This is a genomic window from Streptococcus sp. SP8, from assembly GCF_030440045.1.
GTDB classification, from domain to species: Bacteria; Bacillota; Bacilli; order Lactobacillales; family Streptococcaceae; genus Streptococcus; species Streptococcus parasanguinis_I.
Window position 1 is genome coordinate 57,672 of sequence record NZ_JAQFJL010000005.1, and the last position, 46,722, is coordinate 104,393.

Here is a 46,722-nt window from a genome sequence, read left to right on the forward strand (position 1 = left end):
TCACCTGCTTCGACCTTGATTTGAACTCCATCGGATTCACCAGAGATGACATAGGTTCCGGCCTTTGAGATGGTCACAGTTGATCCAGATACAGCAACGCCGTCACCTGATACACTTGCAGAAGATCCAGACAGTTTTACAGTAGAGGCTTTGCTTTCATCATAAGAGCTGTCCTTGTCCTTATCTGTAAAATAGTTGGAATTGTTTGTTTTATTTTTTGAAGTAGAAGTAGTGGTTGTTTGTGCAGTATTGCTTTTTGTAGCTGATTGTGATGACGCCTGGGTGCAAGCTGTCAGTAAGGTGAGGGTTGCGGCCCCCGTTAATAAAAATTTCCATTTGTTTGATTTCATGAGCTTTTCCTCTTGTTCAATTGATATGCTCCTAGTCTAAAGTTGCTAGCTGAAAGTTTCCTAAAGTTTTTCTGAAAGGAACCTTAACTTTAGTTTTCTTTAAGTTTGGCTTAATGACCAGTTAAGAAAGTCCCATTAAACTAGAAAGCACGTAAGTCGTATTCATACTTACTGAAGTTTAGAAACAATAGCCCCCTTAAAGGAGAAGAAACATGAAAAAAACAATTGAGACAAGTTTCAAACGAATCGAAACAAAATATATCGTCGCAAAAGATGACGTGAAGGACTTGATCAAAGACTTAAAAGAATACGTCGTAGAAGATGATTACCCAACCTCAACCATTTCAAACATTTATTTTGATACAGAAAATTTTGATGTCATTCAAGATGCTCTTGCCAAACAACACCGCCGTGAAAAAATTCGGATGCGGACTTATATAGAAAAACCTCAAGCAGACAGTCCAGTGTTTCTAGAGGTGAAGTCAAAAGATGAAGAAGGAATTGGCCATAAATTCCGCCTAGTCGCCACTTCACAAGCCATTATCAACTTGATGACAGATGGGAAAGTAGATCATCAGATACAAGATCCAGACTTAGTGCAAGAGATTCAGAGATTGCGCAAACGTTATGGTCATCGATTGGAACCACGGATGTTCATTTATTACGATCGCTTGTCTCTCAAAGAAAAGAAATCCATTCAGGGTTATCCTTATCAGAAGATTCGCGTGACAATCGATCAAAACCTAGTTTTTCGAGATCAGGCTGTTAGCCTTTTTGATGGGAAGAAAGGAGAACCTCTACTAGAGGATGACTTCGTGATCATGGAAATTAAGGCTCCTGGCCAAGAACCTAAATGGCTAAAGGATATTTTAGAGAAGTATGGTTTGGTGAAGCAGAAATTTTCAAAATATAGCTGTGCTTATCATAAATCACAAGGCTTGGATTATGCCCCAAGACCAGTTCAAGAAACGGTAGGTGCTGCCTATGTCTAATCTATTTGATTCTATTTTTAATAATGCCACAGCAACGGTGGATCCCTTGCGCTTACTGTTGGCCCTTTTGGTCAGCCTCTTTCTAGGGATGGCCCTATCTTGGACCTATAAATACCGAACACTTTACACTCGAGAGTTTGTCATTAGTTTGACCTTGCTTCCTTGTATGATGACCTTAGTGATCTTTTTGGTCAATGGAAGTTTGGGAACCTCGATTGCAGTGGCAGGGACCTTTAGTTTGATCCGTTTTCGTTCGGCTACGAGTGGTTCTAGAGAGTTGATTGCCATTTTCTTAGCTATGATTATAGGACTGGCAGCTGGATCTGGCTATCTTTTATTGGCCATTTTAACAACCCTCTCTTTACTAGGGGTGTGGCTGGTATTGGAGAACAAACAGAATAAGGCAGACCATCAACGGCGCCGCCATTTGACTATTACCGTCTCAAAACAAGATTCTGTTGCAGAACAAATCAGCCAGTTGTTGGACCAAAGTTGTTCAGAAATTGACTTTATTTCTGTCACAACGGCCCAAGCTGGAGAACAACTGACCTTGAACTACGAGGTAAATATGAAATCGAACATCGATGATTTTGCCCTTGCCAATCTATTGATTAACAAGATTGAAAATTGTGATGTCGCTCTGACAAAGAAAGCAAAGAAAAGAAAGAATCTATAACGGCTATCCTACTTTAGGATAGTTTTTTAGGGTTTTAAGAACTTTTTAAGAAAAAGTGGTATACTGTTTCTAAAAAATTGAAGGAATCCTTTATGAAAAAGACTGCTATTTTTGAAGATGTCGTCTCCATTATGACCCATGATTCATCTACCAGCAAGGATCGAAAAGGATGCGATCCAGAGCCTTTTCGAGAAAACATTACAGATGATATGACAGATGATGCCTTTCTCTATCAAGTTAAGGCTTACCTAGCTAGTTTTGGGGTGATCGGGCATGTTTCTTTTCGAGATAAAAAGGCCAGTCAAAAAGGGTTCCTTTTGAGAATAAATGGACAGAAACTGTATGTTGAGGAAGCTAATGAAGATACGGGTCTTCAAGTAGGAGATCAGATCCTAGCTCTGGATGGGAGTGAATTGGATCAGATAGCTTCTCTTCATAAAGCCTATTTTATCAGCAAGACCCCTGAAAGACACTACCGAGAATGGGCAGATTTGGTCTCTCAGTCAACGAGTGTCACCCTGCTTCGAGAAGGGAAAGAAAAGACCATTAAAGTAGTACCCAGTCGAGAACCGATCCAGGATCAGATTTTTTGGAAACGATTAGATGATGAGATTCTTTATCTTCGTCTGGATAACTTTATGGATGAAGGAGCCATTAGTCGGGTATATCAAGAGTGTTTACCGATGATGACGGAAGTCAAGTTTCTTCTCATTGATGTTCGACGTAACAGTGGAGGGACGGATTCTCTATATCTTCCTCTGTTACATCTAGGCTTAGAGAAGGATCAGGGCTATGATTCGCTTGACTGGGATGATGATGGCATGGAAATTCTCTATACGGAACGTAATGTTGATCTGCGCTTGAAAGACTTTGAGGACTGGATGCAACAGGAAGAAATTAGTCCCGAAACAGTTAAGCTACTTGAAGATATGAAAGAGAATTTGATCCACCATCGGGGGAAAGGCTATGTACCGTATAAGCAAGAAAGTGAGGAATTCTTCCCAGAGGTTAAAGGTGGCCACTATCCTGAACGGATCTTTGTCTTATCAGATATCTATTGCGGTTCTTCTGGCGATAACTTTGTTCAGATGATGAAGCAGTTTAAGAAGGTAACGGTGGTAGGTAGACCGACTCTCGGAATTTTAGACTATTCCAATTGTTGTACCGTTGATTATGGCGATTATCAATTGATGTTTCCTACTTCTCGTTGTCTATGCGTAGATCAAGGTAAAGGAATGACGGATCAAGGTGTTCTACCCGATATAGAGATTCCTTGGACACCTAGCCATTTCGAGAGAGATGTGGATCTGGACAAGTGTCTGGAGTTGATTCATCAGGGGACTGTGAAATAGAATAGGATTTCAACCAGAAAACTGATTAAAGAAAAATGCTTTCGTTAAACGACTTGAATGATCTGAAATGATAACGTTTTCTACGACATTCTCACTATGTTTAAAATTGCTTACTTGGTATAAAAAATGGTAAAATAGTGAGTAACAATCAAAATGAAGAGTGAAACTTATGAAACATAAAACACTTTATAAATTTATCGGGCAGACGGTCTTGTATTTCGCCATTTTCCTAGCCCTACTTTATTTCTTTAGTTACCTTGGTCAAGGTCAGGGTGGCTTTATCTACAACGAATTTTAGAAAAGGAGACTCCTAGCCGTGTCAAACCAACCAATTACTGATATGATCGAGACAATTGAACGTTATGCGCAACTACAACCAGACTATCCGGTTTACAATGTCCTTGGTGAGGAGCATACCTATGGCCAATTGAAGGCTGATTCAGATAGCTTGGCTGCTCATATTGACCAAATGGGACTTCCCGAAAAGTCACCTGTAGTGGTCTTTGGTGGACAAGAATATGAAATGTTAGCAACCTTTGTAGCCTTGACAAAATCTGGCCATGCCTATATCCCAATTGATAGCCACTCTGCCTTGGAGCGCGTGTCTGCCATTGTTGAAGTAGCAGAGCCAAGCTTGATTATCGCCATCAATGAGTTCCCAATTGAAAACCCAGCTGCTCCAATCATGTCCTTGGAGCAAGTGCGTGAAGCTTATGCGGCTCAGCATGCCTATGACTTGCAACATCCGGTCAAAGGGGATGATAACTACTACATCATCTTTACCTCAGGGACAACCGGGAAACCAAAAGGGGTGCAAATTTCGCACGATAACTTGCTCAGCTTTACCAACTGGATGATTACGGACAAGGAATTTGCAACGCCAGAGCGTCCGCAAATGTTGGCGCAACCGCCCTATTCTTTTGACTTGTCTGTCATGTACTGGGCACCGACCTTAGCTCTTGGAGGAACGCTTTTTGCTCTTCCATCAGCTATCACTCAAGACTTCAAACAACTCTTTGCGACGATCTTTTCTCTTCCGATTGCTATCTGGACTTCAACACCATCTTTTGCAGATATGGCTATGCTGTCTGAAGATTTCAATGCTGAAAAGATGCCAGGTATCACTCATTTCTACTTTGATGGGGAAGAGTTGACCGTTAAAACGGCTCAGAAATTGCGCGAGCGTTTCCCAAATGCACGCATCATCAATGCCTACGGCCCAACGGAAGCAACTGTAGCTCTTTCGGCTGTAGCCGTAACAGATGAGATGTTAGCTACTTTGAAACGTCTGCCAATTGGTTATACCAAAGAAGATTCTCCAACCTTCATCATTGATGAGGCAGGCAACAAATTGCCAAATGGTGAGCAAGGGGAAATCATCGTGTCTGGACCAGCCGTTTCAAAAGGTTATATGAATAATCCAGAGAAAACAGCAGAAGCCTTCTTCGAATTTGAAGGTCTTCCAGCCTATCATACGGGAGATGTCGGAACCATGACGGATGAAGGCCTTCTTCTCTATGGTGGTCGGATGGACTTCCAAATCAAATTTAACGGTTATCGGATCGAGCTAGAGGATGTCTCTCAAAACTTGAACAAATCGAAGTATATTGATTCAGCAGTCGCAGTACCGCGTTATAATAAGGATCACAAGGTCCAAAATCTCTTGGCCTATGTCATCTTAAAAGAGGGCGTCAAAGAACAATTTGAGCGCGAAATTGATATCACAAAAGCCATCAAGGAAGATTTAGAAAACATCATGATGTCTTATATGATGCCTTCAAAATTCCTCTATCGTGATAGCCTGCCATTAACACCAAACGGGAAAATCGACATCAAAGGGTTGATTAGCGAGGTTAATAACCGATGATCGAGTTTTTGAAACAGCTCCCTCATTTAGAACACTATGGAACACCGATCTATTTTGTCTACCTCATTCTAGCTTTTTTGCCGATCTTTGTGGGCCTCTTTTTCAAAAAGAGATTTCCGGTCTATGAAGGACTGGTGAGTCTGATCTTTATCATTTTGATGCTGACAGGTTCGAATCTCAAGCAAATTTATGCCCTGCTCTTTTACGTAGTCTGGCAAATCTTGATTGTGTATTCCTACAAAATCTATCGTCAGAAAGCGGACAACAAGTGGATTTTCTATCTTCATTCCTTCTTGTCTGTCTTGCCCCTGATCTTTGTTAAGGTGGAGCCAGCGATCAAGAATGGACACCAATCCTTGTTTGGATTTTTAGGGATTTCTTATTTGACCTTCCGAGCTGTCGGAATGATCATCGAAATGCGAGATGGTGTCTTGAAAGAATTCACGCTCTGGGAATTCTTACGTTTTATGCTCTTTATGCCAACCTTCTCAAGTGGGCCGATTGATCGTTTCAAGCGTTTTAATGAGGATTATAAAGCCATTCCTGAGCGCGAAGAATTATTGGATATGTTGGAGCAAGCTGTTAAGTACATCATGTATGGCTTCCTTTATAAATTTATTCTAGCTCATATTTTTGGCCACTTATTGTTAGGTCATGTGCAGACCTATGCCTTGTCTCAAGGTGGATTCTTCAACATCGGAACGCTGGGAGTCATGTATGTTTATGGTTTTGACCTTTTCTTTGACTTTGCAGGGTATTCCATGTTTGCTTTAGCGGCTTCCAATTTGATGGGGATTAAAAGTCCCATCAACTTTGACCGTCCTTTTAAATCACGTGATTTAAAGGAATTCTGGAATCGCTGGCATATGAGTTTATCTTTCTGGTTCCGTGATTTTGTCTTTATGCGTCTCGTAATGGTACTGATGCGCAATAAAGTCTTCAAGAGCCGGATTACTACCTCAAATGTTGCCTACATTATCAATATGTTGGTCATGGGCTTCTGGCACGGGGTGACCTGGTACTATATTGCTTATGGGCTCTTCCATGGGCTTGGAATGGTTATCAATGATGCCTGGATTCGTAAGAAAAAGACCATCAATAAAGAAAGAAAAGCAAAAGGATTGGATCCGATACCGGACAATCGTTGGACCAAAGCTTTAGGGATCTTTATCACCTTTAACACAGTGATGCTGTCCTTCCTGATCTTCTCAGGATTCTTGGATCAGCAATGGTTCCCAAAAGTGAAATAAAAGGAGAATAAAAAATGGATGTAAAATCACAAGTAATTGAAATTATTGACGAATTGTTTATGGAAGATGTCTCAGACATGATGGATGAGGATCTCTTTGATGCGGGTGTTCTTGATAGTATGGGAACAGTCGAATTGATTGTGGAATTGGAAAGTCGCTTTGGCATCCGTGTTCCTGTATCTGAATTTGGACGCGATGATTGGAATACTGCTAACAAGATCGTAGAAGGTGTAACGGAGCTTCAGAATGCTTAAGCGTTTATGGCTGATTTTAGGGCCCGTATTTTGCGCGCTCCTCATGGTAGCAGCTTTATTATTCTTTTATCCAATCAATCATAAGCACAACTATACCGAAGAGAAAAAAGCTGCGGTTAGTCTGAATGCAGAAGGCTTCAAGAGTCGTACAAAGAAGCAAGAAGCACTTTCTGATCCACAGCATCGATTTGTTCCTTATTTCGGCTCAAGTGAATGGTTGCGTTTTGATGTGGTGCATCCAGCAGTTTTGGCTGAAAAATATGACCGTAATTACAGACCCTACTTTTTAGGAGAACGAGGTGCGGCTTCTTTGAACCAGTATTTTGGAATGCAACAGATTTTGCCAGAACTTAAGGACAATACAGCTGTTTATGTGGTTTCTCCGCAATGGTTTACCAAGAAGGGCTATGATTCCTCTGCCTTTCAACAATTCTTTAATAGCGATCAGTTGAATAGCTTTATTGCCAATCACCAACAGGATGCTGCATCCCAGTATGCCGCGAAACGCCTGTTGCAACAGTATCCAAATGTCGCCTTTCAAAGTGTTGTGACGAACATTTCTCAAGGAAAGAAAATTTCAAGATTTGATCAGTCTTTGAACCAGCTTGTTTCCCATCTTGTTCAGCGCGAAGATGCCTTATTTAGCAATCTCGCTACTCGTACAAACGGGAATTACGATAAGAAGGTCAAAAAACGTCTACAAGATTTGCCAGATCAATTCTCATATGAGAAATTGGAGGAAATTGCAACGGCTGAAGCAAAAGTCAAAACCAATAACAACGACCTTGGAATCAGCAATCATTTTTACAATACTCGTTTAAAAATGAAGTTGAAGAAACTAAAAGGTTTCCAAAAGAACGAATCCTATGTTCAATCTCCAGAGTACAATGACTTGCAGTTGGTTCTAGACCAGTTTGCTAAATCTCGGACCAATGTCATCTTTGTGATTCCTCCAGTCAATGCCAAATGGATGAAATACACAGGCTTGAGCCAAGAAAAGTATGAACAGGCTGTTCAAAAGATTCGTTACCAATTGGAAAGTCAAGGATTCACCAATATTGCAGACTTTTCTAAAGATGGTGATCAGCCCTACTTTATGGAAGATACGATTCATATGGGATGGAATGGTTGGCTAGCCTTTGATAAAGCGGTCAATCCCTTTGTCACAAAGGATGAAAAAGCACCAACTTACCATCTAAATGATCGCTTCTTCAGTAGAGATTGGGCCCAATATAAAGGAACACCAGACGAATTTAAATAATGCTTGATCAAAGGGGGCAGGATCGAATCCTGGCTCCTTGATTTGTGAGGAAAGGGACGGAAAGTCACAAGTAAGCAAGATAGTTATCCACAGGCTGTGGGAAACTTGCTTGTAAATGGATGAAAACAAGTCCTGATGCTGATGAATCTTCCTCTTTTAAGGGGAAAATAGGTAAAAGTTATCCACATTTTTGTGGATAAGTGATGAAAAACAGTGGATAAGTCAGCTAGCATGTGAAAAGGAGAAATAGTGTGAAAAAAATTTGGTTTTACGCAATCGTTCAGGGGATTGTCATCTTTTTTATTGTGGGTGGCATGACTTATGTACTTAGGGGAGATTTCTTTTTCCGCTACCTATCCCCTATTTTTGGATTAGCAGCAGCTGTTTTGCGATTTGGGACAGCGACTTTAATGAAGGTGATAGCCCCCAATCTCTACGATGATCCCAAAAAGAAGGAAGAAGTTGGCCACGATAACTAAAGAAGTTGGTAACTGAAAAAGTTGAGCTAAAGGCCACTTTCTGCTGGTCTTTATGGTAAAATAGAAGGAAGAATATTAGTTTGGAGATTAATTAGAAATGAAACGTTCAATGTATGCTGGACGTGTTCGTGAAGAACACATTGGAACTCATATTACTTTGAAAGGATGGGTTAGCCGTCGTCGTGATTTGGGTGGTTTGATCTTTATTGATTTACGCGACCGCGAAGGAATCATGCAATTGGTGATCAATCCAGAAACAGTTAGTGCAGAAGTGATGGCCACAGCTGAAAGCATCCGCAGTGAATATGTTGTAGAAGTGACAGGTCTTGTGGAAGCTCGTGAACAAGCGAATCCAAACTTGCCTACAGGAGCAGTAGAACTCAAGGTAGAAACTATTACGGTTCTCAATACCGCAAAAACAACACCATTTGAAATCAAGGACGGTATTGAAGCCAATGATGATACTCGTCTTCGTTACCGCTACTTAGACCTTCGTCGTCCTGAGATGTTGGAAAACCTCAAACTTCGTGCAAAAGTAACCCATTCAATCCGCAATTACTTGGATGAATTAGAATTTATTGATGTGGAAACACCGTTTCTTTCTAAGTCAACTCCAGAAGGAGCGCGTGACTATTTGGTTCCTTCCCGTGTCAATAAGGGGCATTTCTATGCCCTTCCACAAAGTCCTCAGATTACAAAACAATTGTTGATGAATGCTGGATTTGACCGCTATTATCAAATCGTGAAGTGTTTCCGTGATGAGGATTTACGGGGAGACCGTCAACCTGAGTTTACACAAGTCGACTTGGAAACTTCTTTCTTGAGTGATCAAGAAATCCAGGATATCACAGAAGGCTTGATTGCACGTGTCATGAAAGAAACCAAGGGAATTGAAGTAACACTCCCATTCCCACGGATGAATTATGATGACGCTATGGCCTTGTATGGTTCAGATAAACCAGATACACGTTTTGAAATGTTGCTCCAAGACTTGACAGAGCTTGTCAAGGGTGTAGACTTCAAAGTCTTCTCAGAAGCTCCAGCAGTTAAGGCGATTGTTGTCAAAGGTGCAGCGGATCATTACTCTCGTAAAGACATCGATAAATTGACAGAAGTTGCGAAGCAATACGGTGCAAAAGGTCTTGCTTGGGTGAAATATGCTGAGGGTACTTTGAACGGTCCTGTTGCGAAGTTCTTGACAGACTTGACAAGTGACTTGACAGCTGCTTTACAGTTAGAAGACAAAGATCTAGTTCTCTTTGTAGCAGATACTCTTGAAGTAGCCAATGCAACGCTTGGTGCTTTGCGTGTTCGTCTTGCGAAAGAGCTTGACTTGATTGACAACAATCAATACAACTTCCTTTGGGTAGTGGATTGGCCAATGTTTGAATGGTCTGAAGAAGAAGGCCGTTATATGTCTGCTCACCATCCATTTACACTTCCACAAGCTGAAACAGAGCATGAATTGGAAGGAGATCTTTCAAAAGTTCGAGCAATTGCCTATGATATCGTCTTAAATGGCTATGAATTAGGTGGAGGAAGCCTACGGATTAATCATAAAGATTTACAAGAACGGATGTTTAAGGCACTTGGATTTACAAAAGAAGCTGCCAATGAACAATTTGGTTTCTTGTTGGAAGCAATGGATTATGGTTTCCCACCACATGGAGGATTGGCGATTGGTTTGGACCGCTTCGTGATGCTTCTTGCAGGTGAAGATAATATTCGGGAAGTCATTGCCTTTCCGAAGAATAACAAGGCGACAGATCCAATGACACAAGCTCCTTCTGTCGTTTCTGAAAAGCAATTGGATGAGTTAAATCTTCAAGTAGAACTAGCAGAGCAAGAATAGGACAAGAGAGAAAAGGGAAAGTCTAGGAATCAGTTGCTCTAAGATCTTCCTTTTCTTCTAATCGATGGATTGAAAATGAAAAAAATTCGCTTTCATAAGCTATTTCGCTATCATGTGCGGCGACTAGCTTATAACATTAAATTATTGCGCGTGCTGAAGAGCATCTCCCGTGAGAAATACGATGAAAAAGTGTCAGCTTCCTTGCTGTATGGTTTTCTATCAGCGATTGCCGTCAACTTCTTCTTTCAACCAGGACATGTATACTCCAGCGGTGCAACAGGGCTAGCTCAGATTTTATCTGTTCTGAGCCAACGCTTTATTGGCTTTACGATTCCCGTTTCCTTGACCTTTTATGCCATCAATATCCCTTTGATGATTGTGGCTTGGTATCAAATTGGCCATAAATTTACCATCTTTACCTTTATTACGGTTTCGATGAGTTCCCTCTTTATTCAGTTCGTGCCAGTGATTACGTTGACCAACGATCCGATCATGAATGCCCTATTTGGTGGGGTTGTCATGGGAACAGGGATTGGTTTTGCTCTTCGGAACAACATTTCCAGTGGAGGAACGGATATTGTCAGTTTGACGATTCGAAAACGGACAGGAAAGAATGTCGGCAGTATCTCCTTTTTGGTCAATGGGACCATTATGTTGATCGCTGGTCTGACCTTTGGTTGGAAGTATGCTCTTTACTCTATGATTACCATCTTCGTATCGAGTCGAGTAACGGATGCTGTCTTTACCAAGCAAAAACGGATGCAGGCAATGATCGTAACGAGCCAGCCAGATGCCATTATTGAAAAGATCCATAAAAAATTGCATCGTGGAGCAACCATTATCCACAATGCAGAAGGAACCTATAACCATCAGGAAAAAGCGGTTCTGCTGACAGTTATTACGCGTGCAGAGTTTAATGAATTCAAATATATTATGAAAAAAGCTGATCCTCAGGCTTTTATCACCATTTCAGAAAACGTTCATATCATTGGACGCTTTGTGGAAACAGAAGAATAAAAATAAAGGTCACCACATTGTGGTGACCTTTATTTTGTTGATTCAGTTTCGTGGAGAAGGAGCCAACTATGGGCAGGAATAGAAAGTTCCTTTCCTTTAGGAATAGGCGCTTGGAGGTTGGCATGAGGATAGGCAAATAACAGCTGGCTATCGCTCGGATGTTGATAGGTCTTTTCTTGATCACCGATATTGACGAGAATCGTTATTTTTTCACGATCTTTCTCAATCGTGTAGATCAAATGATGATCAGACAACCATTTGACATCACAGTAGTCGCGAATCTCTTGCCCTTTTTTCAAACGAAGGAGTGGCTGTGATTTCCGATAAGCAATCAATTCTTCAAGAAAAGCAATTTCTTCTTGGCATTTTGAAAGGGATGTCCAGTCCAATTGGTTGAGATGATCTGGCATGTTATAGGTGTTGTCTTCGAGCTCTTTTGTGCGGTAAAATTCTTGACCAGCATGGATAAAAGGTACACCTTGGGATAATAATACCAAATGAAGAGCGAGGCGTGAGAGAGCTTTTCGCTCCTCTAGACGAATCTCTTCTTTTTCAAGTTGGAAATAATCAAAAACAGTTGCATTGTCATGGCATTCGACGTACTGAATGGCTTGTTGAGGTTGGATGAAATGAGCAGGTCCTACTTTCCCGACATTTGCTGTTAGGATATTAGAAAAATCATTGGCTGGATGTTGACTATCACGACGGTGATCGGCTAAGAGTGTTCTCTTGACCGTATCCCGGAAATTATCACTGAAAAAGCCAAAATCTGGTAATCGTTTTGAGTTGTACTGGTGAGCGAGCTGGTCTTCAGAGAGGCCTGTATCCATCTTCCACCCTTCGCCATAGAGATAGACTTTAGGATAGATTTCACGGAGCTCCTCTGCAATCTCTGTCATGGTTTGAATGTCTAAGATTCCCATCAAGTCAAAGCGAAAACCATCAAAGCCGTAGAGGGAAACCCATTGCTTGAGGGATTGCTTGATATAGTGTCTTACCATGGAACGTTCACTTGCGACATCATTCCCACAGAAGGTTCCATTGGTCCGCTCTCCTTCTGCATTATAGCGGTAGAAATAACCGGGTACGATTTGTTCAAATGCATACTCATCGGCCTGGTAGACGTGATTGTAGACCACATCCATGATAACACTAAGATTAGATTGGTGATAGGTTGCAATAGCATCTTGGAGTTCCCAAATCCGTGCATAAGGATCGTTGGGGTCACTGGCATAACTACCTTCTGGAACATTGTATTGGACAGGATCATAACCCCAGTTATAGGCTTTCCATTGATTCTCTTCATCAACACTACCGAAATCATAGACAGGAAGTAACTGTACATGGGTAATGCCAAGTTTTTGAAGGTAATCAAATCCAAGGATCTGACCATTGAGTTGAGGCGATTCTGTCAACCCTTTAAACTTACCAGGGTGTTTAAAGCCGGCCTCTTTTTGGACAGAGAAGTCCCGAACGCTCATCTCGTAGATGATAGCTTCTGTCGGGTCTAATTGACGAGCAGCACGTGTGATAGGACGTGTAATCTTCTTCCGGTCGATGACCAAGCTGTCTCCAGAGTTGGCCAAAGAGGATAGAGCATAGGGATCGTGAATCCGACGTTCTAGGCCATTGACACGAAATTCATAGTGGTAGGCAGCTCCTTCCCAATCCCCTTTGAGCAAGAGTTTCCAGACACCGTTTTCTGTACGTGTCATCGGATAGATCTGATCTTCGATATGGAGACTCACATCTTGCGAAATCGGTGCCCAGAATTTAAATTGCGTCTGATTTGGTGTGTAAAAACTTCCTAAATCTTCTCCACTATAGGTGAAGGTTTGATCGAAAATGGGTTTGCGAACGATGTTTCGATAGTGGAGTATAGAAGAATTTCCAGTAGCATCGTAGATGGTGTACTCTTCTCCGAGTTCAAGTGGAATAGGGCTTAAGAAATAGTCTCCTGTGTCAGTCGCTGCACTTGACGTTTTGACAGGGATTAAGGCAAGATGACCTTGGTTCGTTTTCAAATAAAAAGGAAGGATATGCTCCTCTCCCTTTTGGATACGAATGAGGTCTTGGTCATCTAAATAAGCAGTAAATGTAGACATAAAGACTCCTAGAGTTTCGTAATGGTATGGTCAATCAATTGACGGTAGCAAACGGTTTTTCCTTCTTTGTGATCCTTGATAATTTGTAGAATTGTCCGAACAGACTCACGTCCGAGTTCCACTGCATTGATGTCAATATAGGCTTCAATATCGAGTCGTGGCTTAATCGAATCAAAGGAAATAATCGGGATTGTCAGCTGGTGTTCTAATAGGTATTGGCGCACCCCTTCAGCAACGAGAATATCGGTTGTCATGATGGCATCTAACTCTGCTAGGGGAAGGCTCTCCATCATTTGATAAGAATTGTCTTCCAACATAAAACCAAATGAGAAATGAACCAGTTTTTCATCGAGAGGAATCCCTGCTTTTTGGAGGGCTTCTTTATAACCTTCGTAGCGGTCTTGAGATACGAACAGTTCTTTGTTTCCCCCGATAAAAGCAATTTTTCGGTAGTTTTGTTGAATGAAATAATCCGTCGCATCAAATGCAGCCTTGATATTATCATTATCCACTAGCGATACAAAAGGTGAAGCTGCCTTTCCGAGAATGAGGAAGGGGAACTTGTCTTTGATCGCAAATTCAACGAGGGGATCATTCGGGTTGGAATAAAGGAAAATCAAACCATCTACACGATTTCCGTAGATGAGTTGTTTGAGGTTGTCGAGCCGCCGTTCTTCATTTTGCCCCGTACAGATTTGGATGGCATAATCATTGTCTGACGCGATCTGGGTAATCCCTCTTAAAACAGTTGGGAAGAAAGGATTCTGGTAGAAGACGTCACTGTCGATTGGTAGGACCAAAGCAATGACTTGACTAGATTGGCTGACAAGGCTGCGAGCATTAAGATTGGGATGGTAGTCCAATTCGACCATGGCCTCACGGACACGTTTTTTTGTTTCATCACTAATCGTGGATTTGTTTTGGATGACGCGCGTGACAGTTGAAGGCGCGACGCCAGCGAGTTTCGCCACATCTTTGATGGTAACACGCATGAGAAAACCTCCTAGCGGTGATAGTCTGGATCACGGAAGTGGGTCTTATAAAATACCATAGCAAGATAGAGTACAAATAAGACATTTTGGATCATGATCGTCGTAGTAAATACTTGATGGAATAGTAAACTGATGAAGACACTCAGTAAAATAGGGAGTCCCAAGCAATTCAGAATACAATTGAAACATTCCTTGAAAGTTTGTAGTGAAAAGAGTCGAGATTTTCGTGTCAAGTAGAGGAAGAAAGATGCCCCTACGATGAGAATCAAATAATTGACTGTCGATAAGAAGCCAGAGAAAATCACGAGAAAGAGACTGACAGGGAGTCGATTGTCGCGAAACCAATCGCTAGAGATAGCTTGAGTGAAGCTTTTTTTATCCCGAAGGCTCTCTTGATTAATAGCCTGGTATGAGACTGTAGCGAGTTCTTTATTCTCTTTTGAGATAATCAATTGTTTGCGATCAAAATGGAGTGTTAACTCCTTGCCTTCACTAGCCTTTGCCTCTTGGCCTAAGATAACCTGTCCTTTTGAAGTCTTGTGTACAGGGTTAGTCCCTGTATAGGTGAGCTCTTGGTCTTTGATCACGACGTGTTCTTGGATATCTTTCATAACGTCTGTTGATAAAGGATCAAACACATCGCTGACAAAGGTTGTCAAAGGATAGGTTTTGAGTTGAGCATTTTGCAGAGCCACAGGTAATAGTGTGATAGAGATTAGAAAGAAAGAAGTAAAAATCATTTGGAACCAGCTCAGTTTTTTGCGGTTTGCAAAAGAAGAGCGGAAATTGAAGATACTTGCGAAATAATTAAAAGGATAGGGCATAAGATGACCTTTCTAAATATAAGAGTATCAGAAATGCAAAGAGAAATCTCTTTGCATTGATTTTATTCTTAACGAAGGGTAGTAAAGCATCCACCATACTACCCTCAACTTAAAAATAAAATGTGCTTGAAATAAGATTCTATTTTATCCTTTATCTCCACCAGCTGTCAAGCCTGAAACAAAGTTCTTTTGTAGGAAGAAGAATAAGATACAGATTGGAACCGCGATCAAAATAGCACCGGCTGCAAAGAAGGCGATTTTTTGATTTTTTTGGTCACTGATAAAGGTTTGAAGACCAACGGCTACCGTATAGTTCACTTCGTCACGAAGCAAGAATTTAGACAAGATATAGTCTCCGAAAGGCCCCATGAAAGCCCAAAGTGCTTGAACGGCAATCATTGGACGAACAAGAGGAAGGACGATTTGCCAGAAGCGACGGAAGTGTCCAGCTCCATCCAATTTCGCAGATTCATCGAGGGAAATTGGAACAGTATCAAAGTATCCCTTCATCAACCAGGCATTCATTGGAATACCACCACCAACATAAAGGAAGATCAAGAACCAAGGTTGGTTCAAGGCATTCAGCATCAAAGCCATAACGAAGAAGGCTGTGAGGGCTGCCATGGTTGGGACCATTTGAATAATCAAGAAGAAGACCAAACTTTGTTTACGCGCCAAGAAATTGTAACGGCTGTATGCGTAACCTGCGAAGGTAACGATACTTGTTTGTACAATCATGGTGATAATGGCGATAACCAAGGTGTTCATATACCAAGTGCCATAATGGGTTTCAGAGAAAAGTTTTGAGAAGTTATCAAAACTAAGATTGCCACTAAAATCAAGTGTAAAGGCACTGACATTCCCTGATTTGAAGGCTGATAGAACCGTAATCAACAATGGATAAATGATAACGATTGAAAGAACCACCATGTACAGGTAAGTCAAGAAATGATTGAGGCGGCGTTTAAATTGAACTGAATTTTTCATTTTATACATCCTCCATATCAAATGCATGTAGTTTCTTGAAGGCAACCATAGAGATTGAGATCACAATCACAGAGATAATCAAGGTTACCGCTGCAGCCATTGAATATTGAGGAGAAGAATTGGTTGTCAACTTGTAGATCCATGAGATCAAGATATCTGTAGATCCGGCGTTTCCTCCGACAGAACCAGGTCCCCCATCGTTAAACAAGTAAATGATGGAGAAGTTATTAAAGTTGAAGGTATATTGACTGATCAAAGTTGGAGCTGCAACAGCCATAATCATTGGGAAAGTGATGCTGCGGAATTTTTGCCAACCGTTGGCACCATCAATATAAGCAGCTTCGTAAAGATCGTTTGGAATCGATTGAAGAATCCCTAAAGTCAAGACGTAGATGTAAGGGAAGCCGAGCCAACCTTGCATCATAATCAAAGCAATTTTTGTCCAGGTAGGATCTGTTTTCCAAGGAATCAAAACGCCATCTAAGAATGGGAAGATCTTCGCAAACAATGGGATAACTTGTGCATTGATAGCACCGACACTATCGTTAAACATATTTGAGAAAGTTAGGATAGTGATGAAGGCTGGAACAGCCCAAGGAAGCAAGAAGATAACCCCAAAGATTCGTTTTCCTTTTACGAATGGTTGGTTTGCAACAATAGCGGTCAAGATACCGAGTACGATTTGAAGAGTAGAAGCTGCGAGGGCCCAAATCAAGGTCCAGCCAAGAACCGATGTAAAGGCTGAGCGGAAGGTACTCAAGGTCCACATATTAGTGAAGTTTTGGAACCCGATCCAATCAAGCAAGGTTGTTGGAGCGGTATGTTTGAAGTCGTAGTTGGTAAAGGCGATCATCAAAGTTACTAAAACTGGGAAGATAATCGCAAATGTCATAGCAATGTATGAAGGAATAATCAATAAATATGGGAAGCCATTTTCATAGATGGCTTGAACCATTTCTTTCAAGGTTTTTGGAACGGCAATCCCGTTGTTGATGCGTTTAGCAACTGTTCCAGCATCCTTAATATTTAAGGCATAAAATAGGAAGTAAACAACAGTGATGATCAAGTGGAAGGCGCCACGAATCAAGATAAAGAGAGAATTATCTTGTCCACGGACGGTTCCAAGTGTAACCAATTTCGCTAATTCTCCAGCTCCAATTCCTAGGAAATAGGCGAGAAAGAGAATGGTTACGGCAAGAAAAATATAGCCTTTGGTTTTTTGTTTGTTATAAATTTGCCCAAGACCCGGGATCAAAGAGAGCCACATAGCCTTTTTAGGGTTTTGTTCTGTAGTCATTCAAATCTCCTTATAATGTCCTTGCTAGAGAGCAAGAAGACAAGTCAGACAGTAAGTTGTGCTTGAAAATTGAACATAAGAGGTTGGGACTTTGTCTCCAACCTCTTACTCACACCTAAAAACTGTCTTATTTGCTACCGAATTTTTGTTCGATGGTTTCTTTAATCAATTTCACTGCATCGTCAGCAGATGCTTTTGCAGATTTTTTACCACTTACAGCATCGAAAAGCATAGTAGCAGCTGGATCCCAAACAGCACTCATTTCTGAGATATTTGGCATTGGTTGAGCATTCTTGAATTGATCAACAACGGCAGTTGTCAATTCATCGTTTTTGCTAACCGCATATTTACGAGCTTCTGTGTTGGCAGGAACTTCATTGGTCTTGTCAAACAAAGCTTTTTGTTGGTCAGTACTTGTCAAGAAGTCAATGAATTTTTGAGCGCCATCAAGGTTTTTCGCACCTGCAGGGATAACCCAAGCTTTACCACCACCAAAGGCAGAGTATTGTTTTCCGTTTGGAAGAGTTGGAATCGTTGCGACACCGTAGTTTACTTTAGCTTCTTTCAATGAAGCAGCTTTCCAAGGACCATCGATGATAGCAGCTGTTTTACCTTCTTGGAATTGTGTTTGGATGAAGTTAGCAGCAGCTTTTGTATCTTGCAAACCTTTTGGCCATTTAGCATACCAAGTTTTTGCATATTCGATACCATCGATAGAACCTTGGTTGTTCAATCCAATATCTTTAGGATCTGTACCGTCTTTACCAAACACATAACCGCCGTTACCTGAAAGTAAACCGTAAGTGTAGTAGAAGTTTGTCCAGTCAGCTAAGAAGGCAGTTGTTTTACCAGGTTCGCTAGCGAAGTCGTACTTGCTATCTTTTGCAAGATTTTCAAGATCACCAAATGTTTTTGGAGCTTCGCTTACAAGATCTTTGTTATAGTAGAGAACCAATGTTTCGATGACAGCAGGTGCACCGTAAACTTTACCACCGTTTGTTACAAGAGCTTCAGTTGTTTTATCTGTATGGCTATCTTTGTTTAATGTCACTTCAGCCAATTGACCATCGCTACCAAGACCACCTACACGGTCGTATGGTGCCATCATAACGTCTGGAGCTTTTTTAGATTGGTTATCAAGAGAAAGGTTATCCAATCCACCAAGAGCATCACCAGTCTTGATGTTAATTTTTACGCCATTTTCTTTTTCAAAAGCTTTTGCAGCTTCTTCAACATAAGATTTGTAGCCTTTGTCTACATAGACGTTGATTTCTTTACTTGCCTCAGAAGAACCTGATGAGTTATTGCTACAAGCAGCAAGTAAGAAGCCGGCAAAACCAACTGTACCAAGTACAGCAGCACTACGTAAAATTGTACGTTTCATGATTTATTCCTCCTAAAGAATAAAAAAAGATAATAATTAGAAACCGTTTTAGACAAACGTTTTCCTAAAACGTCTTAAGTATATCACAAGGCGAAAACGTTTGCAAGTAGTTTTAAACAATTTTTTTAAAAATATTTTAATTCCGAACTTTCTTCTATAAAATGCATCAAATTTGTTGACATTAGCCAAAGGAAAGAATACACTAAGGGGGTGAGGACATTCTGAAAAAAGTTAAAAAAGTTTTTAAGAAATCCCTTGCAGAAAATAGGGAAAAAGTTTATAATAACATGGTACGCAAACGTTTTCGCAAAAATTGCGTAAACTGAGTTGCGCCTGTTCGATTTTTAACAAAGAGTAGAGCCGCTTGAGAGCTGGATACGACTCTGCAACGATACCCATACCGTGCACCGAATCGCAGGCTTCAAAGAAATAAAAAAAGGTGGTAACCCATGAAAAAACGTCAAAGTGGTGTTTTGATGCACATTTCTTCCCTTCCTGGACAATACGGGATCGGATCATTCGGTCAATCAGCATATGATTTTGTTGATTTCCTCGTTCGGACCAAGCAACGTTACTGGCAAATCTTGCCGCTTGGTACAACTAGTTATGGAGATTCTCCATACCAATCTTTCTCAGCTTTTGCTGGGAACACTCATTTTATTGATTTCGATCTTTTGATCGAGCAAGGTTTGTTGACAGAAGCAGACCTTAAAGGAGTGGACTTTGGTCAAAATCCTACTCAAGTGGATTATGCAAAGGTTTTCGAACAACGTCGTCCCTTGCTTGAAAAAGCAGTTGCCAATTTCTTAAAATCAGGTGATCAAAAAGAATTCCAAGAATTTTGTGAAGCCAATGCTTCTTGGTTGGAGCTCTTTGCAGAATACATGGCTATTAAAGAATACTTTGATTTGAAAGCTTGGACAGAGTGGCCAGATGCAGCTATTCGTGCGCGTGAGCCAAAAGCTTTGGCTAAATACCGTGAAGAATTGGCTGATAAATTGACTTACCATCGTGTAACTCAATTCTTCTTCTTCCAACAATGGTTGGCCTTGAAAGCTTATGCCAACGACCACCACATTGAAATTGTGGGAGATATGCCAATCTATGTAGCGGAAGATTCAAGCGACATGTGGGCTAATCCTCATCTCTTCAAAACAGATGAAAACGGGAAAGCGACTTGCATCGCAGGATGCCCGCCAGATGAGTTCTCAGCAACTGGTCAACTTTGGGGGAACCCAATCTATGACTGGGAAGCAATGGACAAAGATGGCTACCAATGGTGGATTGAACGCTTGCGTGAAAGCTTCAAGATCTATGACATCGTTCGGATCGACCACTTCCGTGGTTTCGAATCATACTGGGAAATCCCTGCTGGTTCTGAAACTGCAGCACCAGGTAAATGGGTCAAAGGTCCTGGCTACAAACTCTTTGCAGCCGTGAAGGAAGAGCTCGGTGATTTGAACATCATCGCTGAGGACCTTGGCTTCATGACAGACGGAGTCATCGAACTTCGTGAACGCACTGGCTTCCCAGGAATGAAGATTCTTCAATTCGCCTTCAATCCTGACGATGAAAGTATCGATAGCCCTCACTTGGCACCAAACAACTCTGTGATGTACACTGGAACACATGATAACAACACAGTTCTTGGATGGTACCGCAATGAAATCGACGATCCAACTCGTGAGTATCTTGCTCGTTATACCAACCGGAAAGAGTACGAATCTGTACCGCATGCTATGCTTCGCACCGTCTTTGCTTCCGTCAGCTTCATGGCGATTGCTACGATGCAAGACTTGCTTGAGTTAGATGGCTCAGCTCGGATGAACTTCCCATCTACTCTCGGTGGTAACTGGTCATGGCGAATGACAGCGGATCAATTGACTCCAGCTGTCGAGCAAGAATTGCTTGATTTCACTACGATCTATCGTCGTGAAAACAAAGACTTGAAAAAAGAAGTTACGAAAGCAGAAAAATAATCTTTCCCCCTATTAAAAAATTGTTGAAACAAAGGAGACTCCTAACATGGAATCATTACAAAAATATGTGATTGATCATCATCAAAAAACAATTGCTGAATGTTCAAATGAAGAATTGTACCTTGCTTTGCTTAATTACACCAAGCAAGCAAGTGCCCAAAAGAAATTAAATACTGGTAAGAAAAAAGTTTACTATATCTCAGCTGAGTTCTTGATCGGTAAACTCTTGTCTAATAACTTGATCAACTTGGGTCTTTACGACGATGTCAAAAAAGAATTGTCAGATGCTGGTAAAGACTTGATCGAAGTCGAAGAAGTGGAATTGGAACCATCACTTGGTAACGGTGGTTTGGGACGTTTGGCAGCCTGCTTTATCGACTCTATTTCAAGCCTTGGTTTGACAGGGGATGGGGTTGGTTTGAACTACCACTTTGGTTTGTTCCAACAAGTATTTAAAAACAACCAACAAGAAACGATTCCAAACGCATGGTTGACTGATCAAAGCTGGCTCGTTCGTTCAAGTCGTAGCTACAAAGTGCCATTTGCACACTTCACATTGACTTCTACCCTTTATGATATCGACGTACCTGGTTACAAGATCGATACCAAGAACCGTTTGCGTTTGTTCGACTTGGATTCAGTTGATTCATCTATTATTGAAGATGGTATTAACTTTGATAAGACAGATATCGCTCGCAACTTGACCCTCTTCTTGTACCCAGATGATAGTAACCGTCAAGGGGAATTGCTCCGTATCTTCCAACAATACTTCATGGTATCAAATGGTGCACAATTGATCATCGACGAAGCCATCGAAAAAGGAAGCAACTTGCATGACCTTGCTGACTATGCTGTTGTCCAAATCAACGATACTCACCCATCAATGGTCATCCCTGAATTGATCCGTCTTTTGACAGAACGTGGTATTGGAATGGATGAAGCCATCTCTATCGTTCGTAGCATGACGGCTTACACTAACCACACAATCCTTGCAGAAGCCCTTGAAAAATGGCCACTTGAATTCTTGCAAGAAGTGGTTCCTCACTTAGTTCCAATCATTGAAGAATTGGACCGCCGTGTTCGCGCTGAATACAAAGATCCAGCTGTTCAAATCATCGATGAGAATGATCGCGTACACATGGCACACATGGATATCCACTATGGATACAGTGTAAACGGGGTGGCAGCACTTCACACAGAAATCTTGAAGAATTCTGAGTTGAAAGCCTTCTACGACATTTACCCTGAAAAATTCAACAACAAAACGAACGGGATCACTTTCCGTCGTTGGCTCATGCATGCTAACCCAACCTTGTCACACTACTTGGATGATATCCTCGGACGTGACTGGCACCATGACGCATCTAAATTGGAAGACCTTCTTTCATATGAAGATAAAGATGCAGTCAAAGCAAAATTGGAAAACATCAAGTCACACAACAAACGCAAATTGGCTCGTTTCTTGAAAGACCATCAAGGTGTGGAAATCAATCCAAATTCTATCTTTGATACCCAAATCAAACGTCTTCACGAATACAAACGTCAACAAATGAACGCTTTGTATGTAATCCACAAATACTTGGACATCAAAGCTGGAAATATCCCTGCTCGTCCAATCACTGTTCTCTTTGGTGGTAAAGCAGCTCCTGCCTACACCATTGCACAAGACATCATTCACTTGATCCTTTGCTTGTCAGAAGTGATTGCAAACGATCCAGCGGTAGCTCCACACTTGCAAGTTGTTATGGTAGAAAACTACAACGTAACTGCTGCAAGCTACTTGATCCCAGCTAGCGATATTTCTGAGCAAATCTCTCTTGCTTCGAAAGAAGCTTCAGGTACTGGTAACATGAAATTCATGTTGAATGGTGCATTGACACTTGGTACGATGGATGGAGCCAACGTGGAAATCGCTGAATTGGTTGGACGTGACAACATCTACATCTTCGGTGAAGATTCAGAAACGGTTATCGATCTTTATGCCAAATCAGCATACAAATCAGCAGACTTCTATGAACGTGAAGCCATCAAACCATTGGTAGACTTCATCGTCAGCGATGCCGTTCTTGCAGTTGGGAACAAAGAACGCTTGACTCGTCTTCACAATGAATTGATCAACAAAGACTGGTTCATGACTCTTCTTGACTTGGAAGACTACATTGTAACCAAAGAACGCATGTTGGCTGACTACGAAGACCGTGATGCATGGTTGGATCAAGTCATCGTTAACATTGCGAAAGCAGGATTCTTCTCATCTGACCGTACGATCGCTCAGTACAACGAAGATATCTGGCACTTAAACTAATTACTAGTTATTAGACCAAGGTTCTTAGGACCCTGGTCTTTTTCATTTCTTTTTATTTGGGAAGAAAAAGGAAGGAATTTAAAGAATGGACACTTCTGTAAACAGTGTTGTTTTTTTGAATTTTTCCGCCCTAGCAGGGAAATTATTACATAATTTTTGTTTCAGTCGTCAAATCTAATCTATTGGTATAAAAAGATACTTCCCCTTAAAAAGCCTTTCGGTGAAATTTATAAAAAGAGAAAGTGGCTTGAAAACCTTTGAAAATAAAGGTTTTTTCACAGGTGCTTACATATATTTTCAACTAAAAGATGAGGAAGGTCCGGAAGCTTTGGTATTTCAAGTTGCTATATCTTTAAAGTAAAATAAAAAATTAAATCAACAAATATTTAAAAATGGTTGATTGTGCTACAATAGAGTTAACTGGCAGTAGCATATTTTTGCCTCTACAGTGAGATTTTTTTAAACATAAATAAAAAGGAGAGTTTTGAAAATGAAAAGCTATCGTGAACATGTTTCGAAGCAGGAAAAATTTTCAATTCGTAAGTTGTCAGTCGGTGTTGTATCATTGGCCATCGCTGGATTGGCTACTGTTAATACCTACGGAGCAGAAGTGAAAGCGGATGAGGCAACAGCACCTGCAACTGAAGCAACCACTACAGAGACAACAACAAGTGATGCAGCTGTTGCAACAAGTTCTAAGTTGACATCTACAACTGTTACAGAAGGAAATAAAACAGTTACGACTACTTATGTAGAATCACCAGAACTTGAAAAAGCAAAAGCTGATGCAGCTACAGAAGGTGTGACAGTTACAGAAGAAGCTGAAAAAGTCCAACCATCTATCGCAGCAGCAGAAGCAGATAACAAAGCCCAAACAGCTGAAATCAACACAGTCGTTGAAAACTACAAAAAGGCCAAAGCTGAGTATGAAGCAAAATCTCAAGAAATCACATTGATTGAAAAGAGAAATGCGGAAGCAGAAGCAGATTATCAAAAGAAAGTAGCAGAGTACAATCAGCAAAAGGCAGCTTATGATAAAGCTTTAGAAGAGTACAATGCTAAAAAGGCAGCCTACGATGCTAAAGTAGCAGAAAAAGCAGCAGCAGATAAGGCCAATGCAGAAGCTAAAGCTAAGTATGATGCAGAAATGGCTGTTTACAATACAGCTAAAGCGCAATACGATAAAGATTTACAAGAATACCAAACTAAGAAAGCACAATACGATAAAGATAAAGCAGCTTATGATCAATTGGTAGCGAAGAAGGCAGAAGAAGATGCTGCAAAAGCTAAGTATGAAGTTGAGCTTGCAAAATATAATGTAGACCTAGAGCAATATGGTAAAGATTTTGCTACCTACCAAACAAAACTTGCTGAATATCAAACAGCTTTGGCACAGTACAAAGATGCTAAAGCAGCCTATGATAAGTACATGAATGATAATGGTTTCCAAGATCTAAAAGATGTAGAAACTGTTCAAGATTTGACCTTCCAACGTGAAGGTGGAGCCATTCATACTATCAATGGCATCAGCGCTTATCTCACTCGTGATGCTCAAGCGCGTTTAAATACAAGCAATGTCCATCAGTATGATTCCAATAAATTGGAAGCTTCAGAGATTGTAGCAACTAGTCCTTGGGCCAATAATGAAACTGAGTTTATTCAAGTTAAGGAAGGCGATAAATTTGTTGTTACTTATGATAACTTGAATCAGTCCAGCATGCGTGAAAATACGGATATGCATCCGATCAAGCGCGTGATTTATCGCTATGAAATTTTGAGCCTCCCATCAAATGACGGTAAAGGAATTGCAGCTGTTAGCTCAGATCCAACTGTAACACTAACAGTCGGTGCTTCAACAGACCAAAACAAACCCGTTAAAGTTGCTGTAGATGTTGAATTCTATGATGGTAATGGCAATAAGTTTGATTTGACACAGCACAATGCGATTGTCGCTTTGAACTCCCTTAACCACTGGACAGGTGCTTCATATGTAGATAGTGGGGATAAACCTCGTGCCCTTACAGTAGAAGCTAAAGATAAAAATGGCAACACCGTTCGTGGAACTTGGAACCCATATGCAGATGGTTCTTCCATGAGCATTGAGAACAATGCGGTTGTTGTTAAAAATGGAAAAGCAGACTTTGGTACGGCTGATGTCACTATCTCTGCTGAAAACCCAATCAAGATCGTGGCACAAAAAGCAACGTGGAATGGTAGTGAATTTACAGTTAGTGAAGAAACTGTTATTGACGCAACTTCAGTCAATGCTTCAGGTGCTGGGAATGGTCACTCTATCGGAACAGATGAGTTCACATTAGACGGTAAAGATGATGTGATCGGTTCTTATACGATTGATCCAACTTCAGGACGGATCATCTTCACGCCTAAGAAGAAATTTGAAAATGTAGAGCACCAAGAGTCTGTAAATGTTGGAAATAATAAATACATTCCAATTCCAAACTCAAGTGTTTCTTATGACTCTGCTACTAAAGAAGTAACCTCCTTTAAAGATAACCAATATATTGAACATGGATCTGTCTTTAATGGTGAATCTTCAACGACTCTTGAAGGTTGGGACAATCCATCTTCTCCATACCTCTATTATGGTGGAGCAGGGTTGAAGATGTCTGATGGTCACTTGGTATTTACGGCCAATGGAGCTAATGCTGCTGGTCAGCCAACGGTTTACTGGTTTGCGATTAACTCAAATGTTGGTATTCCAAAAAATCCAGGTGAAGCGCCAAAAGAGCCAACAAAACCAACAGAACCAAAGGCTCCAACTCCACCAACGATTACAGTGGAAAATCTACCTGCAGAGCCAACGAAACCAGAAGAACCTAAATCACCAACTCCGCCAACAGCACCTAACTACACTGTGATTACGGTCGATGTGGAGGAACCAAAAGCTCCAACTCCACCAAAAGCTCCAACCCCACCGACTCCTGGAGTCGTTCCAAATACGAATCCGGTGAAACCGGAAGCTGAAGTGAAATGGCATAAGAATAAAGTGGTAACGGAAACAGATATTCCAACCCCACCAACACCAGTTCCTCCAACTCCACCAACTCCATACAACCCACCAACACCAATTGTTCCACCTACACCAATCGTTCCACCAACTCCAGAGGTTCCAACCGAACCAACTCCTGAAGTTCCGGAACAGCCTGTACAACCTGCGCAACCACAAACACCTGCGCTTCCAAATACAGGTACAGAAAGCTCAACTGCAGCTGTTCTTGCAGGTGCGATGGCTGGATTGCTTGGATTGGGTCTTGCACGCAAGAAAAAAGAAGATTAATTCTTGTTTCTTTCGTTCATTCATCTAAATAAAGAAAGTCAGAAGGCAAGTCCTTCTGGCTTTTTTGATGGAGTGATGACCAAATAGTTGAGAAATAGAACAGAATAGTTTTTGGATAAGGAGAGGAAATGGCTTTTATAGACCAAATCGTGTCGAAATGAAGCAGAATAGAAATGGATGACACAAGAAGAAGAGAATGAGGTATACTGGTGGTGTTCGAATGAAAGTTTATAGGACTCCGTTATATCTCTAATCATTCCAATGATACAGTTGCGATGGCTTTTCATCTTTTGCACACATTACTTTTCCAAATGAATTTCATTTGAACGTATCAGTGATCAGGCAAGTGCTTCCACGATTTTGAGGCGCTTGCCTTTCTATCTGTATCGCGATATAATAGGGTGTAAGAAATGAAAAGGAGTTTGTATGAAAAAGAAACCTATCTATCTTTACATCCTGTTATTTTTCTCTACGGTTGGAACCCTAACATCAGCTGTCTCAACCTTTGGAGCTTCAAAGAGTTTTGAGCTGACAGATGATTTTGCGAAACAACTTGGTTTAACAACGGCTCAAGACAAGGCTGACTATGTGACATATTATGAGAAATCAGCCCAACTCAATCAGTCTCCACTAACCTTTTTATTTGTTTCCTTGATTCTGATTGCCTTACTGGCAACTTTCTATTTCCTCTTTATGAAGCAGGATCTGTTAACAGCCCATTATACTTACATGGGGCAGATTTTATTAAGTCAAGCCTTCTCTTGCTATAATTATTTTGCAGGGCGTCCGCTATTGGCTAGTTTTTCAAACCCGTCCCTTCGTCAACGATATCTAGCATCTTCGTCCATTGCTTTGTTGCTCTTGACTGCTTTATCTCTTCTCTTCCTTGGAATTGTTTTGTATAAAACCTTGCGTTTGAGAAAAGCTCAAGCTAGGGCATAATAGATAAGTTTGAATGGAGCTCTCTTAGAGGATAAGAGAGCTTCTTGATTGGAGAAAAAAGATGAAAGTATCCTTTGTTTATATTAGTCTGAGTGGAAATACAGAGAGTTTTGTCCGCCGTTTAAGTGACTATTTGCTGGAAGTCCATCCCGGACTTGAAATCGAGAAAGTTCATGTGAAAGACCTGGTCAAAGAGGGCCAGCCCTTCTTTGAAATGACCAATCCTTTTATCACTTTTTTGCCTACCTATTTGGAGGGTGGAAATGGTGTTGACAATGGCGATGTGGAAATTTTGACGACAGATGTTGCGGATTTTATTGCTTACGGAGACAACGCCAGCAAGTGCTTAGGAGTGGTTGGATCAGGCAATCGGAATTTTAACAATCAATATTGTTTAACCGCTAAACAATACAGCCAACGCTTTGGTTTCCCTATGTTAGCCGATTTTGAAATGCGGGGGATGTTGGGAGATATTAAAAAAGTAGCGGCCATTGTAGAAGATTTGTATCATCTTTAAAATAAAGAGAGTGGGACAGAAATCGGTAATTCGTTAGAATTCGATTTCGTCGTCCCACCTCCGCACAGTTGAGTAGGGCTGTAAAAGCTGATGAAATCAGCGTAGTAGAGCCCACTCAACCACTGCGTCTTGCTCGACAATCCAAAAATAATTGAGAGGCTAGGACTTTTGTCCCAGCCTCTTATTTGTTGCGACTGAATAGAAGAGGAGTCACATTTTATATGACTCCTCTTCTATGGTTTATTTTAATTTTTCAGTGATTTCTTTAGCAAGTAGGAGCCCCAATCGATAGTCTTTGTTGATGGCATGGATGACATCGTTGATATTGTCGGTCTCTTGGATTTTTTCCTTGATGCTATCTTTGAAAGCTTGATCTTTCAAGAGTTGCTCTTGTAAGAGCTGTTGTAGTTTTTCTCTTTCGTACTTGTTAAATAAAAAGAGAACCACTAAACTGATGAGGATTAAGATGTAAACGGTTTGATTCATAGATTTCTCCTGTATATAAAGGATCTGAAAATGTAGAAAATGAAGGGCATTGGGCATGAGAAAAGGAGTGAGAAAGAACTAAATTGAATCGCATTTAGTTTCTCCTCTCACTCCCATAAGAGATGTTCTACTTATCAATCATTAGATAAGAAATTACATTTTCTCAGGTGCATCGACACCAAGTAAGCGAAGGGCTTCTTTTAAGACTACTGCTGTTGAGTAGCTAAGAGCAAGACGGCTTTCGCGTTCTGGGCTTTCATCCAAGATACGAGTGTGTGCATAGTATTTGTTGAAGGCTTGAGCCAAGTTGATGGCATATTTTGCGATCAAGGATGGATCATAGTTTTCAGCAGCACGTTTGACAACACGAGAGAAGTCTTGGAGAAGCTTGATGATTTCCCAGCTTTCAGGATCGCTCAAGCTGTATGTCGCATCTGTTGATGGTGTAAAGTTGGCTTTGCGAAGGATCGATTGGATACGAGCGTATGCGTATTGAACGTAAGGTCCAGTTTCTCCTTCGAAGGATACCATGGCTTCGAGGTCGAAGTCATAACCGTTGCGACGGTCTGTCTTCAAGTCGTAGAATTTAACCGCACCAACACCGACTGCATGTGCCACTTCTTCCTTGTTTTCAAGTTCAGGATTCTTTTCTTCGATCTGAGCTTTGGCACGAGAGATCGCTTCTTGAAGAGTTGGTTCGAGAAGGATGATATTTCCTTTACGAGTTGACAATTTTTGGCGGTTTTTTGTCACCAAACCAAAGTCAACGTGGACCATATCGTCGCTCCAGTCAAATCCCATTTTCTTCAGAACAGCTTTCAACTGACGGAAGTGGTTGGATTGTTCTTGACCTACAGCATAGATGTTTTTCACAAAGTTGTAAGTCCGCGCACGATACATAGCAGTTGCGATATCGCGCGTGATATAAAGAGTGGCACCGTCTGATTTCTTAATCATAGCCGGTGGAAGGTTGACATCATCAAGCTCAACGATGCTAGCTCCCTTAGATTCTTTCAACAAGCCTTTGTCTTCAAGGATTTGAACCCCTTCATCCATCTTGTCGTTGTAGAAAGCTTCTCCGTTTAAGCTATCAAACTCAACACCGAGGAGTTTGTAGATACGGTTGAATTCCACCAAGCTTTCGTCACGGAACCATTGCCACAATTCAGTGGCTTCTGGATCCCCATCTTCCAATTTTTTGAACCATTTACGTCCTTCTTCATCAAGCTCAGGATCGTTTTCGATTTCAGCGTTGATTCGAACGTAAAGTTTTAGCAATTCATCGATTGGGTTGGCTTCGACAGCTTCCTTGCTACCCCATTTTTTGTAGGCCACCATCAAGAGACCGAACTGTTTACCCCAGTCCCCTAAGTGGTTGATTTTAATCGTGTTGTAGCCCATTTTGCGGAAGATGTTTGAAAGAGCATCCCCAATAACGGTTGAGCGCAAGTGACCAACTGAGAATGGTTTTGCGATATTTGGACTTGAAAGGTCGATGGTAATGTTTTGTCCATGACCTTCGTCTTGTTGACCGTAGTCTGCACCTGCTTCGATGACGGATTTGATTACCTGATCAGAGATCTTAGATTTGTCTAAGAAGAAGTTCACGTAAGGTCCAGTTGCAACGACTTTTTCGAAGGCGCTTTGGTCGATCTTTTCAGCAATATCTGCAGCAATTGCTTGAGGAGCCTTGCGTTCCACTTTTGCAAGTGAGAAGGCTGGAAAAGCAATGTCACCAAGATCAGATGATTTTGGTTGTTCAAGCAAATTTAAAATAGCATCTTGGTCAAGAGAGTCAATCACTTTGGCCAATTCACTAGCAATGAGTTCTTTATTGTTCATATTAGCTCCTTAGTCCTTTTAACTATTATTTTAACACAATTCTGAGCGAATTTTCAATTTTTTTGGTATAATTTAAAGTATATTTATTCAAAAGTGGAGGTCCAATGAAAAAGACAGAACGTCACCTTTTGATTCAACAAATGATTCGAAATGAAAAATTGTCGACTCAAAAAGAGATTCAGGATCGATTAGAAGCAAAAGGAATTGCTGTAACGCAAACTACTCTGTCACGAGATTTGCGCGATCTGGGTCTAGTCAAGGTGAAACGAAAAGACCAGTTGTATTATATTTTGCCAAATGAGCCTGAGGTGGCAGAGATTTATATTATGTTGTCTAGCCATGCCAAGTCTGTCTCACGAGCAGAATTCACCTTGGTCTTGCGGACAGAGCTAGGAGAAGCAGCTCTCTTGGCCAATGGTGTAGATGAAATGTCAGATGAGCGTATTTTGGGAACAGTAGCAGGGGCCAATACCCTCTTGATTGTCTGCCGTGACCAAGAGGCAGCCATTGAAATTCAAAATGAAATTTTAGGGATGATGCAGTAGTCAAGCCCTGTTGGAGAGAAAGAGAGATGTCAAAAGGAGGAAGATAGTGAGCTATCTACTCCTGTTTTCATCTAAGGAGCTTGCGTCAGCAAATGATGCAACAGTAAGGAATAAAGAAGTATGACAGTAGAGAAAATATCCCCTGGAATGCAGCAGTATCTAGATATCAAAAAAGACTATCCGGATGCCTTTTTGCTGTTTCGAATGGGAGATTTTTACGAATTATTTTATGAAGATGCAGTGAATGCAGCTCAAATTTTAGAGATTTCCTTAACCTCACGGAATAAAAATGCAGAGAATCCGATCCCCATGGCGGGTGTTCCCTACCACTCGGCCCAGCAGTACATCGATGTTCTCATCGAACAGGGCTATAAGGTCGCGATTGCAGAACAAATGGAAGACCCCAAAGAAGCCAAGGGGGTCGTTAAGCGTGAAGTCGTACAGGTGATTACACCGGGTACAGTGGTGGATTCGACCAAGCCAGATAGTGAGAATAACTTCCTGGTTGCTTTGGATCGTTCAGGAAATGATTATGGGCTAGCCTATATGGATCTGGTGACAGGGGAGTTTCAGGTGACGACCCTCAATGACTTTAGCATGGTTTGTGGAGAAATCCGCAATTTACGTGCGCGTGAGGTGGTCCTGGGTTATGCCTTGCCAGAACAGGAAGAGCGTGTGTTTATTAGCCAGATGAATCTTTTGCTGTCACATGTAGAGACGGCGCTTGATGATGTTCAACTCTTAGGGGATCAGTTGAGTGAGCTAGAAAAGAAAACAGCTGGGAAACTTCTCCAGTATGTTCACCAGACACAAATGCGGGAATTGAGCCACCTAAAAAAAGCCCATCATTATGAGATTTGCGATTTCTTGCAGATGGACTTTGCGACCAAGGCTAGTCTTGATTTGACAGAGAATGCGCGAACGGGGAAGAAACATGGTAGCTTGTATTGGTATTTGGATGAAACCAAGACGGCCATGGGCGGTCGTTTGTTGCGGTCCTGGATTCAGAAACCCTTGGTCGATTTGAAACGGATTCGAGAGCGCCAGGACATCATTCAGGTCTTTATGGATCATTTCTTTGAACGGAGCGATTTGACCGACAGCCTCAAAGGGGTCTATGACATTGAACGCTTAGCGAGTCGGGTTTCCTTTGGCAAGATCAATCCTAAGGATCTCTTGCAGCTAGGAGATACTCTGGGGCATGTGCCGACGATCAAGTCGATTCTACTGGGGATTGGTGATCCAGTCTTAGATGTCTTGATTGCACGCTTGGATGAACTTCCTGAGTTGCACCGCTTGATTACCTCAGCTATTGCTCCGGAAGCGTCTGCTGTTATTACAGAGGGAAATATCATCCGTACCGGTTTTGACGAGCAATTGGATCAATACCGTGTCGTTCTTCGGGATGGTACTGGTTGGATTGCTGAGATTGAAGCCAAGGAGCGCGAAGCCAGCGGCATTACAGGTCTAAAAATCGATTACAACAAGAAGGACGGCTATTATTTCCATGTCACCAATTCTCAATTGAGTCACGTGCCTGCTCACTTTTTCCGCAAGGCGACCTTGAAAAATTCAGAACGCTTTGGTACGGAGGAATTGGCACGCATCGAAGGAGATATGCTTGAGGCGCGTGACAAGTCTGCTAATTTGGAATATACGATTTTTATGCGGATTCGGGAAGAAGTTGGCAAGTATATCCAGCGTTTGCAACAATTGGCTCAGGCGATTGCGACGGTTGATGTTTTACAAAGTTTAGCCAGCGTCGCTGAGTCACAACAGTTGAATCGTCCCCTCTTTCATGAAGAACGACGAATCACGATCGACAAAGGTCGTCATCCGGTTGTTGAGAAAGTGATGGGAGCCCAGTCCTACATTCCTAATAGCATCTTTATGGATGAAGAACGGGATATTCAGCTGATTACGGGGCCAAATATGAGCGGGAAGTCTACCTATATGCGCCAATTGGCGATCATTGTGATTCTTGCCCAAATTGGTTCCTATGTTCCAGCCCAAAAGGCCGAGTTGCCAATCTTTGATGCGATTTATACCCGGATCGGAGCTGCTGATGACCTGGTATCGGGTCAGTCTACCTTCATGGTGGAAATGATGGAGGCCAATCACGCTATTCGCAAGGCAACGCCCCAGTCCTTGATTTTGTTTGATGAGTTGGGACGGGGAACTGCGACCTATGATGGGATGGCTCTCGCTCAGTCCATCATCGAATACATTCACGATCGCACCGGTGCCAAAACCTTGTTTGCGACCCATTACCATGAGTTGACGGCACTCTCAGAGACTTTGACCCGTTTGGAAAATGTTCATGTTGCGACCTTGGAGCGAGATGGTCAGGTTACCTTCTTGCACAAGATTGAACCTGGCCCAGCGGATAAGTCCTATGGGATTCACGTGGCCAAGATCGCTGGTTTGCCAGAAGAGTTGCTGGAGCGGGCGGATGCGATTTTGACCAAGCTCGAAGGACAAGCCCAGCAAGTACCACTTGCGGATGCAACCCCTAAAAAGGAAGTACCTTCACAGGTTGCTGAACAAATGTCCCTCTTTGAGGAAGAGACAGAAAATACAGTGATCACAGAATTGAAGAATCTGGATCTCTACAATATGACTCCGATGGAAGTCATGATGGCAGTCGCCGAATTGAAAAAGAAATTATAAAAGAAGATCCTCGTGACGGCGAGGATCTTTTATTGAAGACAAAGTCATCTTAGAAACTTTCCTTAGGTGAGTACGGACGTCAGCGAACTTCTTCGAAGTTCCAAGACTAATTATTGAGCCTAAGGTCTCAATAATTCCGAGTGCCTGAAACACAATTGTTTCAGGCACTTTTCTCACAGCGGAAAGTTTCAGTAGATGATTGAACAACTATAACGAGTATATTTTTTATAGAATTTATTAGATTTGTATAAAGGAACAGTTTATCTCCACTTTCAGATCCTCGTAGCACTGAGGATCTTTTTGCTTAGTGGTTAGCAATGCTTTGATTGATTTCTTGGACTTGTTTTTTATAAAAATGATGGGAGACCAACCAGATGATCACGTAAACGAGGGTGAATTCGACAATGAGTGAGAGGTAAAATCCGAGTCGTGCTGGAAACCAGCCGGCCAAGGTAGCTAGGGGAATAAACCCAAGTAACATGAGTAGGTAATGGCTCAGAGTAGCCCGTAAGAGGCTCCAGTCTTTTTGAAAGAGGAGACTTCCGAAGCTAAAGAGGACCCCAATCGCACCCCAAACGAGGGCACAATAGAGCATGACCAGTGAGCCGTGAACATGATGCAAGAACATCCAGCGACCGACTGCAGAGTTGGGACTTAAGGGAAGGTACAACTCAGGTGAGAAGAGGTAGGAAAAGAAGATGGATAAGATGAGCCCGATGAAAATCCCTTTTAGGGCGTCAGAAAAAGATTGTTTTAGCATGATAATTTCTCCTTAATGGCTTTCAAGTAACGACGGGAGGAGTAGGTCAGACTCCCGTTTTTAAGATAGATTTGAACGGATCCTCCACTGGTAAAGTGCAGGTGATCGATGGATTGGGTGTTAATAATTTCAGATTGGGAAATTTTGAGAAAGAAGGTCGGTAAGTCTTCAGATAGCTGATAGAGTGGTCCAGTCAGAATAAATTGATCTGTCATGGTCTCACCAATTACTTGCCGATTTTCAATGTAAAAACGTTGGAATAGCTGGCTTTCGATCAGATAAGCTTCCCCATCCTTTTTGGCACGTAAGCGCCCTTTTTGATCCAATTCTTCCACAAAGTCACGGATTTTCTCTACACGCGCAGACAGTGCAGGTGCTGTGATCATCACCGCTTCTTCTTGGAAGTGGGAATCAATGTGTACTTCAACTTTCATAAGATCGTTTCTCCCTCCTTTGGGTAAAGTCGGTTGGCCTGCTAGCCCGGCTCCTTCTTTACACTACTATTAAACACTTTTTCCAAAGGGAAGACAAGGGGATTTGTCTATGTGGTCATTTTCTTTGCCTATGCGGTTTTTTAGGAAGAAGATGGGGACAGCCTCTATTTTTTAAGAAAGGGAGTCTTGTGGATCTGTGGTATAATAGAGCTACATGTATCGGTGAAAAAATAGGTAAAGGAGCAGACATGTCACAGATTATTGAATTGCCAGAAGTCCTAGCCAATCAGATTGCGGCAGGTGAAGTGATTGAACGACCTGCTAGCGTGGTCAAGGAATTGGTTGAAAACTCGATCGATGCTGGAGCTAGCCAGATCGTTGTTGAAATCGAAGAAGCAGGATTGAAGTCGATTCGGATTACAGACAATGGGGAAGGAATTGCGCACGATGAGGTCGCTTTGGCCCTCCGTCGACATGCGACCAGTAAGATCAAGAGTCAAGCGGATCTCTTTCGTATTCGAACGCTTGGTTTTCGTGGTGAGGCCATGCCATCCATTGCTTCTGTCAGTATTCTAACCCTTCTAACTGCACAAGAAGGAGCTGCCCACGGGACCAAATTGGTCGCAAAGGGTGGCGAAATTGAGGAAGTGGAGCCAGCGACAAGCCCTGTCGGGACCAAGATCACAGTGGAAGATCTCTTTTTTAATACCCCTGCTCGTCTCAAGTATTTAAAGAGCCAGCAGGCAGAGCTATCCCATATCGTGGATATTCTCAATCGCTTGAGCTTGGCCCATCCTGAGATTGCCTTTACCTTGATCAATGATGGAAAAGAAATGACCAAAACAGCGGGGACTGGCAATCTCCGGCAAGCGATTGCGGGTGTCTATGGCCTTGCGTCTGCTAAGAAGATGGTAGCCATTGAAAACCGCGACCTAGATTTTGAAGTGACGGGCTTTGTGTCTTTGCCTGAATTGACTCGTGCCAATCGCAATTACATCAGTCTCTTTATCAACGGCCGCTACATCAAGAATTTCTTGCTCAATCGGGCTATTTTAGACGGTTACGGTAGTAAACTCATGGTGGGCCGCTTCCCACTTGCGATCATTAATATCCAGATCGATCCTTACTTAGCGGATGTCAATGTTCACCCTACTAAGCAAGAGGTTCGTATCTCCAAAGAACGAGAACTAATGGCCTTGATTTCGCAAGCGATTGCGAACGCTTTGAAAGAGCAGGACTTGATTCCAGATGCTCTAGAAAATCTAGCCAAGTCGACCATCCGCCGAACAGAAAAGCCAGTACAGACAACCCTTCCTTTAAAAGAAAACCGACTCTATTATGATCGAGAAAGTCAAGATTTCAAGCTTCGACCAGAGGTGGCAGATCCTCAACGGCCTCTAGCAGATGAGCTAACTGCTGATTCTACAAGCCAAGAAAACCCAGTAGAAAAACCGACAAGCGCGATCAAGTTTGCGGAAAGAAAGACTGCGGTTTATGATGAACTGGATCACCCAGAGTTAGATCTGGCTAGTCTAGACAAGGCCTATGATAAGTTGGATGGGGAAGAACATTCGACCTTCCCAGAGTTAGAATATTTTGGTCAGATGCATGGGACCTATCTCTTTGCCCAAGGCAATGGTGGCCTATATATCATTGACCAGCACGCGGCCCAAGAGCGGGTCAAATACGAAGAATACCGGGAGAGCATCGGGGATGTGGACGGCAGTCAGCAACAACTGCTGGTGCCTTATATCTTTGAGTTCCCTACAGACGATCTGATCCGCCTGCAACAGCGCAAGCACCTTTTAGAAGAAGTGGGCGTCTACTTAGAAGAATACGGAGCTAACCAGTTGATCTTGCGGGAGCATCCGATCTGGATGAAGGAAGAAGAGATCGAGTCGGGCATCTATGAGATGTGTGACATGCTCCTCTTGACCAAGGAAGTGTCCATCAAGAAATACCGGGCTGAGTTGGCCATCATGATGTCTTGCAAACGCTCCATCAAGGCCAACCACACACTGGACGATTACTCGGCACGCGACCTCATCTACCAATTGTCTCAATGTGATAACCCTTATAACTGCCCTCATGGCCGTCCGGTCTTGGTTAACTTCACTAAGTCGGATATGGAAAAGATGTTCCGACGCATTCAGGAAAATCACACCAGTCTGCGGGAATTGGGCAAATATTAATCAAACAATAAAGGAAGATTATGTACGAATACATTAAAGGAATCTTAACAAAAATCACCGCCAAATACATCGTGGTAGAAACAGCTGGAATAGGCTATCTCTTGCATGTGGCCAATCCCTATGCCTACTCTGGCAAAATGAATCAAGAGGTACAAGTCTACCTGCACCAAGTGGTCCGTGAAGATGCCCACCTTCTTTATGGTTTTGCAACCGAAGAAGAGAAACAGCTCTTTTTAAACTTGATCTCAGTCTCTGGGATTGGACCTGTCTCAGCTTTGGCTATCATTGCTGCAGATGACAATGCAGGCCTTGTCCAAGCCATCGAAAGCAAGAACATCACCTACTTGACCAAGTTTCCGAAGATCGGTAAGAAAACAGCCCAACAGATGGTTTTGGACCTAGAAGGTAAGATCAATCTTGATCTAGAAGATGCACCGGCTCAGTCCAAAGCCAAAGTTGCAGAAGAAAACCAAGCCCTTGAAGAAGCCATGGAAGCCATGTTGGCATTGGGCTACAAGGCAACGGAACTCAAGAAAATCAAGAAATTCTTTGAAGGAACTTCTGATACTGCTGAAAACTACATCAAGTCTGCCCTGAAGATGTTGGTCAAATAGGAGGTTCCTATGCCAAAACGTTGTGGCTGGGTCAAAATGACCAATCCGCTCTATGTAGCCTACCACGATGAAGAATGGGGTCGGCCCCTCCATGATGACCAGGCCCTTTTTGAGTTGCTCTGTATGGAGACTTATCAGGCCGGTCTATCTTGGGAAACGGTGCTCAATAAACGTCAAGCTTTCCGTGAGGCTTTTCATAGCTACCACCTTCAAGGTGTTGCAGACATGACGGACGAGGAGCTGGAAGCTTTGTTAGACAATCCAGCCATTATTCGAAATCGAGCGAAGATCTTTGCGACACGGGCCAACGCCCAGGCCTTTTTACAAGTCCAGGCGAAATTCGGCTCTTTTGATGCCTATCTCTGGTCTTTTGTTGAGGGGAAAACCATCAACAATGATGTCCCGGATTACAGTCAAGCACCAGCGAAGACAGCTCTTTCTGAGAAGCTAGCCAAGGACCTCAAAAAGCGTGGTTTTAAGTTCACCGGACCAGTCGCAGTTTTATCCTACCTACAAGCAGCAGGATTGGTTGATGACCATGAGAATGATTGTGAATGGAAAAGTGGAAATAAGTAACTTTAGATGACTAGAACATCAGAGAATATAGAAAAAGAGAGTGGGACAGAAATCGGTAATTCGTTAGAATTCGATTTCGTCGTCCCACCTCCGCACAGTTGAGTAGGGCTGTAAAAGCTGATGAAATCAGCGTAGTAGAGCCCACTCAACCACTGCGTCTTGCTCGACAATCCAAAGATAAATAAGAGGCTAGGACTTTTGTCCCAGCCTCTTATTTGTTATAGTCAAAGCGAATGACTTGCTCCGTTGCATCTACATGGGCGTGGACTCCGAAGGGGACAATTGCTCTTGGAGTTGCATGTCCGACATTCAGATTATAGACAATCGGGATATTGCTATCAATGATATCCAATAGTGCTTCTTTATAGTCGTCATAGAAAGTTTCATCCATAGGTTTTCCGACCAAGAGTCCACTGATGACCGCGAATATGCCCGTGGCCTTTAAAGTCTGCAACATCTTTTTGAAGTCGTCAGGATTAGTCTTTTCTTCGCTAGTTTCTAGCAAGAGGATCTTTCCTTCCCAGTCTGACAAGTCAGGGAAAAGTTTGTATTTTTGGCAGAGGTCCGTGCTGTCTGCGTGTAAAGAGTTGTCAAAAATATCATAGAGAGACTCAAGACAACCACCGAGGATTTCTCCCTCAAACTGAGCATTGCCTTGTAACAAGTCAAAACCTGTATTTGCGTGGCTGACACGAGGTGTTCCCAAGGCTTTGGGACTAAAATCAGTCCGTTCCTCATACCAAACGTTACTAGGGCGAATTTCTGAGATTTTTCCAGTCTCAATCAATTCTTTAAAGTAGTGGCGGCTATATGGCAACATTTCTTTGTCTAACTCACAAATGTCTGCTAAAAAGGATTGCCCGTAAAAAGTCTTGATTCCTAGTTTATGCAACATGAGATGGTTCATAGTCGTATCCGAGAAGCCAAGAAAAATCTTTTGTTTGATGACCTTTTGTAGTTGGTCATTTTCAAAAAGATAAGGTAGCAAGCGATAGGTATCGTTTCCACCGATGGCACATAGGATCATGTCGATACTATCATCAGAAAATGCCTGAATCAAATCCTCTGCACGAGCTTCGGGATGTTCTTTGATAAAGTCTAAGCCTTTTAGTGAATGAGGTAAAAAGATAGGATTGAGTCCGAGGTCTTTGAGTCGTTGGACTCCCAAGTCCACTTCGTGCTTGACAAAGTCCTCTCCGATAATCCCACTAGATAAACTTATAATACCAATAGTAGAAACCATATCTCATCCTCCTAGAAATAAATTGATGCTATTGTATCACAAAAAATGAGGGGAAACAACAAGAATTAGAGCCAGAAGAAGGCTTTTAGATCAAGAAAGAAGTAAAAAAGCAACCGCTCGATATGGTTGCTTCAGAATATAGATAAGCTCTATCAACAATAGAAAATAGCCCTTTAGAAGTTGATTGCCACATAGTTAAAACTCTTGGGAATGTTGATGTAATAGTGTTTCTAAGAATTTTTCACTTTATACTCTAAAAGAAAAAGATTGAAGAAAGTTGTCCAAAATGGACTTTATCTTCAATCTGTTTTTTAAATAATTTAGGAAATTGTGTTAAAATGAAATGAAAATTACGAATAGTATAAGTGGAGGCGTTATGAAAGCAGAGATCATTGCAGTGGGAACCGAAATTCTCACAGGACAGATTGTCAATACCAATGCGCAATTCTTGTCTGAAAAATTAGCTAGTTTAGGGATTGATGTCTATTATCATGTGGCGGTAGGAGACAATGAAGGTCGTCTCTTCTCGACCATTGAGACAGCTTCAAAACGCAGTGATTTGGTGATTTTATGTGGTGGACTTGGGCCAACAGAGGATGATTTGACCAAGCAAACCCTTGCTAAGTTTTTAGGGAAAGAACTGGTTTTTGATCCGACAGCGCTTGCCAAACTCGACACCTTCTTTGCAAGTCGCCCTGATTATGTCCGGACGCCCAATAATGAGCGACAAGCACAATTGATTGCCGGTTCAATCCCCCTTCAAAACCGTACAGGTCTCGCGGTTGGAGGTTTGATTGAAGTCAATGGTGTGACCTATGTCGTTCTACCTGGTCCACCAAGTGAGTTAAAACCCATGGTCAATGAACAATTGGTGCCTCATTTGACAACAGGGGAAGAGCTTTTTTCAAGAGTCTTGCGCTTCTTTGGGATTGGGGAAAGCCAGCTAGTTACGATCCTAGCAGATATCATTGAAAAGCAGAGTGATCCGACGGTTGCCCCTTATGCCAAGACGGGAGAAGTAACCTTGCGTCTATCTACAAAGGCGAAGGATCAAGCCTCAGCGGATGCTAAGCTCGATGTCTTAGAAAAGGAAATCTTATCCCGTCATACTCTGGATCATCAACCCTTGCAAGAGTTGTTTTACGGTTATGGAGATGACAATTCGATGGCCAAGGTTGCCTTTGATCTCTTGAAAGGGACTGGTAAGACCATTACAGCTGCAGAAAGCCTGACGGCTGGCCTGTTCCAAGCGACTTTGGCAGATTTTTCAGGGGCGTCCAGCATCTTCGCGGGTGGTTTTGTCACCTATAGTTTGGAAGAAAAAAGCAAGATGTTGTCTATTCCAGCTCAAGAGTTAGAGCAACATGGAGTGGTGTCTCATTTTACAGCTCAAGCCATGGCTTCACAGGCCCGTAAGTTAACAGGATCCGATTATGGTGTTAGCCTGACCGGAGTTGCGGGGCCAGATAGTCTAGAAGGGCACCCAGCAGGGACCGTCTTTATCGGACTTGCGACTCCAAATGGAGTGGATAGTGTCCAAGTCAATATCGCCGGACGTAGCCGAGCTGATGTCCGCGAAATTGCAGTCCTTCATGCCTTTAATTTGGTGCGCTTGGCTGTATTAAATGGTGAAAATTTGGTATAATGAAGCTTGTGCCAAATGAAGAATAATTCTAAAGATGGATAGGAAATGTGCCTTTCAAAGGACGGAAAACGTCAGTGAGTTGCATGTATTTCCTGTATAGCAAAAACATAGGAGAAAAGAATGGCGAAAAAACAGAAAAAATTAGATGATATCTCTAAGAAATTTGGAGACGAGCGTGAAAAAGCGCTCAACGATGCCCTGAAGTTAATCGAAAAAGACTTTGGTAAAGGATCCATCATGCGTTTGGGTGAACGCGCAGAGCAAAAAGTTCAAGTCATGAGCTCTGGTTCCTTGGCGCTTGATATTGCCTTGGGTGCTGGTGGTTATCCAAAAGGTCGGATCATCGAAATCTATGGTCCAGAATCATCTGGTAAAACAACCGTTGCCCTCCATGCAGTAGCGCAAGCACAGAAAGAAGGAGGCATTGCTGCCTTTATCGATGCCGAGCATGCCTTGGACCCATCTTATGCTGCAGCTCTTGGGGTTAATATTGATGAACTCCTCTTGTCTCAACCAGACTCAGGAGAACAAGGACTTGAAATTGCTGGTAAATTGATTGACTCTGGTGCCGTTGATTTGGTCGTTATCGACTCTGTTGCGGCCTTGGTCCCACGCGCAGAAATCGATGGCGATATCGGGGATAGCCACGTTGGTTTGCAAGCGCGGATGATGAGCCAAGCGATGCGTAAGCTTGGAGCTTCTATTAACAAGACCAAGACCATTGCTATCTTTATCAACCAATTGCGTGAAAAAGTTGGGGTCATGTTTGGGAACCCTGAAACCACACCTGGTGGTCGTGCCCTGAAATTCTACGCTTCTGTCCGTCTAGATGTTCGTGGAAATACTCAAATCAAGGGGACTGGGGACCAAAAAGATACCAACGTTGGTAAGGAAACCAAGATCAAGGTTGTGAAGAACAAGGTAGCTCCACCATTCAAAGAAGCCATGGTTGAAATCATGTACGGGGAAGGAATTTCACGTACAGGTGAATTGGTGAAGATTGCAACAGATTTGGATATCATCCAAAAAGCGGGTGCGTGGTACTCCTATAATGGCGAAAAAATTGGTCAAGGATCTGAAAATGCTAAGAAATTCTTGGCTGACCACCCAGAAATTTTTGACGAAATCGACCACAAGGTTCGGGTTCATTTTGGTTTGATCGAAGAAGACGAAGCAGTGAAAACCCTTGATAAAACTGAAGAAGCAGCTCCTGTCGTAGAAGAAGTAACTCTAGATTTAGATGACGCGATTGAAATTGAAGATTAATTTTTTTCAAAATAGGTCGCTAGACTGATGGTTTTTGTGTTATAATTTAATACGATAGTATTATCGTGTAGCGAAAGGAGTGCATGCATGATTAAAATTTATACAGTGTCAAGTTGCACCAGCTGTAAAAAAGCAAAGACTTGGCTCAACGCTCATCAGCTAACCTATAAAGAACAAAACCTCGGTAAGGAAGGGATCACCAAAGAAGAATTATTGGATATCCTTACAAAGACTGAAAATGGAGTGGCAAGTATTGTCTCTTCAAAAAATCGATACGCTAAAAATCTAGGAGTGGACATTGAAGACTTGAGTGTCAATGAAGTCATTGACATCATCATGGAAACACCTCGTATTCTTAAAAGTCCGATCTTGGTAGATGACAAACGTCTCCAAGTGGGCTACAAAGAAGACGATATTCGTGCCTTCTTGCCACGATCAGTTCGAAATGTAGAAAATGCAGAAGCGCGGATGCGTGCAGCTCTTTAAAGTGATTGAAAATCAGAAACAATTTGTTTCTGATTTTTTCTTGTTAAAAATCGGAATGAAAAGCAGTTTACTGCACCATTTTACGAAATCTATGATACAATATTTTAGAAAACAATAACTAGTAAGGAATGGAAAATGAAAAGGAAAATCTTCTTATTGGGTGCACTTGCCTTGTGTTTGACAGGATGTGGTCAAAAAAAGCAAGTGAAAACGCCAACCTCAAGTGAGCAAAAGGCAATCCAAGCAAAAGCAGAACAGCTACAAAAGGATAATAAGAGTATCTTACAAAAAGCTGAAGAAAATAAGGTCATCACTAGAACCTTTGTTTTTCCAAAAGATGACAAGGGGACACAACAGACGCAAATCGTCACCTATGTGGGGAATACCTTTAAAAAGTTGGAGACCATCAATGTGACGGCAACCGATGAGGAGTTGAAAAAAGGGATCCAACAGGTTGGAGTCGAGGAAGCACAAAAGCAATTGAGAGAATCCTTTAACAAGGACGATGCCTTTAAGGAAGCTTTGACAGTGCCAGGTTTCACAGCTGATTTGACCTTGGAAAACGAGAATGAATACAAGGTAACCATCACCTATGATTTTGAAGCAATGGATGTGAAGAAGGCTGAAGGCATGACCTACTTCAAAAACAATCACTTACCAGAGTTGTTGAAGCTGACACCGAGTCAATTTGCGGACAATCTCATCAATGCTGGAGCAAGTGAGCAAAAATAAAAAAACAGTTTAACTGAAATAGCTCAAAAATGCTTGAAAAAGCTGTAAAATCAAGGGCTTGACCGTTGTGGAAAACTCTTGATTATGGTATAATAGTAATATTCTAAGGAAAGAGGGTGTTCTTGTGGGATTTACAGATGAAACAGTACGTTTTAATCTTGATGATTCAAATCGTAAGGAAATTAGCGAGACCTTGAAAGATGTTTACTTGTCACTGGATGAAAAAGGCTACAATCCAATTAATCAAATCGTAGGATACGTACTCAGTGGTGATCCTGCCTATGTACCTCGTTATAATAATGCACGGAACCAAATTCGTAAATATGAACGAGACGAGATCGTGGAAGAATTGGTACGTTATTATTTGAAAGGGCAAGGAATAGACCTCTAATGAGAATTATGGGATTGGATGTTGGCTCAAAGACTGTCGGGGTTGCTGTGAGTGATCCTCTCGGTTTTACAGCTCAGGGTCTTGAAATCATCCAAATCGATGAAGACAAAAAAGAATTCGGTTTGGAGCGCTTAGCCGAATTAGTAGCTCAATACAAGGTGGACCGTTTTGTTGTGGGCTTGCCGAAAAACATGAACAATACCAGCGGACCACGTGTGGAAGCCAGTCAGGCTTACGGCACGATGATTGCTGATAAGTTTGGGTTGCCAGTCGACTACCAAGACGAACGGTTGACGACAGTTGCTGCAGAGCGGATGTTGATCGAGCAAGCAGATATTAGCCGTAGCAAACGCAAAAAAGTTATTGATAAGCTAGCGGCACAGCTCATTTTACAAAATTATTTAGATCGTAATTTTTAGAAAGAAAACGAGGAAGAATAGTATGGCACATGATCATAACCACGACCATGAAGAACGTGAATTAATCACATTGGTGGATGAACAAGGAAATGAAACCTTGTTTGAAATTCTTTTGACCATCGATGGCAAAGAAGAGTTTGGAAAGAACTATGTCCTTTTGATCCCTGCAAATGCAGAAGAAGATGAAAACGGCGAAGTTGAAATCCAAGCTTATTCATTTACAGAAAACGAAGACGGAACAGAAGGCGACCTTCAACCAATCCCAGAAGACTCAGATGCAGAATGGGATATGATCGAAGAAGTCTTCAACAGCTTTATGGAGGAGTGATACAGTCTGGGAGACTGTATCACCTCAACTCCTAGAAACTAGAAAGAGTTGAAACATCCAGTGGATGTTTTTAGCCTTGCGCTAGAAATGAAGACCGCAAGTAAGTCCGGTGGATGTTTTTAGCCCTGCTTTAAGAAGCAAGAAAAAGCAGGAAGTCCGATGGACTTGCTGTAAAAATGAGAACGAAATAACTACAAAGGAAAGGAGCGCAAACGTCAGAAGAGGTTTTGTCGCTTTTTTCTTTTAGGAGGAAGATGTGAATAAGATTGAGCAATGGATGAATAGTCGGATCGGTCTGAATTTTCGATCGGGACTGGATCGTATGGAGAAGGCAGTGAGCCTTTTAGGAAGGCCGGATAAGGCTTATCCGATCCTTCATGTGACAGGAACCAATGGGAAGGGATCCACAATCGCCTTTCTGCGTCAATTGTTGATGGCTCATGGGAAGAAGGTTGGGACCTTTACTTCTCCTCATATGATCAGTATCCATGATCGGATTTGTATTGGGGATCAGCCGATTTCAGATGAAGATTTTACTCGGATTGGCCAAGAAGTCCAACAAATGGAGCAGACCTTGCTTCAAACCCAGGACCAACTCTCTTATTTTGAGATTATCTGCCTCATGGCCCTCTTGTATTTTAAGGAACAAGCTGTGGACGTGGTCTTATTGGAAGTTGGTATCGGTGGGCTTCTAGATACCACCAACGTAGTGACGGGAGAGATCGCAGTGATCACTTCGGTTGGCCTGGATCACCAGGAAACACTGGGAGGGACGATTGCAGAAATCGCCCAGCAAAAGGCAGGAATCTTTAAGAAGGGCAAGAAGGCTGTTGTGGGCCCTTTGCCTGCTGAGGCTACAGCTGTTTGTCAAGACAGAGCCGAGCAATTGGATGTGGATCTCTACGCCTTCCAGAACGATTTTGGCTTAGAGCAGGATCGTTTTTGGAATGAAAACGTGGAACTTGTCTTGCCGTCTCTGGGTTTGAAGGGTGATTACCAACGGGAAAATGCTGCAGTAGCTTTGGAGGCCTTTTTCCTCTATATGGAGGGCCTAGATCAAGAAGTGGATATGGAGCAGGTCAAACACGCCTTGCAAGAGACAAGGTGGCCGGGCCGTCTAGAGTTGTTTGGTGACCAGGTGTATCTGGATGGCGCTCATAATCCTCATGCTATGTTGCGCTTGATCGAGTTTGCCAATAGCTTAGCAGGAAAGCGCGTGAAGATTTTATTTGGAGCCCTCAAGCGAAAAGATTATAGCGGGATGCTCCAAACGCTTCAAGCGGGATTGCCAGAAGCTGAATTGATTTTGACAACCTTCCATTACGGGGAAGTGGTGGCACAAGGTGACCGACAAGACTTGCCCTATGTAGCTGACTACAAGGCCTATATCAAAGAGTTTATGGATCAGAGTCCTTCAGATGAGGTTTTATTTGTGACAGGTTCCTTGTATTTTATTGCAGAAGTAAGGGCATTTTTATTAGAGGGGTAAACAATTGACCTAAAGACTTTCTTGGCGTATACTGGTGGTAGATAGTATACGGTTATGGCGAAAGGAGCCGATCTTAATGAAAAAAATCATGTCTATACTGACCTTGGCAGTAGCCCTTTTCCTGACTGCTTGTAGCCAGCAAGAACAAACGCCAAAAGCCTCAAGTAGCGCTAGCTCACATTCATCTGAGACAGTGGCTTCGACCAGTGAAAAGTCAGAGCAAGGGGTGTCCATAGATGGCAGTTATCGTGGACAGGACGAGGAAAATACGATCCTCTTGGTGGTGACGGGTCGAAAAGGCACGTTTACGGTGCAAGATGCTGATGGAGAAGAAGAGACCAAAGAGGTCAGTATTGATCCGGTCAATCAATCCATGCGTATCGGGGATGAACCCTATCGCTATCGGATCGAAGGGAATCAGTTGTCGCTAGAAGATCTGGAGCAAGCAGAGGATGATCAAGGGATTATCGTTTTAACCAAGCAATAAGGGACGAAACAAGAGAGAGTGGGACAGAAATCGGTAATTCGTTAGAATTCGATTTCGTCGTCCCACCTCCGCACAGTTGAGTAGGGCTGTAAAAGCTGATGAAATCAGCGTAGTAGAGCCCACTCAACCACTGCGTC

43 protein-coding genes (1 of these 43 cut by a window edge) are annotated in these 46,722 nt (G+C 42.2%); 31 read left to right on the top strand and 12 right to left on the bottom strand.

From position 1 onward, the window contains the following. Positions 1 to 350 carry the beginning of a carbohydrate-binding domain-containing protein gene (locus tag PCY11_RS05780; protein ID WP_070846093.1) on the bottom strand. 898 nt of this gene lie to the left of the window's left edge, so 350 of the gene's 1,248 nt are visible here — the first part of the coding sequence; its start codon is at positions 348 to 350; the stop codon falls past the left edge of the window. Positions 351 to 562: 212 nt separating this feature from the next. On the opposite strand from PCY11_RS05780, the gene PCY11_RS05785 reads away from it, so the two are divergent. From PCY11_RS05785 to PCY11_RS05835, 11 genes are all read left to right on the top strand, one after another. Then, on the top strand, positions 563 to 1,342 hold the full coding sequence (locus tag PCY11_RS05785; protein WP_049475077.1) for a polyphosphate polymerase domain-containing protein: 780 nt from the start codon (positions 563 to 565) through the stop codon (positions 1,340 to 1,342). Next, a complete protein-coding gene (locus PCY11_RS05790; protein WP_049475078.1) occupies positions 1,335 to 2,018 on the top strand; it encodes a DUF4956 domain-containing protein in 684 nt (227 codons plus the stop codon). The genes PCY11_RS05785 and PCY11_RS05790 overlap by 8 nt, the downstream gene beginning before the upstream one ends. 92 nt (positions 2,019 to 2,110) lie before the next feature. Continuing rightward, positions 2,111 to 3,370: a S41 family peptidase gene (locus PCY11_RS05795; protein ID WP_070846098.1), complete on the top strand. Its 1,260-nt coding sequence runs from the start codon at positions 2,111 to 2,113 to the stop codon at positions 3,368 to 3,370. Between the two features lie 169 nt (positions 3,371 to 3,539). Next, positions 3,540 to 3,668, top strand: coding sequence for a teichoic acid D-Ala incorporation-associated protein DltX (locus PCY11_RS05800; protein WP_003002102.1), 129 nt, complete (start codon positions 3,540 to 3,542; stop codon positions 3,666 to 3,668). 18 nt (positions 3,669 to 3,686) lie between these two features. Beyond that, on the top strand, positions 3,687 to 5,237 hold the full coding sequence (gene dltA, locus PCY11_RS05805; RefSeq protein ID WP_024055453.1) for a D-alanine--poly(phosphoribitol) ligase subunit DltA: 1,551 nt from the start codon (positions 3,687 to 3,689) through the stop codon (positions 5,235 to 5,237). Next, on the top strand, positions 5,234 to 6,487 hold the full coding sequence (dltB, locus tag PCY11_RS05810; protein WP_024055454.1) for a D-alanyl-lipoteichoic acid biosynthesis protein DltB: 1,254 nt from the start codon (positions 5,234 to 5,236) through the stop codon (positions 6,485 to 6,487). Before dltA ends, dltB begins: the two co-directional genes overlap by 4 nt. A gap of 14 nt (positions 6,488 to 6,501) precedes the next feature. Further along, entirely contained in the window at positions 6,502 to 6,741 is a 240-nt protein-coding gene (dltC, locus tag PCY11_RS05815) for a D-alanine--poly(phosphoribitol) ligase subunit DltC (protein WP_024055455.1), read from the top strand. After that, positions 6,734 to 8,002 carry a D-alanyl-lipoteichoic acid biosynthesis protein DltD gene (gene dltD / locus PCY11_RS05820; RefSeq protein ID WP_070846102.1) on the top strand — a complete coding sequence of 423 codons (1,269 nt, stop codon included), beginning with the start codon at positions 6,734 to 6,736 and terminating at the stop codon, positions 8,000 to 8,002. Before dltC ends, dltD begins: the two co-directional genes overlap by 8 nt. A 251-nt stretch (positions 8,003 to 8,253) precedes the next feature. Then, positions 8,254 to 8,481: a hypothetical protein gene (locus PCY11_RS05825; RefSeq protein WP_024055457.1), complete on the top strand. Its 228-nt coding sequence runs from the start codon at positions 8,254 to 8,256 to the stop codon at positions 8,479 to 8,481. A 97-nt stretch (positions 8,482 to 8,578) separates the two neighbouring features. Further along, entirely contained in the window at positions 8,579 to 10,333 is a 1,755-nt protein-coding gene (aspS, locus tag PCY11_RS05830; protein WP_024055458.1) for an aspartate--tRNA ligase, read from the top strand. 75 nt (positions 10,334 to 10,408) lie between these two features. Further along, positions 10,409 to 11,350 (top strand): YitT family protein, encoded by a 942-nt coding sequence (locus PCY11_RS05835; protein WP_003009152.1) that lies wholly within the window; start codon positions 10,409 to 10,411, stop codon positions 11,348 to 11,350. 29 nt (positions 11,351 to 11,379) lie between these two features. Here the strand turns inward: PCY11_RS05835 and pulA are convergent, their stop codons facing one another. From pulA to PCY11_RS05865, 6 genes are all read right to left on the bottom strand, one after another. After that, positions 11,380 to 13,455: a type I pullulanase gene (gene pulA, locus PCY11_RS05840; protein ID WP_024055459.1), complete on the bottom strand. Its 2,076-nt coding sequence runs from the start codon at positions 13,453 to 13,455 to the stop codon at positions 11,380 to 11,382. A gap of 8 nt (positions 13,456 to 13,463) precedes the next feature. Further along, a complete protein-coding gene (locus PCY11_RS05845) occupies positions 13,464 to 14,447 on the bottom strand; it encodes a LacI family DNA-binding transcriptional regulator (RefSeq protein ID WP_013904333.1) in 984 nt (327 codons plus the stop codon). An 11-nt stretch (positions 14,448 to 14,458) separates the two neighbouring features. Beyond that, entirely contained in the window at positions 14,459 to 15,271 is an 813-nt protein-coding gene (locus tag PCY11_RS05850) for a DUF1189 family protein (protein ID WP_021154118.1), read from the bottom strand. 144 nt (positions 15,272 to 15,415) lie between these two features. Next, positions 15,416 to 16,258: a sugar ABC transporter permease gene (locus tag PCY11_RS05855; RefSeq protein WP_021154117.1), complete on the bottom strand. Its 843-nt coding sequence runs from the start codon at positions 16,256 to 16,258 to the stop codon at positions 15,416 to 15,418. A 1-nt stretch (position 16,259) separates the two neighbouring features. Beyond that, positions 16,260 to 17,555 (bottom strand): sugar ABC transporter permease, encoded by a 1,296-nt coding sequence (locus PCY11_RS05860; protein WP_023919930.1) that lies wholly within the window; start codon positions 17,553 to 17,555, stop codon positions 16,260 to 16,262. A gap of 127 nt (positions 17,556 to 17,682) precedes the next feature. Continuing rightward, positions 17,683 to 18,939, bottom strand: coding sequence for an extracellular solute-binding protein (locus tag PCY11_RS05865; RefSeq protein WP_023919928.1), 1,257 nt, complete (start codon positions 18,937 to 18,939; stop codon positions 17,683 to 17,685). A gap of 449 nt (positions 18,940 to 19,388) precedes the next feature. On the opposite strand from PCY11_RS05865, the gene malQ reads away from it, so the two are divergent. The 6 genes from malQ to nrdI all read left to right on the top strand — a co-directional run bounded on the left by malQ (position 19,389) and on the right by nrdI (position 27,980). Then, positions 19,389 to 20,918 (top strand): 4-alpha-glucanotransferase, encoded by a 1,530-nt coding sequence (gene malQ, locus PCY11_RS05870; RefSeq protein WP_049522608.1) that lies wholly within the window; start codon positions 19,389 to 19,391, stop codon positions 20,916 to 20,918. A gap of 46 nt (positions 20,919 to 20,964) precedes the next feature. Next, positions 20,965 to 23,223, top strand: coding sequence for a glycogen/starch/alpha-glucan family phosphorylase (gene glgP, locus PCY11_RS05875; RefSeq protein ID WP_049522609.1), 2,259 nt, complete (start codon positions 20,965 to 20,967; stop codon positions 23,221 to 23,223). A gap of 220 nt (positions 23,224 to 23,443) precedes the next feature. Next, the gene (locus PCY11_RS05880) at positions 23,444 to 23,584 is read left to right on the top strand and encodes a hypothetical protein (protein WP_301362573.1); all 141 of its coding nucleotides are present in this window, start codon (positions 23,444 to 23,446) and stop codon (positions 23,582 to 23,584) included. Positions 23,585 to 23,713: 129 nt separating this feature from the next. After that, positions 23,714 to 26,521 (top strand): GbpC/Spa domain-containing protein, encoded by a 2,808-nt coding sequence (locus PCY11_RS05885; protein WP_301362574.1) that lies wholly within the window; start codon positions 23,714 to 23,716, stop codon positions 26,519 to 26,521. 426 nt (positions 26,522 to 26,947) lie between these two features. Continuing rightward, a complete protein-coding gene (locus tag PCY11_RS05890; RefSeq protein ID WP_021154108.1) occupies positions 26,948 to 27,463 on the top strand; it encodes a hypothetical protein in 516 nt (171 codons plus the stop codon). Between the two features lie 61 nt (positions 27,464 to 27,524). Next, entirely contained in the window at positions 27,525 to 27,980 is a 456-nt protein-coding gene (gene nrdI / locus PCY11_RS05895; RefSeq protein ID WP_070449535.1) for a class Ib ribonucleoside-diphosphate reductase assembly flavoprotein NrdI, read from the top strand. A gap of 240 nt (positions 27,981 to 28,220) precedes the next feature. On the opposite strand, the gene PCY11_RS05900 is transcribed toward nrdI, so the two are convergent. Beyond that, on the bottom strand, positions 28,221 to 28,466 hold the full coding sequence (locus PCY11_RS05900; protein ID WP_049472117.1) for a hypothetical protein: 246 nt from the start codon (positions 28,464 to 28,466) through the stop codon (positions 28,221 to 28,223). Positions 28,467 to 28,619: 153 nt separating this feature from the next. Further along, a complete protein-coding gene (gene argS, locus PCY11_RS05905; RefSeq protein ID WP_013904324.1) occupies positions 28,620 to 30,308 on the bottom strand; it encodes an arginine--tRNA ligase in 1,689 nt (562 codons plus the stop codon). A gap of 104 nt (positions 30,309 to 30,412) precedes the next feature. Here argS and argR point away from each other — a divergent pair, with 104 nt between their 5' ends. Continuing rightward, a complete protein-coding gene (argR, locus tag PCY11_RS05910) occupies positions 30,413 to 30,853 on the top strand; it encodes an arginine repressor (RefSeq protein ID WP_023919910.1) in 441 nt (146 codons plus the stop codon). A 120-nt stretch (positions 30,854 to 30,973) separates the two neighbouring features. Next, a complete protein-coding gene (gene mutS / locus PCY11_RS05915) occupies positions 30,974 to 33,523 on the top strand; it encodes a DNA mismatch repair protein MutS (protein WP_301362575.1) in 2,550 nt (849 codons plus the stop codon). Between the two features lie 304 nt (positions 33,524 to 33,827). Here mutS and PCY11_RS05920 read toward each other — a convergent pair whose 3' ends face one another. After that, positions 33,828 to 34,283 (bottom strand): DUF3021 domain-containing protein, encoded by a 456-nt coding sequence (locus PCY11_RS05920; RefSeq protein WP_049503864.1) that lies wholly within the window; start codon positions 34,281 to 34,283, stop codon positions 33,828 to 33,830. Continuing rightward, positions 34,277 to 34,717, bottom strand: a complete 441-nt coding sequence (locus tag PCY11_RS05925) for a LytTR family DNA-binding domain-containing protein (protein WP_049523189.1) — start codon at positions 34,715 to 34,717, stop codon at positions 34,277 to 34,279. The genes PCY11_RS05920 and PCY11_RS05925 overlap by 7 nt, the downstream gene beginning before the upstream one ends. Positions 34,718 to 34,965: 248 nt before the next feature. Here PCY11_RS05925 and mutL point away from each other — a divergent pair, with 248 nt between their 5' ends. The 3 genes from mutL to PCY11_RS05940 are packed head-to-tail and all read left to right on the top strand — an operon-like array spanning position 34,966 to position 38,099. Beyond that, positions 34,966 to 36,909 (top strand): DNA mismatch repair endonuclease MutL, encoded by a 1,944-nt coding sequence (gene mutL / locus PCY11_RS05930; protein ID WP_070464718.1) that lies wholly within the window; start codon positions 34,966 to 34,968, stop codon positions 36,907 to 36,909. A 20-nt stretch (positions 36,910 to 36,929) separates the two neighbouring features. Further along, positions 36,930 to 37,523: a Holliday junction branch migration protein RuvA gene (gene ruvA / locus PCY11_RS05935; RefSeq protein WP_013904320.1), complete on the top strand. Its 594-nt coding sequence runs from the start codon at positions 36,930 to 36,932 to the stop codon at positions 37,521 to 37,523. 9 nt (positions 37,524 to 37,532) lie between these two features. Continuing rightward, a complete protein-coding gene (locus PCY11_RS05940; RefSeq protein WP_049523187.1) occupies positions 37,533 to 38,099 on the top strand; it encodes a DNA-3-methyladenine glycosylase I in 567 nt (188 codons plus the stop codon). A gap of 211 nt (positions 38,100 to 38,310) precedes the next feature. Here the strand turns inward: PCY11_RS05940 and PCY11_RS05945 are convergent, their stop codons facing one another. Next, positions 38,311 to 39,342, bottom strand: coding sequence for a S66 peptidase family protein (locus PCY11_RS05945; protein ID WP_070464716.1), 1,032 nt, complete (start codon positions 39,340 to 39,342; stop codon positions 38,311 to 38,313). Positions 39,343 to 39,718: 376 nt separating this feature from the next. Between PCY11_RS05945 and PCY11_RS05950 the strand changes: the two genes are divergently transcribed. The 9 genes from PCY11_RS05950 (at position 39,719) to PCY11_RS05990 (ending at position 46,585) form a co-directional block, all read left to right on the top strand. Further along, the gene (locus PCY11_RS05950) at positions 39,719 to 40,987 is read left to right on the top strand and encodes a competence/damage-inducible protein A (RefSeq protein ID WP_070464711.1); all 1,269 of its coding nucleotides are present in this window, start codon (positions 39,719 to 39,721) and stop codon (positions 40,985 to 40,987) included. Positions 40,988 to 41,107: 120 nt separating this feature from the next. Further along, positions 41,108 to 42,253, top strand: coding sequence for a recombinase RecA (gene recA / locus PCY11_RS05955; RefSeq protein ID WP_024054712.1), 1,146 nt, complete (start codon positions 41,108 to 41,110; stop codon positions 42,251 to 42,253). Between the two features lie 87 nt (positions 42,254 to 42,340). Further along, positions 42,341 to 42,739, top strand: coding sequence for a transcriptional regulator Spx (gene spx, locus PCY11_RS05960; protein WP_003009108.1), 399 nt, complete (start codon positions 42,341 to 42,343; stop codon positions 42,737 to 42,739). 135 nt (positions 42,740 to 42,874) lie between these two features. Next, positions 42,875 to 43,471, top strand: a complete 597-nt coding sequence (locus tag PCY11_RS05965; protein WP_003009104.1) for an SP0191 family lipoprotein — start codon at positions 42,875 to 42,877, stop codon at positions 43,469 to 43,471. Between the two features lie 124 nt (positions 43,472 to 43,595). Continuing rightward, entirely contained in the window at positions 43,596 to 43,862 is a 267-nt protein-coding gene (locus tag PCY11_RS05970) for an IreB family regulatory phosphoprotein (RefSeq protein ID WP_003002070.1), read from the top strand. Next, positions 43,862 to 44,281, top strand: coding sequence for a Holliday junction resolvase RuvX (ruvX, locus tag PCY11_RS05975; RefSeq protein ID WP_049474166.1), 420 nt, complete (start codon positions 43,862 to 43,864; stop codon positions 44,279 to 44,281). Before PCY11_RS05970 ends, ruvX begins: the two co-directional genes overlap by 1 nt. 22 nt (positions 44,282 to 44,303) lie before the next feature. Then, positions 44,304 to 44,609 carry a DUF1292 domain-containing protein gene (locus PCY11_RS05980; RefSeq protein ID WP_003001941.1) on the top strand — a complete coding sequence of 102 codons (306 nt, stop codon included), beginning with the start codon at positions 44,304 to 44,306 and terminating at the stop codon, positions 44,607 to 44,609. 256 nt (positions 44,610 to 44,865) lie between these two features. Then, positions 44,866 to 46,098: a folylpolyglutamate synthase/dihydrofolate synthase family protein gene (locus tag PCY11_RS05985; RefSeq protein ID WP_070464708.1), complete on the top strand. Its 1,233-nt coding sequence runs from the start codon at positions 44,866 to 44,868 to the stop codon at positions 46,096 to 46,098. 76 nt (positions 46,099 to 46,174) lie between these two features. Beyond that, a complete protein-coding gene (locus PCY11_RS05990) occupies positions 46,175 to 46,585 on the top strand; it encodes an SP_0198 family lipoprotein (RefSeq protein ID WP_070464705.1) in 411 nt (136 codons plus the stop codon). The last annotated feature ends 137 nt before the right edge of the window (positions 46,586 to 46,722 follow it).

What these genes read in the sequence shown, in the direction of transcription:
- PCY11_RS05785 (WP_049475077.1), top strand. Translation starts at nt 563, where the DNA reads ATGAAAAAAACAATTGAGACAAGTTTCAAACGAATCGAAACAAAATAT.
- PCY11_RS05790 (WP_049475078.1), top strand. Translation starts at nt 1,335, where the DNA reads ATGTCTAATCTATTTGATTCTATTTTTAATAATGCCACAGCAACGGTG.
- PCY11_RS05795 (WP_070846098.1), top strand. Translation starts at nt 2,111, where the DNA reads ATGAAAAAGACTGCTATTTTTGAAGATGTCGTCTCCATTATGACCCAT.
- PCY11_RS05800 (WP_003002102.1), top strand. Translation starts at nt 3,540, where the DNA reads ATGAAACATAAAACACTTTATAAATTTATCGGGCAGACGGTCTTGTAT.
- dltB (WP_024055454.1), top strand. Translation starts at nt 5,234, where the DNA reads ATGATCGAGTTTTTGAAACAGCTCCCTCATTTAGAACACTATGGAACA.
- dltC (WP_024055455.1), top strand. Translation starts at nt 6,502, where the DNA reads ATGGATGTAAAATCACAAGTAATTGAAATTATTGACGAATTGTTTATG.
- dltD (WP_070846102.1), top strand. Translation starts at nt 6,734, where the DNA reads ATGCTTAAGCGTTTATGGCTGATTTTAGGGCCCGTATTTTGCGCGCTC.
- aspS (WP_024055458.1), top strand. Translation starts at nt 8,579, where the DNA reads ATGAAACGTTCAATGTATGCTGGACGTGTTCGTGAAGAACACATTGGA.
- PCY11_RS05835 (WP_003009152.1), top strand. Translation starts at nt 10,409, where the DNA reads ATGAAAAAAATTCGCTTTCATAAGCTATTTCGCTATCATGTGCGGCGA.
- pulA (WP_024055459.1), bottom strand. Translation starts at nt 13,455, where the DNA reads ATGTCTACATTTACTGCTTATTTAGATGACCAAGACCTCATTCGTATC.
- PCY11_RS05845 (WP_013904333.1), bottom strand. Translation starts at nt 14,447, where the DNA reads ATGCGTGTTACCATCAAAGATGTGGCGAAACTCGCTGGCGTCGCGCCT.
- PCY11_RS05850 (WP_021154118.1), bottom strand. Translation starts at nt 15,271, where the DNA reads ATGCCCTATCCTTTTAATTATTTCGCAAGTATCTTCAATTTCCGCTCT.
- PCY11_RS05855 (WP_021154117.1), bottom strand. Translation starts at nt 16,258, where the DNA reads ATGAAAAATTCAGTTCAATTTAAACGCCGCCTCAATCATTTCTTGACT.
- PCY11_RS05860 (WP_023919930.1), bottom strand. Translation starts at nt 17,555, where the DNA reads ATGACTACAGAACAAAACCCTAAAAAGGCTATGTGGCTCTCTTTGATC.
- PCY11_RS05865 (WP_023919928.1), bottom strand. Translation starts at nt 18,939, where the DNA reads ATGAAACGTACAATTTTACGTAGTGCTGCTGTACTTGGTACAGTTGGT.
- malQ (WP_049522608.1), top strand. Translation starts at nt 19,389, where the DNA reads ATGAAAAAACGTCAAAGTGGTGTTTTGATGCACATTTCTTCCCTTCCT.
- glgP (WP_049522609.1), top strand. Translation starts at nt 20,965, where the DNA reads ATGGAATCATTACAAAAATATGTGATTGATCATCATCAAAAAACAATT.
- PCY11_RS05885 (WP_301362574.1), top strand. Translation starts at nt 23,714, where the DNA reads ATGAAAAGCTATCGTGAACATGTTTCGAAGCAGGAAAAATTTTCAATT.
- PCY11_RS05890 (WP_021154108.1), top strand. Translation starts at nt 26,948, where the DNA reads ATGAAAAAGAAACCTATCTATCTTTACATCCTGTTATTTTTCTCTACG.
- nrdI (WP_070449535.1), top strand. Translation starts at nt 27,525, where the DNA reads ATGAAAGTATCCTTTGTTTATATTAGTCTGAGTGGAAATACAGAGAGT.
- PCY11_RS05900 (WP_049472117.1), bottom strand. Translation starts at nt 28,466, where the DNA reads ATGAATCAAACCGTTTACATCTTAATCCTCATCAGTTTAGTGGTTCTC.
- argS (WP_013904324.1), bottom strand. Translation starts at nt 30,308, where the DNA reads ATGAACAATAAAGAACTCATTGCTAGTGAATTGGCCAAAGTGATTGAC.
- argR (WP_023919910.1), top strand. Translation starts at nt 30,413, where the DNA reads ATGAAAAAGACAGAACGTCACCTTTTGATTCAACAAATGATTCGAAAT.
- mutS (WP_301362575.1), top strand. Translation starts at nt 30,974, where the DNA reads ATGACAGTAGAGAAAATATCCCCTGGAATGCAGCAGTATCTAGATATC.
- PCY11_RS05920 (WP_049503864.1), bottom strand. Translation starts at nt 34,283, where the DNA reads ATGCTAAAACAATCTTTTTCTGACGCCCTAAAAGGGATTTTCATCGGG.
- PCY11_RS05925 (WP_049523189.1), bottom strand. Translation starts at nt 34,717, where the DNA reads ATGAAAGTTGAAGTACACATTGATTCCCACTTCCAAGAAGAAGCGGTG.
- mutL (WP_070464718.1), top strand. Translation starts at nt 34,966, where the DNA reads ATGTCACAGATTATTGAATTGCCAGAAGTCCTAGCCAATCAGATTGCG.
- ruvA (WP_013904320.1), top strand. Translation starts at nt 36,930, where the DNA reads ATGTACGAATACATTAAAGGAATCTTAACAAAAATCACCGCCAAATAC.
- PCY11_RS05940 (WP_049523187.1), top strand. Translation starts at nt 37,533, where the DNA reads ATGCCAAAACGTTGTGGCTGGGTCAAAATGACCAATCCGCTCTATGTA.
- PCY11_RS05945 (WP_070464716.1), bottom strand. Translation starts at nt 39,342, where the DNA reads ATGGTTTCTACTATTGGTATTATAAGTTTATCTAGTGGGATTATCGGA.
- PCY11_RS05950 (WP_070464711.1), top strand. Translation starts at nt 39,719, where the DNA reads ATGAAAGCAGAGATCATTGCAGTGGGAACCGAAATTCTCACAGGACAG.
- recA (WP_024054712.1), top strand. Translation starts at nt 41,108, where the DNA reads ATGGCGAAAAAACAGAAAAAATTAGATGATATCTCTAAGAAATTTGGA.
- spx (WP_003009108.1), top strand. Translation starts at nt 42,341, where the DNA reads ATGATTAAAATTTATACAGTGTCAAGTTGCACCAGCTGTAAAAAAGCA.
- PCY11_RS05965 (WP_003009104.1), top strand. Translation starts at nt 42,875, where the DNA reads ATGAAAAGGAAAATCTTCTTATTGGGTGCACTTGCCTTGTGTTTGACA.
- ruvX (WP_049474166.1), top strand. Translation starts at nt 43,862, where the DNA reads ATGAGAATTATGGGATTGGATGTTGGCTCAAAGACTGTCGGGGTTGCT.
- PCY11_RS05980 (WP_003001941.1), top strand. Translation starts at nt 44,304, where the DNA reads ATGGCACATGATCATAACCACGACCATGAAGAACGTGAATTAATCACA.
- PCY11_RS05990 (WP_070464705.1), top strand. Translation starts at nt 46,175, where the DNA reads ATGAAAAAAATCATGTCTATACTGACCTTGGCAGTAGCCCTTTTCCTG.